Origin of the sequence: Curtobacterium sp. PhB115, assembly GCF_003752025.1 — a bacterium.
Taxonomy (GTDB): domain Bacteria; phylum Actinomycetota; class Actinomycetes; order Actinomycetales; family Microbacteriaceae; genus Curtobacterium.
Genome location: NZ_RJKR01000008.1, coordinates 55,797 through 113,467, shown reverse-complemented (window position 1 = coordinate 113,467; position 57,671 = coordinate 55,797). Strand labels below are relative to the sequence as shown.

The window sequence follows — 57,671 nt, the reverse complement described above, 5'->3', positions numbered from 1 at the left end:
TCCTCGGCAGTGAGTTGGTCCCCCGTGAGAGCACGCTCGGCCGTGCCGGTGCTGCCGCCGCGAGGGTCACCCCGCCGAGCGACCCTCGCCGCACGGAGGCCTGAGCGCGCCAGCGCCCACCGCACCGTGCGTCGTTCCGCGCACCGTGCGGCGCGCGCGGGGTCGCACCACGTACGGAACCTCGCACGCTGCCCGATACGCCGCCACGCACTCGTGAACGCGACCAACAGGCGGACGGGAGGCACGGCGCAGCGCCGCCACGCGCCTCCAGGCCCGCAGGCGGGCACGTCCACCGCACCTGCGAGGCTCCGCGCACCGTGCGACCCGCACGGGGTCGCACCATGTACGGAACCTCGCACACCGCCCCGATACGCGCCACGCGCTCGTGAACGCGACCAACAGGCGGACGGGAGGCACGGCGCAGCGCCGCCACGCGCCTCCAGGCCCGCAGACGGGCGCGCCCACCGCACCGTGCGAGGTTCCGCGCACCGTGCGACCCGCGCGGGGTCGCACCACGTACGGAACCTCGCACACTGCGGCAGCGCGCCGGGATCGCGTAACGAAATCGGCACAGCGATTGACACGCTTCAATCCACGTGGTTCCATCCTGATTGAAACGTTCTAAACAGCAGCAACCGGCACCCGCGACGACGCGGGAACCGGGTCCGTTTCACCCGGGGTACCCCCGCCCCGGGCCTTACGAGGAGGTAAGGAATGTCAGCTCGTTCCCTGACCACGAGGTCCCTGACCACGAGGTCGCTCACCACGCGCGCCGTCGTCAAACGTCTCGTCGCCATCGGCGGCGCGACGGTCCTGATCGGAGGACTCGCGGCGTGTTCGTCCGGCGGCTCCGCCGACGAAGGCGGCGGCAAGGTGGAGATCACCTACCAAGCCGACAACTCACCCGCGACCGCAGCCACCGCGAAGCCGCTCATCGCCGCGTTCGAGAAGGCCAACCCCGACATCACGGTCAAGTTCGACACCCGCCCGCAGGGCACCGACGGCGACAACCTGGTGAAGACCCAGCTGTCCACCGGCGAGATGGCCGACGTCTTCAACTACAACTCCGGCTCGCTGATGCAGGCCCTCAACCCGGACAACACCCTGGTGGACCTGTCCGACGAGAGCTGGACGAAGGACGTCGACGAGCAGTTCACGAAGGTCGTCAGCACCGACAAGGGTGTCTACGGCGCCCCGTTCGGCACGAGCTTCGGCGGCGGCGTCATGTACAACAAGAAGGTCTACGCCGACCTCGGGCTCAAGGTCCCCACCACGTGGGACGAGTTCATCAGCAACAGCGAGAAGATCAAGGACGCCGGCAAGGTCGCCCCGATCATCCAGACCTACGGCGACACCTGGACCAGCCAGCTCTTCGTGCTCGGCGACTTCGCCAACATCACGGCGCAGGACAAGGACTGGGCGGACAACTACACCGCCAACAAGGAGTCCTACGCGGACGAGCCCGCACTCGCCGGCTTCGACCACCTGGCCGAGGGCAAGGACAAGGACCTCTACAACGAGGACTTCGCGTCCGCCACGCAGGCGAACGGCCTGAAGATGCTCGCCGACGGCACCGGGGCGCAGTACCCGATGCTGACGAACGCGATCTCCACGCTGCAGCAGGACAGCCCCGACGCGGTCGACGACATCGGAGCGTTCGCGCTGCCGGCCCAGGACGCCGACGACACGAACCTGACCATCTGGGAGCCGAACGGTCTCTACATCCCGAAGACGACCGAGGGCGACCAGCTCGCCGCCGCGAAGAAGTTCATCGCCTTCGCGAACTCGACGGACGGCTGCAAGGTGCAGAACGACACCGGGACGCCCGGTGGCCCGTACGTCATCTCGACCTGCTCGCTGCCGGACGACGTCCCGCCGATGATCGACGACCTGCAGAAGTACCTCGACGACGGCAAGGCGAGCCCGGCGCTCGAGTTCCTGTCCCCGATCAAGGGTCCGAACCTCGAGAAGATCTGCGTGCAGGTCGGCTCGGGCATCACCAACGCGGCGAAGGGCGCTGACCAGTACGACGACGACGTCGTCCAGCAGGCGCAGCAGCTCGGCATCAAGGGCTGGTGAGCCGATGACCGCGACGCTCACGACGGCACTCGAGCCGGCGAAGACGCGAGCAGGATCCGGCGGCGCCGGACCGGCACGCAAGAGGATGCGCTCGTTCTACCCCGCGTGGTTCTTCATCCCCGCGATCGCACTGTACGTCGTGTTCTTCGCGGTCCCGACCTTCGCCGGGTTCTACTTCTCGCTCACCCGCTGGACCTTGTTCGACCAGACCTTCATCGGTTTCGACAACTTCGTCCGGTTCTTCCAGGACCCGCAGCTCGTCTCCGGGTTCGTGCACACATTCCAGTACGGCTTCGTGACGAGCGCGGCGAAGGTGGTCATCGGACTCGCCCTCGCCCTGCTCCTCACGTCGCCCGTCCTGGGCCGCGGCTACCTCCGGGCGGTCGTGTTCTTCCCGGTGCTCGTGTCGACCATCGGCATCGGCATCACGTTCAAGGCCCTGATGGACCCGTTCCACGGGATCATCAACGGGCTGCTCGGATCGGTCGGCCTGCCGACCCCTGGTTGGCTGACCGATCCGAACCTCGCCCTGTGGAGCGTCGCGGCCGTCGACGTGTGGAAGGGCGTCGGCATCGCCACGCTCATCTTCATCGCCGGCATCGTGGCGATCCCGCAGGAGTACTTCGAGGCGGCCCGGGTCGACGGCGCGAGCGCGTGGTCGATCTTCCGGAACATCACGCTGCCGCTGTCCCGCCCGGCCATGGGCACGGTCATCATCCTGTCGCTGATCGGCGGGTTGCGGTCCTTCGACCTGATCTGGGCGATGACCGGTGGTGGTCCAGGGTTCACCAGTGACGTCATCGCGAGTGTGATCTACAAGCAGTACCAAGCCGGGTTCTACGGCTTGTCGACCGCCGGCAACGTGGTGCTCTTCATCGTCGTGACGGCGATCATGGTGCCGATCTCGTGGCTCCTCAACCGCAAGGAGGCAGAGCTGTGACCGCCATCAGCAGCCCTCGCCGGACGACCGGTCGTGCGCCGGCACCGGCGAGCAGGAACCGCCACCCCGGGCGTGCTCGGAAGTGGATCATCGGGTCCATCGCGATCGTCGTCAGCTTCGTGGTCTTCCTGGTGCCGTTCGTCTTCGTCCTGCTCCAGGCGGCGAAGAACCCGGCCGAGGCGAACCAGCTCGGCTTCAGCCTGCCGACCGACTGGCAGCTGTGGCAGAACCTCCAGGCGGTGTTCCAGTCCGGTGACGGCGGGATCGTCCGGGCGTTCCTGAACAGTGCCGTGCTCACCGTGGGCAGCGTGATCGTGATGGTCGTGTTCTCCGCGATGGTCGGCTACGTGTTGCAGCGTCGTCCGAGCAAGTGGAACGGCGTGATCAACTTCTTCGTCCTGGCGGGCCTCATCGTGCCGCCGGCGATCGTGCCGACGATCTGGGTGCTCCAGGGCCTCAACCTGTTCAAGACCATGGGCGGGATGATCCTCATCGAGGCCACGTTCGGCTTGTCGTTCTGCATCCTGCTGTTCCGGGCGTTCGTCGCGACGATCCCCAAGGAGCTCGACGAGGCGGCGGTGCTCGACGGCGCCGGCCCGATCCGGCTGTTCTTCGGGGTGGTGTTGCCGCTGCTCAAGCCGGTGATCATCACCGTCGTGCTCGTGCAGTCGGTCACGGTGTTCAACGACTTCACGAACCCGCTGTACTTCCTGCCCGGGTCCGAGAACGCCACCGTGCAGCAGACCCTCTACGCGTTCCAGAGCCAGACGGTCAGCCAGCTGAACCTGCTGTTCACGGACGTGCTGCTCATCACGATCCCGCCGCTGATCCTCTACATCTTCTTCAACCGTCAGATCGTCGCCGGCATGACCAGCGGCGCCGTCAAGGGCTGACGCCCCACCCCGGCCTGGAGGCGCGACCCGCCTCCGCCACACCGCCCACCCGGACGGGACGGCGGCCACACGACCCCCGCACCGGTCGACGACGACCGGTCGCGTGAAAGGACCCACCACATGACCACCTGGACCGCACAGTTCATCGCGGCCGACACCGACCTCGACAGCGCACCGATCCTGCGCCGCGAGTTCACCATCGACGACGGCCACGGCGCCGTCACCGCAGCCACCCTCGACCTCAGCGCCCTCGGCGTCGTGGAGGGCTGGCTCGGCGGGCAGCGGGTCTCCGACCACCTGCTCGAACCGGGTTGGACCAGCTACGAGTGGCGCATCCGCGTCGTCTCGCACGACGTGACGTCGCACCTGGTCGGGACGGCCCCCGGCGAGGCTGCCGTCCTGGCGCTCGTCGTCGGCAACGGCTGGGCCGCCGGTCGCCTGGCGTGGGGCGGCGGGGGCGGCTGGTACACCGACGAGCGTGCGGGCTTCGCCGAGCTCCGCATCGTGTTCGAGGACGGCCACGAGCAGCGCGTCGTGACCGACACCGACTGGCAGGCCCTGTCGAGTGCGATCACCGCCGACCAGCTGTACGACGGCGAGGACATCGACGCCCGCCTGCGCGACGGCTCGTTCCTGACGCCCGGCGAGGTCACCACGCCGAGCGTCGACGGACACGAGGGCCGCACGAGCACCGTGCACACCGTCGACATCGGGGAGCGCGAACTCGTCGCCGACACCGTCCCGCCGGTCCGCCCCCTCGCCGAGATCGCCCCGGTCGAGGTCTGGACGAGCCCGTCCGGTGCGACCCTCATCGACTTCGGTGTGAACCTGGTCGGCTGGCTCCGGGTCACCGCGAGCGGCCCGGCCGGCACGGTCGTGACCCTGCAGCACGCCGAGGTGCTCGAGCACGACGAGCTCGGCACCCGTCCGTTGCGGACCGCGAAGGCGACGGACCGCTTCACCCTGAGCGGCGGCGAGGAGGACCGGTTCGAACCCCGGTTCACCTTCCACGGCTTCCGCTACGCCCAGGTCGACGGCTGGCCGGGCACCCTCGACGAACTCCGCACGGCGGTCACCGCGGTGCAGGTCGGCTCCGACCTCACCCGGACGGGCACGTTCGAGTCGAGCCACGAGCTGCTGAACACCTTCCACGACAACGTCATCCGGGGCATGCAGGGCAACTTCCTCAGCGTCCCGACCGACTGCCCGCAGCGCGACGAGCGCCTCGGGTGGACAGGCGACATCGCGGCGTTCGCCCCGACGGCCTCGTACCTGTTCGACACCAGGACGTTCCTGGCGGACTGGCTCCGCGACGTGTGGCTCGAGCAGCAGCACGCCGACGGCATCATCCCGTTCGTGGTGCCGGACGTGCTGAAGTACTCCCCCGCCGAGGACTTCGGCAAGCCCGACGCGACCGCCGTCTGGTCGGACGCCGGCGTCTGGGTGCCGTGGACCCTGTACCAGGCGTACGGCGACACCGCGGTCCTCGAGGAGCAGTTCGACTCGATGGCCGCGCACCTCCGGCGCATCCGCGACCACTTGTCCCCCGAGGACCTGTGGGACACCGTGTTCCAGTTCGGCGACTGGCTCGACCCGGACGCCCCGCCGGAGGCGCCGGCGGACGCGAAGGCCGACAAGGGCGTCGTCGCGACGATCTGCGCCTACCGGTCCGCGACGATCGTGGCGGACGCGGCGGAGCTCTTGGGCGGCCACGAGGCGGAAGCGACCGAGTTCCGGGAACTGGCGTCGCGCCTCCAGGCCGGGTTCCGTACCCACTACCTGCAGGACGACGGGCGCATCCTGTCGGACGCGACCACGGTGTACACGCTCGCGATCGTGTTCGGGATCCTGTCCGAACAGGAGCAGGCCGCGGCAGGCGACCGTCTCGCCGAGCTGGTCGAGGCGTCCGGGTACCGGATCTCGACGGGCTTCGCCGGGACGCCGTTCATCACGGACGCCTTGACGCAGACCGGCCACCTCGACGACGCCTACCAGCTGCTGCTGCAGACCGAGTGCCCGTCGTGGCTGTACCCGGTGACGATGGGTGCGACCACGGTCTGGGAGCGCTGGGACTCGATGCTGCCGGACGGCACGATCAACCCGGGTGAGATGACCTCGTTCAACCACTACGCGCTCGGTGCCGTGGCGGACTGGATGCACCGGGTCGTCGGTGGTCTGTCGGCGCTGTCGCCGGGGTACGAGTCCGTGCTCATCGCGCCGCAGCCGGGCGGGGGTCTGACGTGGGCGTCGACCTCGCTCGACACGGTCCACGGGCACGTCGCGGTGCGGTGGGAGCTCGTCGACGGTGAGTTGCGCGTCCGGGCGACCGTGCCCGAGGGCGTGACCGCGGTGGTGCGCCTGCCGGGTGCTGCGGAGCAGCGGCTCGGCGGCGGAACGCACGAGCTGCGCGCGCCGGCCGCGGTCCCCGCGGCGTAGCGCGGAGCGGAAGGTGGGCCGGTCACGGTGGGTGCGCGGGACGCCTGGCGGCGCTCGCCTGGCGTCGCTCGCCTGGCGTCGCGCCCCCGGCGTCGCGCCCCCGGCGTCGCGCCCCCGGGCAGTCTTCGCGCCCCGACTCTTCGGGGCGCGAAGACCGCAACGGGGCGCGCAGCCCGCCAGCGCGGCCCGCGCGCTCGCTGCGCCCGTCCCGCGCCCGTCCCGCGCCCGTCCCGCGCGCACATCGCGCCCGTCCCGTATCGCGCCCCCGTGCGTGCATCGCGCCCCGACTCTCGGGGGCGCGAAGACCGCAACGGGGTGCGCGACGCAGCACCACCCCACACGGTTGCGGTGGACCGCCGCGACCCGTACTGTATGAAACGATTCAATCGCACACGAGGAAGTGACACGATGACATCGACCAGCTTCAGCTCCATCGCGGAGCAACTGGCCCGGCAGCAGATCGAGCTGCCGTCCTGGGCCTTCGGCAACTCCGGCACCCGCTTCAAGGTGTTCAGCACGCCGGGCACCCCGCGCGACCCCTACGAGAAGATCGCCGACGCCGCCCAGGTGCACAAGTACACCGGACTGGCCCCGACCGTGGCACTCCACATCCCGTGGGACCTCGTCGACGACTTCGCCGACCTCAAGCGGCACGCGGAAGAGCACGGCGTCTCGCTCGGCACCGTCAACTCGAACACGTTCCAGGACGACGACTACAAGTTCGGCGCCCTCACCCACGTCGACGAGACGATCCGGCAGAAGGCGATCGACCACCACCTGCGCTGCATCGACGTGATGGACGCCACCGGCAGCCGCGACCTGAAGATCTGGCTCGCCGAGGGCTCGAACTACCCGGGGCAGGAGGACATGCGCTCCCGCCAGGACCGCCTGCACGAGTCCCTCAGCACGATCTACGACCGCCTCGGCGCCGACCAGCGCCTGGTGCTCGAGTACAAGTTCTTCGAGCCGTCGTTCTACCACACGGACGTCCCCGACTGGGGCACGAGCTACGTGCAGACGGCGGCCCTCGGCGACAAGGCGATGGTCTGCCTCGACACCGGCCACCACGCCCCCGGCACGAACATCGAGTTCATCGTGATGCAGCTGCTGCGCCTCGGGAAGCTCGGTTCCTTCGACTTCAACTCGCGGTTCTACGCCGACGACGACCTGATCGTGGGCGCAGCGGACCCGTTCCAGCTGTTCCGCATCCTGGTCGAGGTCATCCGCGGCGGCGGCTACGACAACCCTGATGTGGCGTTCATGCTCGACCAGTGCCACAACATCGAGGACAAGATCCCCGGCCAGATCCGGTCCGTGCTCAACGTGCAGGAGATGACGGCCCGGGCGCTGCTCCTCGACCGCGTCGCCCTGACCGCCGCGCAAGAGGCGCACGACGTCCTCGGCGCGAACGAGGTCTTCATGGACGCGTACCAGACCGACGTCCGCAAGGACCTCGCCGCGTGGCGCGAGTCCCGCGGCCTGCCGGCGAACCCGATGCGCGCGTACCTGGAGTCGGGGTACCAGCAGTCGATCGCCGAGGACCGCGTCGGCGGCGTCCAGGCCGGCTGGGGCGCGTAGACACATGACAACCACAGGACTGGAGGCTCGGGTCATGCCCGCAACGCACCGCACGGACGCAGACGAGACGATCAGGGCGCTCATCGCGCGCTCGAACGCGCTCGGCTCGGATCCGCGGATCACGAACTACGCGGGCGGCAACACCTCCGCCAAGGGCACCGACACCGACCCCGTCACAGGAGAACCGGTCGAACTGCTCTGGGTGAAGGGTTCCGGGGGCGACCTCGGCACCCTCACCCCGGCTGGCCTCGCGGTCCTGCGGGTCGACCGGGTCCGCGCCCTCCAGGACGTCTACCCCGGTGTGGAACGCGAGGACGAGATGGTCGCCGCGTTCGACTACACGCTGCACGGCAAGGGCGGTGCGGCGCCGTCGATCGACACGGCGATGCACGCCCTGGTCGACGCCGCGCACGTCGACCACCTGCACCCGGACGCCGGCATCGCCATCGCGACGGCGGCGGACGGACCGGCCCTGACGTCGACGATCTTCGGCGACAAGGTGGTCTGGGTGCCGTGGCGCCGACCCGGGTTCCAGCTCGGGCTCGACATCGCCACGATCAAGCGCGACAACCCGCAGGCGATCGGCACGATCCTCGGCGGCCACGGCATCACGGCCTGGGGAGACAGCTCCGCCGATGCCGAGGCGAACTCGCGCTGGATCATCGACACCGCCGAGCAGTACATCGCGGAGCACGGGAACGCCGACCCGTTCGGCGGGACCCGAGCAGGCTTCGCGGCGCTGCCGACGGAGGAGCGACGTGCACGAGCGGCCGCCCTCGCCCCGACGATCCGCGGCATCGCCGGGCACGACAAGCCGGTGGTGGGTCACTTCACCGACAGCGACGTCGTCCTCGACTTCCTGGCGTCAGAGCGCGCCGACGAACTCGCCGCGCTCGGCACGAGCTGCCCGGACCACTTCCTCCGCACCAAGGTGAAGCCCCTCATCCTGGACCTGCCCGCCACGGCGAGCGTCGACGAGCTGACCGCACGTCTGCACGAACTCCACGAGCAGTACCGCGCGGACTACCAGGCCTACTACGACCGGCACCGGGCGCCGGACTCCCCCGCGATCCGCGGCGCCGACCCACTCATCGTGCTGGTGCCCGGCGTCGGGATGTTCTCGTACGGCAAGGACGCCCAGACCGCCCGCGTCGCCGGCGAGTTCTACGTCAACGCGATCAACGTCATGCGCGGCGCCGAGTCGCTGAGCACCTACGCCCCGATCGACGAGGCCGAGAAGTTCCGCATCGAGTACTGGTCCCTGGAAGAGGCGAAGCTCCAGCGGATGCCGGCCCCCAAGAAGCTCGCCACCCGGATCGCCCTGGTCACCGGGGCCGCGAGCGGCATCGGCAAGGCCATCGCGAAGCGCCTGGCGGCCGAGGGTGCCGCGGTCGTCATCGCCGACCTCGACCTGGCGAAGGCGCAGGAAGCCGCTGCCGAGATCGGGAACACCGACAAGGCCATCGGCGTCGCCGCGAACGTGACGGACGCCGCCGCCATCGACCAGGCGATCCAGCAGACCCTGCTGCACTTCGGTGGCCTCGACCTCGTCGTGAACAACGCCGGGCTGAGCCTGAGCAAGAGCCTGCTCGAGACCACGGAACAAGACTGGGACCTGCAGCACGACGTCATGGCGAAGGGCTCGTTCCTGGTCTCGAAGGCTGCGGCGAAGGTGCTCATCGAGCAGGGCCTCGGCGGCGACATCGTCTACATCTCGTCGAAGAACTCGGTGTTCGCCGGCCCGAACAACATCGCCTACTCGGCGACCAAGGCCGACCAGGCACACCAGGTCCGGTTGTTGGCGGCGGAGCTCGGCGAGCACGGCGTCCGCGTCAACGGGATCAACCCCGACGGCGTCGTCCGTGGCTCCGGGATCTTCGCCTCCGGCTGGGGTGCGAACCGCGCGAAGACGTACGGCATCGAGGAGCAGGACCTCGGCGCGTTCTACGCCCAGCGCACGATCCTCAAGCGCGAGGTCGTGCCGGAGAACGTCGCCAACGCCGTCTACGCCATCTGCACCGACGACTTCTCGCACACGACCGGCCTGCACGTGCCCGTCGACGCGGGCGTCGCCGCCGCGTTCCTGCGGTAGCGACGACCAACGAGCGACGACCAACGAACCGAGCAGGAGCACGGCATGCACACGAGCGGCAGCGTCGCCGCGGTCGACCTCGGCGCCACCAGCGGCCGGGTGATCGTCGGCCACGTCGACACCGACGGCGTCCGGATGGAGCACGTCAACCGGTTCCCGAACGGCCCGGTGACCCTGCTCGAGGGCGACGCGCACGGCGGGCGGGACGCCCTGCACTGGGACGTCGTCGAGCTGTACCGGCAGGTGACGGACGGGCTCCGGCAGGCGTTCGCCGGGTACCCCGGGATCGTCAGCATCGGCATCGACTCATGGGCGGTCGACTACGGCCTGCTCCGCGACGGTCGACTGCTCGGGCTGCCGTACCACTACCGCGACGAGCGGCACGAGGGCGGCGTCGACCGCGTGCACCGACGGATGGACGCTGCCGAGCTGTACGCCCGGAACGGCCTGCAGCACCTGCCCTTCAACACGGTGTTCCAGTTCGCCGCGGACCCGTCGCTGCAGCTCGCGCAGCGGGCGCTGCTCGTCCCCGACCTGCTCGGCTACTGGCTCACCGGCGTCGAGGCGGCCGAGCGCACGAACGCGTCGACGACCGGGGCCCTGAACGCGACCACGCGTGGGTGGGACCCGGCGTTGCGGGCTGCTGCGGGCCTCCCGGCCGGGTTGCTGCCCACGCTGCGCGACCCGGGCGACCGACTCGGCCCCCTGCTGCCGTCCGTGGCCGACCTGGTCGGCGGCAGCGCGCCGGTGACGCTGGTCGGGTCGCACGACACGGCCTCAGCCGTCGTCGCGGTCCCCGCGACCGAACCCGACTTCGCGTACATCTCGTCCGGCACCTGGTCGCTCGTCGGCGTCGAACTCGAGTCCCCCGTCCTGTCCGACGCGGCACGCGAGGCCAACTGCACCAACGAGGGCGGGGTCGACGGCCGGGTCCGGTTCCTGAAGAACGTGTCCGGACTCTGGCTGCTGTCCGAGAGCGTCCGCACCTGGGAACGCGATGGCGAGCGCATCGACCTGGAGGCCCTGCTCGCCTCCGCCGCGGCCGTCACCGCACCGGTCCCGGTGTTCGACGTCGGGGACGACTCGTTCACACCCCCCGGGGACATGCCGGCCCGCATCGCCACCTGGTGCGTCGCGCACGGACTGTGCGCGCCCGCCTCGCGGGCCGAGTTCGCGCGGAGCATCCTCGAATCGCTCGCGACGGCGTACGCCGACACCCTGCGGACCATCGCCGACGTGACCGGCAAGGAGATCCGTGTCGTGCACGTCGTCGGCGGCGGCTCGCAGAACCGGCTGCTCTGCCAGCTCACCGCGGACCGAACCGGACTGCCCGTGCTAGCCGGCCCCGTCGAGGCGACCGCGCTCGGCAACGTCCTGGTCCAGGCGCGCGCCGCTGGACTCGCAGGCCTCGGAGGGGCTTCACTGGAGGCACTCCGCAGCACCGTCGCACGGACCGTCGAGCCCGTGCGCTACACCCCAGCACCCGCTGCACCCTCGGCGTCGTCGCGCGTCGATCCCGATCGAACCACCGTCAGGAGCACCGCATGACCACGACCGACGACCAGCACCGAGTCGACCCCGCCACCGGGGCGCCCGCAGCGTCGACCGGGTCCGCGTCCGCTCGGCGCACCCGGGTCCAGCGGCAACTGCCGACGGTGCGGGACCTCGCGCCGCTCATGCAGTTCAAGAAGCCCTCGCTGCCGGGTCGGCGTCAGCGCCTCGAACAGGCCTTGACGATCTGGGACCTGCGCGACATCGCCGCCCGACGCACCCCGAAGGCCGCGTTCGACTACACCGAGGGCGCCGCCGAGGCAGAGATCTCGCTCGCCCGTGCGCGGCAGGCGTTCGAGGACATCGAGTTCACACCCGCGATCCTGCGCGACGTGTCGTCGGTGGACACCTCGCGCTCGGTGCTGGGTGCGCCGGTCGCGTACCCGTTCGGCATCGCCCCCACCGGGTTCACGCGCATGATGCAGACCGAGGGCGAGCGCGCCGGTGCCCGGGCAGCCGGACGTGCTGGCATCCCCTTCTCGCTCTCCACGATGGGCACCACCGCGATCGAGGACGTCCGCGACGCCAACCCCGACGGTCGGAACTGGTTCCAGCTGTACATGTGGAAGGACCGCGAGAAGTCGATGGCGCTGGTCTCCCGTGCCGAGAAGGCCGGCTTCGACACGCTGCTCGTGACCGTGGACGTCCCCGTCGCCGGCGCCCGCCTGCGGGACAAGCGCAACGGGTTCTCGATCCCGCCGCAGCTGAGCGCTCGGACCGTGATCAACGCCATCCCGCGGCCGTGGTGGTGGTTCGACTTCCTGACCACCGAACCCCTCGCGTTCGCCTCGCTCGACCGGTGGTCCGGCACCGTCGGGGAGCTCCTCGACCACATGTTCGACCCGACCGTCACCTACGAGGACCTCGCCTGGATCCGCGACCAGTGGAAGGGCAAGGTCGTCGTCAAGGGCGTGCAGTCCCTGTCGGACGCGCGTCGTCTGGCGGACATGGGCGTCGACGGGATCACGCTGTCGAACCACGGCGGTCGCCAGCTCGACCGCGCCCCCGTCCCCTTCCACCTGCTGCCCCAGGTGGTGCGCGAAGTGGGCAACGACACCGAGGTGCACCTCGACACGGGCATCATGTCCGGCGCGGACATCGTCGCCGCGGTGGCGCTCGGCGCGAAGTTCACGATGGTGGGCCGGGCCTACCTGTACGGGCTGATGGCGGGTGGCGAGGCCGGGGTGGACCGGATGATCCAGATCCTGTCCGAGCAGATCGAGCGGACGATGCGGCTGCTCGGCGTCACGTCACTCGACGAGCTCGAGCCGGGGCACGTGACGCAGCTGCAGCGGTTGCAGCCGGTGCCGCGCAGCTGACGGGCAGCGGTGGCGGTCGACCGGCCGTATCCTGACTTCCTGCTCGGGCGACCCGCCATCGCAGTCGGGTGTCGCCCACGGAAGGATCTGCCATGAGCATGGAAGGCGCGGCCTGGAGCTCGCTGTACAAGATCTCGACCGCCAAGGACGGAAAGCACGGGTTCTCCCGTGCATCCGTGCGGCGGATCCTGACGTTCGCGGTGCCCTACCGCGCCAAGCTGGTGCTCTTCATCGCCCTCTCCGTCGTGGGGGCGTTCCTCGCCGTCGCGACGCCGGTGCTCGCCGGTCGGGTGGTCGACGTCATCGTCGCGCGGGGCGCGGTCTCCACGATCGTCTGGCTCGCCGTCGTCATCGCCCTCGTGGCCGTGGCCGACGCCGGCGTGTCACTCGCGACGCGCTGGTACTCGGCGCGGATCGGCGAAGGCGTGATCCTGGACCTCCGGACCGCCGTCTTCAACCACGTGCAGAAGATGCCCATCGCGTTCTTCACCCGGACCCGGACGGGCGCCCTCGTCAGCCGGCTCAACAACGACGTGATCGGTGCGCAGCAGGCCTTCAGCGGCACCCTGTCCGGCGTGGTCACGAACTTCGTGGCGCTGGTGCTCACCCTGACCGTCATGCTCAGCACGTCCTGGCTCGTGACGGTGATCGCGGTGGTCATGCTCCCCGTGTTCCTGATCCCCGCGCGTCGCATGGGCAGCCGGCTCGCCGCGCTCCGCCGCGAGGCCGCCGACCACAACTCCGCCATGAGCACGCAGATGACCGAGCGCTTCTCCGCGCCCGGCGCCACCCTCGTGAAGCTGTTCGGCCGTCCGGACGAGGAAGCCGAGGAGTTCCGCGTCCGCGCCGCTCGCGTCCGCGACATCGGGGTCCGCACCGCGATGCTGCAGTTCGTCTTCGTCACCGCGCTGATGCTCGTCTCCGCCCTGGCCCTCGCGCTCGTGTACGGACTCGGCGGGTTCCTCGCACTCGCCGGCCAGCTGGACACCGGCGACGTGGTCACCCTGGCGCTCCTCCTCACCCGCCTCTACGCGCCGCTGACCAGCCTCGCGAACGCACGGGTCGAGATCATGAGCGCCGTGGTCAGCTTCGAGCGCGTCTTCGAGGTGCTGGACCTCGAACCGCTCATCCAGGAGAAGCCGGACGCCGTCACCGTCCCCGACGGCCCGGTGGCGGTCGAGTTCGACGACGTCCGGTTCGCCTACCCGTCCGCGGACAAGGTGTCCCTCGCCTCGTTGGAGGAGGTCTCCACCCTCGACACCCGCGGCGGCGACGAGGTCCTGCACGGGGTGTCCTTCCGGATCGAGCCCGGCCAGACCGTCGCCCTCGTCGGGACCTCCGGGGCCGGCAAGTCCACGATCGCGCAGCTCCTCTCCCGCCTGTACGACGTCGACAGCGGCGCCGTCCGACTCGCCGGGACGGACGTCCGCGACGTCACGTTCGGCTCGATGCGGCACACGATGGGCATGGTGACGCAGGACGGCCACCTGTTCCACGAGACGATCCGGTCGAACCTGCGGCTCGCGAGGCCCGAGGCGACCGACGACGAGGTGTGGGACGCCGTCCGACGTGCACGCCTCGAGCCGCTCATCCGGTCCCTGCCGGACCAGCTCGACACCATGGTCGGTGAGCGCGGCTACCGGTTGTCCGGGGGCGAACGCCAACGGATGACCATCGCGAGGCTCCTGCTCGCCCAGCCGCGGGTCGTCATCCTCGACGAGGCGACGGCGGCGCTGGACTCGACGTCGGAGGCCGCGGTGCAGGCGGCGCTGAGCGAGGCGCTCGAGGGACGGACCGCGATGGTGATCGCCCACCGCCTCTCCACCATCCGCAGTGCGGACTTGATCCTGGTGGTCGAGGACGGTTCGATCGTGGAGCGCGGGACCCACGACGAGCTGCTGGCCGTGGGTGGTCGGTACGAGGAGTTGCACCGGACGCAGTTCGCGGTGCAGAAGAACGTCGCGGCGGACGAAGCGGCGCTGGGTGGCAACGAGGCCAAGCAGCGCTGAGCGACAACTAGCCGTAGTTCGACCACGGCAGCCCGAGCGCCCACTGCACTACGGGGCCGACCACGAGCATCGCGCCGGCTGGACCGACGACGAGCAGGGACGTCCGTCCGCCGCTCCACGCGGGGCGCAGGACGACGACGGCTCCGGCCAACGCCGCGATCGCCAGGGCACCGAAGATCCAGGACGTGCCGGACATCCGCCAACCGTCGTGTGCGAACCAGTCCTGGACGCCCTGGACCGTTCGTGCCCAGGCGTGCGGCTCCGAGCTGTATCGCCCCGAGATGACGGGCATCGGCCAACCGATGATCGCGAGGACACCGGTGACCGCACTCGCCACTCCGAGCACCACCGCCCAGAACCGCGGCCCGACGACGGGCTCGACGTCGAAGTCGGGGATGCTCACGCGGTCGACGCTACCGGTCCGCAATCACGGTCCAGGTGCCGCGCAGGGTCGTCAGCAAGTGCTCGATGTTCCGGAGAGCGCGTCGGGTCTCCCAGACCGAGTACGCGCACATCCCCACGAACAGCGCCAGGATCGCCCACCAAGACGCGCTGACCGTCAGGGCGGCCCAGATCGAGAACGCCACGAAGACGACGCCCATGATCGGGACGATGACCCGGTTGTTGCGGTAGCGCTTCCGGGTCGACTCGAGTTCGCGTGTCCACACGACGTGGTCGACGTCGCCGGGGAGTTCGCCGGTGCGGACTGCGCGTTGGATGGCCGCCGCGGTCTCCGTCCCTCCGGCCCGACGCCGGCGGTACGCGATGAGGAACCCGAAGAACGCGGTCATCAGGACGGCGTAGAACAGCGACGCGATCGCTCGGGCGGCCAGGTCACGACCGTCGGGGTTGGATGCCAGGCCGATGGCGAAGTACAGCCCACCGACCAGCACGAACACGATCGGCAGCAGCGCCGGCAACGGCATCGTCCGGAAGCGGTCCATGGTGTCGTCCCCTCGTGGTGTCGAGTCGTTCTCGGTTTCACCACCATGCCGACGCCCGCCGGGAACATCCTGAGCGAGCTGGTCCCGGCGGCCCCCGCCTAGGGTGGACGGGTGGACGACGACGGGCGGGGACGCGCACGAGCAGCCCTCGCGGCCGTGGCAGCCGCGAGTGATCGACCGCTGGTCCCCGCGCTCGCCAGTGCGACGACCCCGAACCCCCGACGTGCCGCGGTCCTGATGCTCTTCGGCCCGCTCGACAGTGTGCCGAGCGACCGTCCGGCCGTGGCCCGCGCGGTCGGCCGCGACCTCGACGTGCTGCTGCTCGCCCGTGCGGCGACGCTGCGGTCCCATCCGGGCGAGGTCGCGTTCCCCGGCGGGCGGATCGATCCCGGAGACGTGGACGCCACGGCCGCCGCGCTCCGCGAGGCGCGCGAGGAAACCGGACTCGACCCGGCCGGCGTCGAGGTGCTCGGAACGGTGCCCGCGGTCCCGCTGGCGCACTCGAACCACCTGGTCGAACCGGTCCTCGGATGGTGGTGGGACCCGTCGCCGATCCGGGCCGTGGACCAGCGCGAGTCCGCAGCGGTCTTCCGGGTGCCGGTGGCCGACCTCCTCGACCCGGCACACCGGGGCGTCACCGTCATCCGTCGAGGCGGTCAGGAGTGGCGGGGGCCGGCGTTCACCGTCGATGCCGAGTCCGGTCGCCACCTGGTGTGGGGCTTCACCGCGATGCTGCTGGACGCGCTGTTCGAGCGGCTCAGCTGGACGGAACCCTGGGACCGGGAGCACGTGCTGCCACTGGCTGTCCGGCGCTGACGAGCGGGAACGCGAGCGGGTCGGCCCGGACGGCGTCGACGGCGTGCGCGACGGCGCCGATGACCACGACGTCGGCGCCGAGCGACGACGCGACGATCTCGGGCACGGGGTCGAACTCGCCGCTCTCGAGCCACGCCCGCGCCCGGTCTATCACGGCGGCGGCGGGTGCGGCGATCGCGCCGGCCACCACGACACGGTCGATGTCGAGCAGGCTCGCGAGCAGGACGCAGACCCGTGCCAACCGCCCACCGAGCCGGTCGACGATGGTGCGCGCAGCGGGGTCGCCGTCGGCCGCGGCACGGAACACCGCGGCGGCGTCGGGGGCGGTCGCGAGCGGGTGCCCTGGGCGGATCTCCCCCGTGGCGATCGCCTCGGCGACGAGCGTGCGTGCGGTCGCGCCGATCCCGTCCGACGACCCGACGCCCTCGACGAGTCCGAGGACCCGCATCTCGCCCGCACCACCGTGCGCACCGCGCAGGAGCACACCGTCGACCACGAGCCCGCTGCCGAAGCGTTCGCCGGAGAGCAGGGCGGCGAACGAGGCGTCTCCGGACGAGGGCCGCTCGGCGAGGGCGGCGAGGTTCGCGTCGTTCTCGACCACCACGCGGCCGTGCGGCACGGCGTCGGCGAACCCCGGGTTCATCCGGTCCCAGAAGCCGCCGTCGTCCGGGGAAGCACCGGCGGCGTCGACCGGGGCCGGGATCCCGACGACGGTGACGAGGACACGGGAACGGTCCGTCCCCGCTGCGGCGAGCGCGGTCGCGACGGTCTCCGCGATGACGCCGAGGCGCACCGGGACCTCGAGCCCGGACTCGCCGAGCGCTCCCTCGGCCCGACCGAGCACGGTACCGCGCAGGTCCGCGACGAAGGCGGTGACACGGTGTTGTCCGGCGTCGACGCCGACGACGACGCCGGCAGAGGTGTCGAGTTCGTAGCGACGGGCGGGTCGGCCCTTCCGGTACTCGCCAGCGGCGCGGGCGTCGTCGAGCCCGCGGAGCCAGCCGAGACGGACGAGTTCCTCGCACGCGGCGAGCACGGTCGACCGGGTCAGCCCGGTGGCGTCGATCGCTTCGGTCGCGGTGAACGCCGCCGACTCGAACGCGTACGCGAGCAGCGTCTCGGCGCTCGTGCGACGGTGCGGTGGCATGCCGTGACCCTATCGCGCGGAGAGTTCTTTGCGTAATTAGATTTTCTCGCTAGATTTACTCCCAGCGATCGGCATCGGAGCCGGTCGCGGGTCGGAACGGCAGGGACGCCGGGTCCGGACGGACGGAGACGACGTGCAACCACACGCCACGACCAGGACGGCAGCATCGGTGAGCCGACGCTCGTTCCTGCTCGGAGCCGGCGGCATCGCCAGCGGGCTCGCGCTCGCGGGGTGCGCCCCGATCGGGTCCTCGAGCGCCAAGCCGGAGACCATCACGTTCTACGTGTCGAAGCCCGAGGTCATCGGGTACTTCGACGACGTCATCGCGAAGTTCCACCAGAGCCAGTCGAAGGTCCGGGTCGTCCGCGACTCGACCTCGAGCATGTCCGCGAACTTCGTCCGGAACCGACCGCCGGACCTCGGGTGCTGGAACTACAACTTCTCGGTCGTGCCGTTCGTCGAGCACGGTGCACTGACGGACCTGTCCGACCTGCCGCAGGCCGACACCATCAACCCGGACCTGTGGCCGCTCATGGAGCAGACCGCGGACTACCCGGGGCGGAAGAGCGCGCTGCCGTACTCGGTGACCGCCGCGTCGGTGATCTACAACAAGGCGGTCTTCACGGAGCAGGGACTCGAGGTGCCGACGACGTGGAGCGAGTTCGCCGACGTCTGCGAGCGCCTGACGAAGGCCCGCATCGCGCCGATCTACGGCACGTTCAAGGACAACTGGACGATCGCCCAGGGCATGTTCGACTACACGATCGGCGGCGCGATCGACGTGCCGAAGACGTTCGCCGCACTGCAGCGCGAGGGGACGAGCGTCGGGAAGAACTCGTCCGTGTCGTTCGAGAAGGACTTCCGGACCCCGATGGAGCGCATGGTCCAGCTGCGCGAGTGGCACCAGGACGGCGCTGCCAGCCGCGGCTACGGCGACGGGAACCTGGCGTTCGCCCAGGGCAAGGCGGCGATGTACCTGCAGGGCCCGTGGGCCCTCGGTGAGATCGCGAAGACGACGAAGGACATGGACCTCGGTACCTTCCCCCTCCCCGTCACCGACGACCCGGCGGACAACAAGGTCCGGGTGAACGTCGACCTGGCGCTCTGGATCCCGGAGGCCTCGCGCAAGCAGGACGCAGCGCGCGAGTTCCTGACGTTCCTGATGCAGCCGGAGGTCAACGACAAGTACAACGCCGACAACAACGGCTTCGGGGTCCGGAAGGACGCTCCCCCGACGTCGAACCCGGCACTCGAGGGCATGCAGTCGTACTACGACGACGCCGCCTTCTACCTCGGTGCATCGCAGCTCATCCCCGCCGAGATCCCGGTCGCGAACTACGCGCAGTCGATCGCCTTCGGCGGCGACCCGCAACGTCAGCTCCGCACCCTCGACGCCGACTGGGCGCGCCTCGCGCTCCGCACGGCCGCGTAAGGAGACGTCCGAATGGCAACCACGACCACTGAATCCATCACGACGGCGGACCGCCGCCGCCGTGGCGGAGCCGCCACGGGCCTCCAGGGCATCAAGCACAAGCGGAAGCGGATCGAACCGGTCTTCCTCGCGTTCCTGCTCCCCACCCTGGTGCTCTTCACGCTCGCCATCACGCTGCCCGCGGTGATGGGCATCGTCCTGAGCTTCACGAACTCCGTCGGGTTCGGCGAGTTCCGCTTCATCGGCCTGACGAACTACGTCGCCGTGTTCTCCGATCCCGCGATCCTGCAGGCGTACCTGTTCACCCTCGGGTTCTCGCTCGTCACGGTGATCGTCGTGAACGCGATCGCCTTCCTGCTCGCCATCGCACTGACCTCGAAGATCCGCGGGAAGATCGCCCTCCGCGGGGTGTTCGTGCTGCCGATGGTGATCTCCGGCATCGTCATCGCGTACGTGTTCTCGTTCCTGTTCGCGAACAGCCTGCCGGCCTTCGCCACCGCCGTCGGGTTCGGGCCGCTCGAGCAGAGCATCCTGGCGAACCCCGACCTGGCGTGGGTCGCGATCGTCGTCGTGACCGCGTGGCAGGCGATCCCGTCGACGCTGCTCATCTACATCGCCGGGGTGCTGTCCATCCCCGGCGAGGTGTACGAGGCCGCCGCCCTCGACGGCGCGAGCGCCTGGCGCCAGCTGATCTCGATCACCGCACCGCTCACCGCGGGCTACATCCTCATCAACCTGGTGATCGGGTTCAAGAACTTCCTCAACTCCTACGACATCATCGTCGGCCTGACCGACGGCGGCCCCGGCACCTCGACCACCAGTGTCGCGATGTCGATCTTCAAGGGCTTCAACGGCGGCGACTACGCCTACCAGATGGCCAACGCCACGATCTTCTTCGTCATCGCGGTCGTCATCGCCGTGATCCAGCTGCGGGCGACCCGCGGGAAGGCAGCGCTCTGATGTCCCTGCAAGCACCCCTGCGACCGGGCACGACGAAGACCGGCAGCATCCGCTCGGTGGACGCGGACCGCAACGCCGGCGGCCGAGCAGCCGGCCGCCGCGGCGGCTCCGCCAACTGGCCCGTCACCGTCGTCCTCGTGCTCTGCGCGCTGTCCGTCCTCGTGCCGCTGTACGTCACGCTGACCATGGCGTTCAAGACCACCGCGCAGTCCGTCGACGGGAACGCGTTCTCGTTGCCGGCCCCGTTCAGCGTCGACGGCTTCGTGCAGGCGTGGCAGCTCACCGACTTCCCGCGGGCGTTCGCCGTCTCCGTGTTCGTCGCCGCGATCACCGTCGTCGGCACGATCCTGCTCGCGTCGTTCACCGCGTTCGCGATCGCTCGGAACTGGGACCGCAAGCTGTTCCGCTGGTCGTTCTTCTACCTGCTCGCGGCGATGTTCCTGCCGTTCCCGGTGCTCGCACTGTCGCAGGTGAAGCTCACCGGACTCGCGCACCTCGACAACCCGATCGGCGTCGCGATCCTGCACGTCATGTTCCAGCTGTCCTTCAGCGTGCTGCTCTTCACCGCCTTCCTCCGGTCCATCCCGGCCGAACTGGAGGAGAGTGCACGTATCGACGGTGCGAGCACGGGGCAGGTGTTCTGGCGACTCGTGTTCCCGCTGCTGGCACCGATGAGCGCCACCGTCGGCATCTTCGCGTTCCTCGCGTCCTGGAACGACTTCGTGATGCCGTCCCTGATCACCTCCGACCCGGCACTGCAGACCCTGCCGGTCCTGCAGCAGATGTTCCAGACGCAGTTCAGCAACAACTACAACGTGTCGTTCGCCTCGTACCTGATGGCCATGGCCCCCGCGATCATCGTCTACCTCATCACCCAGCGATGGGTGATGGCCGGTGTGACCCAGGGCGCCATCAAGTGAGCGAAGCAACGACCTCGACCGAAGGAAGAACCCACATGACCGACGTGCTCGACCCCGCCGTCACCGCCAGCCCGACCTCGACCGACGAGACCTGGTGGCGTCAGGCGAGCGTCTACCAGATCTACCCGCGGTCCTTCGCGGACGCGAACGGCGACGGCATCGGCGACCTGCCCGGCATCACCGAACGCGTGCCGTACCTGGCGTCGCTCGGCATCGAGGCCGTCTGGCTCAGCCCCTTCTACCCGTCCGCCCTGGCCGACGGCGGCTACGACGTCGACGACTACCGCGACGTCGACCCCCGCCTCGGCACGCTCGACGACTTCGACCGGATGGTCGAGGCCCTGCACGCCGCCGGCATCCGGGTGATCGTCGACGTCGTCCCGAACCACACGAGCGACCGGCACGAGTGGTTCCGCGAGGCCCTCGCCGCTCCCAAGGGCTCCCCCGCCCGCGACCGCTACGTGTTCCGCGACGGCAGCGGCCCTTCCGGCGAACAGGCACCCGCCGACTGGATCTCGATCTTCGGCGGCCCGGCCTGGACCGCGGTCGGCGACGGCCAGTGGTACCTGCACTCCTTCGCGAAGGAGCAGCCCGACCTGAACTGGGCGAACCGCGAGGTCCGCGACGACTTCCTGCACACCCTGCGCTTCTGGTCCGACCGCGGCGTCGACGGGTTCCGCATCGACGTCGCCCACGGGCTCGCGAAGGACCTGGGCGAGACCCTGCCGACCTGGACCGAGCTCGCCGAGATGCCGAAGGACGGCACGCACCCGCTCTGGGACCGCGACGACGTGCACGAGATCTACGCCGAGTGGCGCGGGGTCTTCGACGAGTACACCCCCGCCCGCACCGCGGTCGCCGAGGCCTGGGTCGCCGCCGACCGCCGCGCGCGGTACGCCAGCGCCGAGGGACTCGGGCAGGCGTTCAACTTCGACCTGCTCGAGGCCGACTTCGACGCCGGTTCGTTCAAGGAGATCATCGAGTTCAACCTCGGCCTCGCCGAGCAGTCCGGGTCCTCGACGACGTGGGTGTTCTCGAACCACGACGTCGTCCGGCACGCCACCCGGTACGCCCTGCCCCCGCGCGGCGGCGACGCCGAGAAGCAGGGCAGCGCTTGGTTGCTCGCCGGCGGCTCGCAGGACGCGCTCGACCGCGACCTCGGCCTGCGCCGGGCCAAGGCCGCCACGCTCCTCGAACTCGCGCTGCCCGGCTCCGCCTACCTGTACCAGGGCGAGGAGCTCGGCCTGCACGAGGTCGGCGACATCCCCGACGCCGACCGCCAGGACCCGGCGTACTTCCGGAACCCGGGCGTCGACGTCGGCCGTGACGGCTGCCGCGTGCCGCTCCCCTGGACCCGGTCCGGTTCGTCGTTCGGGTTCGGCTCAGGTGGCGCGCACCTGCCGCAGCCGGAGTGGTTCGGCGCGTCGAGCGTCGAGGCCGAGGACGCGGACCCCGACTCGACCCTGAACCTGTACCGGAAAGCCCTGGGCCTGCGCGGCCAGCTGCAGTCCGAGGAGCAGCTCGAGTGGCTCGAGACGGGTCGCGACGACGTGCTCGCGTTCCGTCGGCCGAACGGCTGGACGAGCGTGACGGTGTTCGGCGACGAGCCGTACGCACTCCCCGCGGGCGAGCTGTTGCTCGCGTCGGCGCCGGTGGCAGACGGCGCCCTGTCGGGCGTGGGGACGGCCTGGTTGCGTTCCTGACGCAGGTGCGCGTCGCCCTGGACGCGACCAGGTGACGGACTGGAGGCGCGGTGCGGGCAGGCACCGCGCCTCCAGTCCGTCCGTCGTCACCGTCTCGGGCCGCACCGCCGTCCGCCCCGTGCGGGGCGGCTACCGGTGTCTGCCCGAGCGGACGGCGTGGACGATGAGCAGCAGGGCCATCACGACGACGAGTGAGAGGCCCGCTGTCCGGAGCAGTGCATCGGACGCAGCCGATCCCGCCACGAGCAGGACGACACCGACGGCGAGCGCAACGGCGAGGGACGACACATACCGCCGCGCTCGGACTGGGGTCATGGCGCTCACCGTACCGGACGACGGTCGCGCCGTCAGCCGCTGCCGGTAGGGTCGCGGCATGAGCGGGGCGAGCATCAGCGTGCAGGACTTCGTCATGCGGTTCGGGGACCGGAACGTGGTCGACGGGTTGTCGTTCGACATCGCCGCGGGCGAGACGTTCGGGCTGCTCGGCAGCAACGGCTCCGGCAAGACCACCACGATCCGCGCTCTGCTCGGGATCACCACCCCGACCGCCGGCACCCTGACGATCGACGGGCACCCGTACCGGCCGGCCACCGGCGGCATCGGCTACCTGCCGGAGGAACGCGGGCTGTACCGCAAGGAGTCCGTCATCGACGTGATGTCCTACTTCGGTCGGCTCCGGGGACTCCGCGGGCCCGAGGCCACCGCCTGGAGCATGGACTACCTCGCCCGTGTGGGCCTCGCCGACCGGGCGAAGCTCCGCGTCGACAAGCTCTCCGGCGGGCAGCAGCAGAAGGTGCAGCTCGGCATCACGATCATGGACCGGCCGCGGCTGCTCATCCTCGACGAGCCCACCAAAGGCCTCGACCCCGTCAACCGACGGCTCCTGCTCGACCTGGTCGACGAGCGGAAGGCCGACGGTGCCACCGTGATCCTCGTCACCCACCACATGGACGAGGTCGAGCGGCTCTGCGACCGCATCCTGCTCCTCAAGGACGGCACCGCGGCGGCGTACGGCTCGATCCCCGATGTGCAGGACGCCTTCGGCGGCGCGGTCGCCCGGGTCGGGCTCGACGGACCGGTCCCCCGCTCGCCGCTGTACAAGCTCGCGCGGCACGAGGGGCACGTCGCCTACCTCGTGCCGACGTCCGCCGCAGCACCGGACGGTGCCGACATCCTCGCCGCGCTGGTGGCGGACGGTGTCCGCGTCACCGCGTTCGAGATGCGCCGGATCCCCCTCGACGAGATCTTCGTGCAGGTCTACGGGCACGATGCCCTCGCAGCCGAACGGGCCGCCGCGTGAGCCGCCTCGGCACCGTCGTCCGGTTCGAGTTCGTCCGCGCGGTCAAGAAGCCCGCCTTCTGGATCGGTACCCTCGCGCTTCCGGTCGTCATCGTCGTCGTCTCGCTGCTCGTCGGCATCGGGCAGGCGGCCGGCACCGACTCGGTCGTGTCGGGGTCCTCGGCGACGAAGACGCCGTTCCGGTACGTCGACCACTCCGGCCTGGTGTCGGAGTCCGTCGCGGCGAAGTGGGGCGGCTCCCCCTCGACCGACCCGAGCGCCGACCGTGCCGCAGTGCGCGACGGCACCCTCGACGTCTTCATCGAGTTCCCGACCTCGCCGTCGACCTCGCCGATCACCGTCGACGCCGCCGACCGGGGGCTGTTCGCGAACGGCGGCTACTCCTCTCTCGCAGAACGCGTGCTCGAGCAGAGCGTCGCGGCGACGGTCGACGACCCCGAGACGGTCCAGCTGCTCCGGACCCCACCGGACACGACGCTGACGACCTACGCCGACGGGAAGGTCGCGCCGGGCTGGCTGTCGATCGTGCCGCCGTTCCTGTACGTCGCCGCCTTCTTCGGGCTCGTCATCCTGCTCGCCGCCCGCATGGTGACCGTCGTGGTCGAGGAGAAGGAGAACCGGATCTCCGAGATGATCCTGACGGCCGTCACCGCCGGTGACCTCATCCGCGGCAAGGTCATCGCGATGCTCCTCGTCGGGTTCGTGCAGGTCGGGATCTTCGTCGTCCCGGGGCTGATCACGATGATCGCGGCACTCCCGCTCATCGCGTCGCGGCTGGGCGGCATCGTCATCGATCCGTGGCGGATGCTCGTCGGTGCGCTGCTGCTCGTCGGTGGCGTGCTGCTGGCGTCCGGGCTGTTCGTCGCCGTCGGCGCGGCCGTGCCCTCGATCAAGGACGCCTCGGCGCTGCAGTCGGCGGCGATCTTCGCCCTGATCATCCCGCTCTACGCGGCGTTCTTCGTGATGACCACCCCGTCCTCCCCCGTCGCGGGGTTCTTCACGTACTTCCCGACGTTCACGCCCGTCACCGCCATGGTGCGGAACGCCGTCGGGTCGCTCAACGTCACCCAGTCGGTGGTCTGCATCGTCGAGGTGTTCGTCGTCGCCGGGTTGCTGCTGTGGTTCGCGGAGTACCTGTTCCGGCACTCCGTCGCGCAGTACGGGTCGAAGGTGACGCTGCGGCAGATCGTGTCGTGGCGGCGGGCGCGCTCCTAGCCGCTCGAGCGGTCAGCTCGTGAGGACGGCCTCGTCGAGGTCCCAGGAGTGCACGTCCCGCCGACGCCAGCCCTGACGGAGCGTGTGGACGGCGCGGTCGAACTCGACCAGGACGTCGATGTGCGGGCGGACCAGCATCTGGATCTGCAGGCCCTCGTACACGGCCAAGAGCTGCGTCGCCGCCTGGTGCGCCGGGATCACGCACTCCTCGGCGCCGCCGTCGACGTCACGCTGGAGCCCGACGCGCAGCTGCTCGACGTACTCCTCGAAGCGCTTGCGGAACAGCTCGGCGAACCGTGACTCGGAGCTGGCGACGGTGATCACACCGGCGAGGACCCGGACGAGCCCGGGGTCGGCGATGTCCTCGGCGAGGGTCATCCGCACGTACTCGATCGTGCACGACGGCGGGGTCTTGCGGCGCGTGCCGCGCAGCTGCGTCCACCGGTCGTACGTGACGAGCAGCAGCGCGTCCCAGGTCGGGAACACCCGCTCGACGGTCTCGAGCGGGATCCCCGCGACCTCGGCCACGACGGCGGCGTCGACCGCGTCGAAGGGGTGCAGCCGGTAGGCGCGGATCGCTCCGCGGACGATGCGCTCGGCGAGGGACTGCTCGTCCTCGACGCGCTCCTCGTGCAGGGTTTCCATCAGGCAATCCCATCGGACGACGGCTGCCGTGTCTTGTCCCAGAGCGGGGGCCGTTGCGCGATCGGGATGATCAGGAACACCCCACGGGCGGTGGTCAGCCGACGGTCACCGGAGCCGCGGACGGCCGGGTGCGCTGCTTCGCCCAGACGAAGAACCCGGTCAGCGTGAAGACGCCGTAGAAGACGTACATCAGGCCGGACGCGTAGTACCCGGCCGAGAAGAGGAGCGGGACCCCGACCAGGTCGACCGCGACCCAGATGAGCCAGAACTCCACCCACCCCTTCGCCATCCCGTAGGTCGCGAGCAGTGAGCCCACGAAGATCCAGGCGTCGCTCCACACCGGTTCGTACGACCCGAGGGCGCGGAAGACCGGGGTGAGCAGCGCGGTGCCGCCGACCATGCCGACGACGAGCAGGACGCGGGTCCGCCACGAGGCCCAGTGCGGCTCGATCACGGTGGAGGTGTCGTCCGCGCGGTGCGTCCAGCGGTACCAGCCGTAGATGCTCACGATGATGAACATGACCTGGCGGGCGGCTTGGCCGAGCAGGTTGACCGGGTTCGGGGTGTCGAAGAGCGCGCCCATGAAGACGGTGAAGAGCAGGGCGTTCCCGACCAGGCCGACGGGCCAGGCCCACACCTTGCGCCGCATCCCGCCGAGCGCGCTGAGCAGCCCGAAGACGTTGCCGATCACCTCGCGCCAGAGCACCGTCTGGTCACCGATGACGATCTGCGCGTCGAACAGCCAGCGCACGATGCCCATGGGTCCCTCCTCGTTTCCGGTCGGTGCAACGGTACGGCGGGCGCCGACATTCCGACGAACACCGGGGTACAAACAGGTCCCCCACAGCGAGGACAAAAATCACCCCCGTTTTGGGTCCATGCGAAAGCATGTTTCCGCTTGTCCGCACTTTGGGGGACGAGTAGCGTCGTCACCAGAACGAGTCCTGCCCGCCCGATCAGCCATGCGCTTCGGAGCCCGGCGACCGTCCTCGGCATCGGTCAGCCGCGACCCCCTGCACCACGGGGTCGATGACACCGTCCCACCGGCACGACGACCCGAACCAACGTGCCCGGTGGTCTTCCAGCGCGCCAGGGCGCGCAGAACGGATCTCCCATGCACAAGATCGTCACCGGCGCCATCGCCGGCGCAGCAGGCATCGCCCTCCTCCTCGGCGGCGCCGGCACCTTCGCCCTCTGGAACGCCAGCGCCTCGAGCGCCGCGTCCTCGGTGAGCTCCGGCACGCTGACCCTCAGCGCCAACAACGACGGCGCCTGGAAGGACATCACGAACGGCCGGAACGCCGCGATCAACCCGACCACCGCGCTGATGGTGCCGGGCAACAGCTACCAGTTCACGCAGACGCTGAACATCGGCGCCACCGGTCAGGACCTCAAGGCGAACCTCACCTACGCCGGCGGCAGCATCACCGGTGACGCGGCGCTGCTCGCGGCCACCGACAAGACGCTCGCCGTGTCGTCCTCGAGCGCCTCGGTCGTCAAGTCGTCGTCGGCGGACAACACCTACGTCGTCTCCCCGTCGTCGACGACCTCGACGGTCAAGGTCGTCTTCACGGTCACGCTCCCCTCGACCGCGACGACCGGCCAGGGCGGCTCGATCAACCTCAGCGCCCTCACCTTCACGCTGACGCAGACCGCGATCGGTTCCTGACCCACCGATCGCACCGCGGGCCCCGACCGGTCCCTGATCCACCGGTCGTGGCCCGGCCAGTCCGCCTGGCACACCGAACACACCGAAGGCACCACGCGACGACCACGACGACCATGGGGACGAGCATGACCGGGACACCGAGGGAGACAGGACGCCACCGAGCGCCCCGCCGCCACCGCTGGGTCCTGCCTTCCGCGCTCGCCCTGGTCGTCGCGGTCGTCACCGCCCTCCTCGGCACCGGCGGCACCTACGCGCTCTGGAACGGTGCCGCCAGCACCACGACGACCACCGTGAAGTCCGCCACCGCGACGATCACGGTCGGGAACACGACGGCCATGAACACGGCGGTGCTCGGCCCGGGAACCAGCACGACGGGGACGTTCGCCGTGAAGAACACCGGCTCGATCCCGCTGTCGATGCGCGTCGCGACGACGTCCACGAAGGTGTCCTACGCCACGAACTCGACCTCTGCAGCCGTCCTCGGGGAGCTGACGCTCCGGCTCGCCGTCGTGTCGTCGGCGACCGACTGCGCAGCCGGCCTCTCCGGGGCCAGCGGTCGCCTCGCCACCTTCGACACCGGCGCCAGCTCCTTCACGCTCGCCGCAGGCGCGAGCGGCGTCGGGTGCCTCGAGCTGGTCCTCGACGCCGACGCCCCGCAGAGCGTCTCCGGGGCCGTCGCCGACTTCACGCTCACCGTCACCGGGACGCAGGTGTCCGCATGAACCGCCGGTTCCGGGTCCTGCTCGCCGTCGTCCTCACCGCCCTCTTCGTCGGCGGTGGATCCACGGCGGCGTGGGCCCTGTGGAGCGCCTCGGGCACGACGGCCTCGAGCGCGACGATCGGCAAGGTCGCCGCGTCGATCGCCGGACCGAGCGCCATGACGACGACCTTCTCGTCCACGGTCACCTCGATGACGAAGCCGATCACCCTCACCAACACGGGCACCATCGCCGGGACCGCGACGACCACCGTCTCGGTCGTCTCCGGGAGCTCGACCGCCCTCGCCCAGGCGGTCTCGGTCACCGCGTGGCCGGTGGCGTCGGCCGCGGCCTGCACGGCGACCACGACCGTCGGCGCGGGTTCCGTCAGCGGCACCTGGGCATCGCTGCCGAGCATGACCTCGAAGCTCGCCGGTGGCGCCGCGGCCGTCTGGTGCACCCGGAGCACCCCGACGTCCTCGGCCCCGCCGTCGACCACGACGAACATCACCGTGAACCTGACGGTCGCGAGCGGCACCTGGACCTCCGGCGTCGTGCAGGGCGGCTTCTACCTGAACACCTCGGCCGCCACCGCCACGACCGCGGCACTCGTCTGCACCGACCACAGCGGCAACTACGTCGACATCACGTGGGACGCGTCGAGCCGCCCGAAGGACACCTGGTACGCGGCGTACGTCGGCACCACCGTCGTCGGCCAGAAGGCGCAGGACTACTCCGGCCGCATCACCATCGCGCCGCAGGACATCCCCTCGAGCGCCGGGACCTCCGGCACGCTCACCGTCACGGTCAAGGTGCTCGACAGCGCCGGGAACGCCACGACCACGGTGGCCGGCAGCGGCCCGGTCACCCTCTTCACCCAGAACGACGGAAGGGCGATCCGATGCGGCGCATGACCCGGTCCACCGGACGCACCGCTGCACGCGTCGAGCGCACCGGCTGGCGAGCCGTCCTGCACGCGGTCGTCCTCGGCCTGAGCACCGGGCTGCTCCTCGTCGTCGCCGGGCTCGCCGTGGTGCTCATCGTCATCCCGAAGGCCACCGACTCGACACCGCTCACCGTGCTGACGCAGTCGATGGAGCCCACGCTGCCCCCGGGCACCCTGCTCGTCATCCGACCGACCGCCGTCGACGACATCCGCGTCGGCGACGTCGTCACCTACCAGATCGTCTCCGGTCAGCCGGCCGTGATCAGCCACCGCGTGGTGTCCGTGTCGTCGTCCTCGAACGGCGAACGCACCTTCGTCCTCAAGGGCGACAACAACGCCGAGGCCGACCCCCGACCGGTCACCGCCGCGCAGGTCCGCGGCGTGGTCTGGTACAGCATCCCCGAGGTCGGCGTGGTGAACCAGCTCGTCAACGGTTCCCGCAGCTGGCTCGTCCCGACCATCGCCGGGGTACTCCTCGCCTACGGCGCCGTGATGATCACCATCGGCACCGTCAACGCCGCACGCCGCCGCCGAGCCCGTGCACGAGCCGGTCGACGCCACGGCCGCCGGGCTAGGCTCGGTGGACGTGACGGACGGAGTGCAGCGGGCGCGTGACCTGCTCGACGACGCTGCCCGTCGGCTCCGTTCCGCTGGTGTGCCGGACGAGGCACTCGGCGAGTACGTCGAACCGAAGGCCTTCCTCGGGATCCGCCGCGAACCGACGATGCGCTCGCTCGGCCGGGTCTGGCGGATCGGTGCGCTGCTGATCGGGTCCTCGCTCGACGCCGGCGGCCGGGTCTGGGCGACCGGGTCGATCACCCGCGTGACCGATCCCGGTCGGGCGCAGTTCCAGTCCGTCTCCGCAGAGGTCCGGCGTGCGTACCGGGCCGCCGCCGCGAAGGGACACTTCGACGCCGGCGACACCGTCAACCACGGCGCCGTTCCGATCCCCCTCGACGAGTCGCTCGTCGACGGATCCGGGGTGCTCTTCGTCGAGGACGACGTCCCCCTGGTGCGGTGGTCACCGGCCGCGGGTTCGTCGGTCCCGTTGGCCGACTACCTGGCTGACCGGGTTGGCCTGCTCGTCGAGCCGCCGCGGGGCGCGACCGACTGAGCGACGCGATCGAGGCCCTCGACGCGACCACCTGCGGACGCGACCGGCCCGTCGGACGCGTGCCGTGCCTCCAGGCAGAACGATCCGGCCACGCGCCTGTCGGGACGTCACCGGGTCCCGATAGTGTCGTGGACGTGAGCAACGAGGCATTCGACGACCGCTACGAGCTGCGCGAGTTCGCGCCCGGGACGGATGAGCAGGGGGCACCGAACGCCGAGACGGCATTGTGGATGCAGGCCGTCGGACTCGGGTTCCACGAGGCCGACCCCGATGCAGAGGGCGCTGCCCGCATGGCGTCCCACTTCATCGCCGACCAGGAGACCTTCCTCGGCGTCTACGTCCGCAAGCCCTTCGCCGGCTCGGTCGACGAGACCTGGCCGGCCGGCACCTTCACCTGGTTCCGCAAGGCGCTGAGCTGGGGCGACGGGTCCGCCGTCGACACGCAGGCGATCTCCGCCGTCACGGTCCGACCGACCGAGCGCCGCCGCGGCATCCTCCGCCGGATGATGACGCACGCACTCGAACAGGGCGTGGCCGAGGGGTACGCGATGGCGTCCCTCACCGCGTCCGAGGGCACGATCTACCGCCGCTTCGGCTTCGGCAGCGCGATCCGCGAGCGTGCCGTCCGCGTCCGCCGCGCCCGCGCGCTCCCCTTCCTCGCGCCCACCGCGGGCACGGTGTCGGTCGTCCCGAACCAGTGGCTCGCCGACGGTCCCGCGCGCGAGGTGTTCGACCGCTTCCACGTCCGGACGCCGGGCTCCATGGTCCGCAACACCGGCACCTGGCCCGTCGCGCTCGGGCTGCTCGGTCAGGACGGCAAGCCCGCGAAGGACGTCCGCGCCGCGGTCCACCGTCCCGACGACTCGGACGAGATCGACGGGTACGTGACCTGGCGCGTGAAGGAGGACCGCGGATCGGACACGGCGCTCGAGATCGTCGACCTGGTCTACGCGACCGACCAGGCATACACGGCGCTGTGGGAGTTCCTGCTCTCCGTCGACCTCAACGACGTCGTGAAGTACAGCCGTTCGCGGCTCGACGACCCGATCGTCGCAGCGCTCGGCGACAACCGCGCCTACGACGTCGACCACGAGGAAGACCACGTGTGGCTGCGCGTCCTCGACGTGGCTGCGTCGCTCACGTCGCGACCGTTCGCCGCCGACGGCTCGGTCACCCTCGCGGTCACCGACGCGCTCGGGTTCGCGTCCGGTACGTACCGGCTCGACGTCCTGGAGGCCCGTGGCACCGTCACGCGTCTGGCTGACGACGCCGACGTGGCCGGGTCTGACATCCAGCTCGACGTCGCCGACCTGGGTGCGTTGCTCATCGGGTCGGTCTCCCCCGTCACACTCGCCGCGGCCGGACTCGTCCGCGCCACGGACCCCGCGAAGGTCGAACTGCTCCGTGCGATGCTCACGCCTCCGCGGGCCCCGCACGGCATCACCTACTTCTGATGGACATGCAGGACCTCAGCGACGAGGTCGAGGCCGTGTCGGCGCACTACGCAGCCCGACACGGCATCGACCGCACGGACGAGTGGTTCGTGCTCAAGCTCGGCGAAGAGGTCGGCGAGCTCACCCAGGCGTTCCTCGCACGCTCGGGCCAGGCGCGGCGCAAGGGGCGGTCGGACGACGAGCTCGAACAGGGTTTCCGTGACGAGATCGCCGACGTCCTGGCGCAGGTGCTCCTGATCGCGCGGCACTTCGACGTCCCGATCGACGACGCGGTGCGTGAGAAGTGGGCCGAGTGGCACCCCGACCGGATGGGTTCCGACGCCTGATCGGTGACGGGCAGGCGATCTGGTCGGGCGGTGTCGGGGTTCGGCGCCCGAGGTCACGGCGTCCGGCGCGGTGCGGCAGACGCGCGTAGCGTCCGCGCCATGAGCGACGACGACGTGGTCGAGTGGCTGCTCGACTCAGACCCGGCGATCCGGTGGCAGGTCGAACGGGACCTCGTCGGTGCGCCGGCATCGGTGTGGGAGCAGACCCGATCGCGAGTGGCCGCAGAGGGGCTCGGCGCCGCGATGCTCTCGCACCAGGACCCCGACGGGCAGTGGGCCGGTGGCGCGTACTTCCCAGCAGACTTCGACTTCGAGGGTCCCGAGGCACGTGAGCCCGGGCAGCCCTACACGGCGACGACCTGGTCGTTGAACGCGCTCCGTGACTGGGGCGTCGAAGCTGCGGTCCTCGGTGACACGGCGCAGCGGCTCGCAGTCAACAGCCGTTGGGAGTACGAAGACCTGCCGTACTGGACCGGTGAGGTCGACTGCTGCATCAACGCGTTCACCCTCGCCAACGGGGTGTGGCTCGGTGCGGACGTGTCACGGCTGGCCGAGTGGTTCCTCGAACACCAGCTCGACGACGGTGGGTGGAACTGCGAGTGGATCGAGGGGTCGACGGTGTCGTCGTTCCACTCCACACTCAACGTCATCGAAGGGTTGCTGCAGCACGAGCAGCTGACGGGCGGCCTCGATCCGAGGGCCGCGGAGTTGCGAACGGCTCGGCACCGCGGTGCGGAGTACCTGCTCGAACGACGGTTGCTGTTCCGGAAGTCCGACGGAGAGCTCGTCGGACCGTGGGCGACCCGGTTCGCGTACCCGTTCCGGTGGATCTACTCGGCACTCCGGGTGACCGATCACCTGCGGGCGGCGGCGCTGCAGGACGGGACTCCGCCGGATCCTCGTGCCGCCGAGGCGATCGAGGTGGTCCGAGCGGCCAGGAACGACGACGGCACGTGGACGCAGGGGGTGCGTCCTCCTGGCCGGCAGTGGTTCGAGGTCGACGTGCCCGAGGGTGAACGGTCACGGTGGTTGACGCTGATCGGTACCCGGGTGCTGCGCTGGTGGGACGAGGGCGGCGGCGCGCGGGGCCGTTGAGCGTCGCACCGTGCGAGGGCGCGGGCGCGGGCGCGCTCGCACCGTGCGAGGCCTTGCGCCGGGCAGGCTCGCACCGTGCGAGGGTGCGGGCGCGGGAAGGCTCGCACCGTGCGAGAGCACGAGACGACGGTGCGAGGTTCCGCGCATGGTGCGACCCGCGCTGCCCCGCACACTCCGCGGAACCTCGCACACTGCGGCCCGCGCCACCCCGCGCCCCGCCAACTCGCACCGTGCGAGGCCGTGCGCCGGCAGGCTCGCACCGTGCGAGGGCACGAGAACGACGGTGCGAGGTTCCGCGCATGGTGCGACCCGCGCTGCCCCGCACACTCCGCGGAACCTCGCACACTGCGACCCGCACCGACCCCTACCCACCCCACACCCACGGCCCCTCGCACCGTGCGAGGCCATGCGCCGGGCAGGCTCGCACCGTGCGAGGACACGACAACGACGGTGCGAGGTTCCGCGCACTGTGCGACCCGAGCGACCCCGCACACTCCGCGGAACCTCGCACACTGCGACCCGCACCGCCGCATCCCGCGCCCCCGCCAACTCGCACCGTGCGAGGCCCCTACCGGCCCGCGCCCGCGCCCCTACGCCCTGCGCCGCACCCTCGGGTCGACGAACGCGTAAACCACGTCGACGATGACGTTGGCGGTCACGATCAGCAGCGCCGAGAACAGCGTGAACCCGACGACGACTTGCAGGTCGAGCGAGTGCACCGCGTCGATGAGCAGTGCACCGAGCCCCTGCATCGAGAACACCTTCTCAGTGATGACGGCGCCTCCGAGCAGGGACCCGAGATCGAGCCCGAACAACGTGACGACCGGCAGGATCGCGGTCCGGAGCCCGTGCCGCACCACGACCTGGCGCTCCCGCAGCCCCTTGGCCCGAGCGGTCCGCACGAAGTCCTGCGACATCGACTCGAGCATCTCGCCGCGAGTGAGCCGGGCGTAGATCGCGGCGCTGATGAACGCGAGGACGCACCACGGCAGGATCAGGTGCGTGAACCAGCCGACCGGGTCGTCGGTGAACGCGACGTAGCCACTGGTCGGCAGGATCCCGAGCACGAACCCGAAGAGCAGGATGCCGAGCAGCCCGACCAGGTACGCCGGCGACGACACACCGGCGACTGCGACCGTCATCACTGCCCGGTCGACGAAGGTGCCTCGGCGGAGGGCAGAGACGGTGCCGCCGAAGACCCCGGCGACGAGCCACAGCACGGCGGCGCCGACCGCGATCGAGGCGGTGACGGGCAGGCGCGCGAGGATCAGTTCGGTGACGCTCTCGTGCAGCTGGAACGAGTACCCGAAGCACGGCGCCGCACACTCGATGATGCTGCTGCCGCTGCCGAAGGTCCGGCCGGTGAAGATGCCGGCAAGGTAGGCCCCGAATTGCACGAGCCAGGGCTTGTCGGTGCCGAGGAACGCCTGCACCTCACGCAGGCGGTCGGGGGTGCACGGCTTGTCGCAGATCGCCCGCGCCGGGTTGGTCGGCAGGAGCATGAAGAGGGCGTACGTGATCGCCGCAACGACGAGCAGCACGACGGCGGCTCCGAGCACGCGGATCGCGAGGAACCGGAGGGTGGCGGCGTTCACTTGGTGCCCCCTCGCGGGTCGAGGGCGTCGCGCAGGGCGTCGCCGAGCACGTTGAAGGCGAGGGTGATGAGGAACAGAGCGGCTCCGGGGAACACGAGGTACATGGGGTCGGTCTGCACCCAACCGATGGCGTCGCCGATGCTGCGTCCCCACGACGGCGTCGGCGGGTTGACACCGACGGCGAGGAACGAGAGCGCGGCTTCGGCCCCGATCATCGACGGGATGGAGATCGTCGCGTAGACGGTGATGGTCGCCGCGAGGTTCGGCAGCAGCTGCGTCCGGATGACGTGCCAGCGGCCGGCGCCCATCGCTGTGGAGGCGACGACGTAGTTCCGGCTGACGAGCGAGAGCGTCTGCCCCCGCACGACGCGGGCCACAGCCGGCCAACCGAAGAACCCGATGACGAGCACGACGAGCACGGGCTTCGGGAACGACGACGGCACGATCGCGGTGAGGGCGATCATGAAGACGAGCGACGGGAACCCGAAGATCACGTCGACGACCCGGGAGAGCACGCGGTCGTACCAGCCGCCGAAGAACCCGGTGGTGACGCCGACGAGCACCCCGATGACGATCGAGACGACGGTGGCGGCGAGGCCGATGCCGAGCGAGGTCCGCGCACCGTACGTGACGATCGAGAACAGGTCGCGCCCGGTCAGCGGCTCGACGCCGAACCAGTGTTCACCGCTGATCCCGCCGCCGAAACCCTTCGGGGCACCGAACGAGTTCAGCGCGTCGATGTTGTACCCGTACGGGTCCTGCCCGGTCACGGCCGCGATGAGCGGAGCCGCGACGGCCACGACGACGAACACGACGATCACGACGGCGGAGGCGACGGCCCAGCGGTCACGGCGCACCCGGCGCACGACGGCACGGAAGCCGGTGCTCCGGTTCGCGGTGGTGGAAACCGGACGGTCGACGACGTTGGCCGTCACGAGGCCACTCCTTCCCATGCACGCCAGGCTTCGCGGCGAGCGGCCTGTCGCACGGGGTCGGCGACGGGCGCTGCGGCGAGGAGCATGCGCGTGTAGTCCTGCTGCGGGTCGTCGAGCACGGCGTCGGTGCTCCCCCGCTCGACCACGCGGCCATCGCGCAGCACGATCACCTGGTCGGCGAGCTGGCGGACGACGGCGAGGTCGTGGCTGATGAGCAGCATGCCGAACCCGAACTCCTGCTGCAGTCCGGCCAGCAGGTCGAGCACGGCGGCCTGCACGGTGACGTCGAGCGCGGAGGTCGGTTCGTCGGCGATCACGAGTGCTGGCCGCAGCGCGAGCGCACGCGCGACGGCGACACGCTGCCGCTGTCCGCCGGACAGCTCGTGCGGGAACCGCTCAGCCCAACTCGGATCGAGCTGCACAGCGGTCAGCAGTTCGCGGACCCGCGCGGCGCGGTCGGCAGCCGAGTCGGAACCGTGCACGAGCAGCGGTTCCGCGATGCTCCACCCGATTGTCTGGCGCGGGTTGAGCGACGAGGCGGGGTCCTGGAAGACGATGCCGACCCGACTGCGCAGCTCGCGCAGTCGTCGTCCGCGAGCGGTCCGCAGATCGCTGCCGTCCACCTCGACCGAGCCCGCCACGACGGGCACCAGGCCCGCGAGCGCCCGGCCGATCGTGGACTTGCCGGAACCGGATTCGCCGACGAGGCCGATGGTCTCGCCGGCGTGCAGGTCGAGGTCGATGCCGGACACGGTCGGTCCGCCTCGGCGCGAGTACCGCACGGCGACGTCGCGCAGTTGCGCGACGAGCGGCCTGGGCCCACGCCGCCGGTTCCGGTCCGACGCGCCAGCGGCGGGCCGGCCGTGCCGGTGGGGAGAGGCGCGACCCGCGTCCGCCTCGTCGCTCACCGCAGCGGTCTCCGCGCTGGGCGACACCCCACGCGCGCCCGGAGCCGTGAGCTGTCGCTGGGCGCGTGAGCCGGGCTCGCCGGCCCGGGCGTCCGGGTCCGCGACCGGCGCTGCGGACGCGGGGCGCGCCTCCAGGCTGGGGACGGCCGCGAGGAGCTCGCGCGTGTAGTCAGCGGTCGGGTGCGCGAAGACGTCGGCGACCGTCCCGTGCTCGACCGGGTCGCCCCGACGGAGCACCAGCAGGTCGTCCGCGACGTCCGCCACCACGCCCATGTCGTGGGTGATGAGCAGCACGGCGAGCGACCGTTCGCGACCGAGCCGGCGCAGCAGGTCGAGGATGCCCGCCTGCACTGTGACGTCGAGGGCAGTGGTGGGCTCGTCGGCGAAGAGCGCGACCGGGTCGCCGGCCAGCGCCATCGCGATCATGGCTCGCTGCAGCTGTCCACCGGACAGTTCGTGCGGGTACGCCTTCCGGATGCGCTCGGGATCGGTGAGCCCGGCGTCACGGAGCAGTTCGTCGACGCGAGCGCTGACCCCGGCGCGGTCGAGCCCGGACGGGTGCGCCCGGACGGCCTCCGCGATCTGCGTTCCGATCGACAGGACCGGCGTGAACGAGTTCATCGGTTCCTGGAACACCACGCCGATGCCGGCACCACGCACGGCCCGGACGGCCTCGGCGGAGGCACCGATGAGCTCCTCGCCGCGGAACCGGGCGCTGCCCGACACGGTGGCCTGCGGCGGCAGGAGTCCGAGCACGCTCATGGCGCTGACGGACTTGCCCGAGCCGGACTCTCCCACCAGGGCGAGGACCCGGCCGGGCGTCAGCGTGAAGGAGACGTCACGGACGACGGGCTCCGCGTCACCGAACGCGACGCGGAGCCCCTCGACCTGCAGGATCGGATCGGTCACTGCTTGAGCGAGACCTTGAGGTAGTTCGGGTACGCGGGGAAGTCCGCGATCTGGAAGTTCTGCACGTTCGAACCGGCGAGGAACGACTGCTTCGCGTAGATCAGCGGCACGACGGGGGCGTCGGCCATGATCTTCTGGTCCGCCTGGGCCCAGAGCTTCTGTGCGTCGTCCTGGTCGACCGTGGAGCTCGCCTTCGCGATGAGCGCGTCGACCTCGGGGTTGCTGTACTTCGAGACGTTGTAGCCGCCGCCACCGATCTGCGACGAGTCGTAGAGGGGCTGCAGGTTGGCGTTCGCGCTCGGGAAGTCGGGCTGCCAGCTCGACAGCGAGAGGTCGAAGTCGGTGCCGTTGGTCGTCGCCTGCGTGAAGGAGTCGTAGTCGAGCGGCTTGAGCGTCACCGTGATGCCGGCACGCTTGAGCCCGGACTGCAGCGCCTGCGCCTGCGCGAGGTACGTCGGGTCGTTCTGCGTCACGAGGGTCAGCTTCAGGTTGCTGACGCCGGCCTCCTTGAGCAGCTGCTTGGCCTTGTCGACGTCGCCGGTGGCCTTCGTCTTGTACAGGTCGTAGTCCTGGCGTCCGGCGATGCCAGGGGTGATCAGCGTCGAGGCGTAGGAGCCGGCGATCGCGCCACCGGCGGCGATCCGGAAGGACTTGCGGTCGACCGCGTACTGCAGGGCTTGGCGGACCTTGAGGTCCTTCAGCTCACCGCGCTGCGTGTTGATCGCCATGTAGCTGATCGGGCCGGCCTTCGAAGTGGCCAGGCGGTCCTGGGCGGCCGGGTTGCTGCGCACCTGGTTCAGCTCCGCTGCACCGAGGTAGATGGCGCCGAACGAGTTCTTGGCGTCCCCGTTGTCCGCGATGAGCGTCTGCGTCACCGTGGACTGGTCCTGGCTCTCCTTGAACACGATCTTCGAGGGGCCGGCGGTGCGGACGTCGTCGGTCTTGGCGCTCCAGTTCTCGTTGCGGACGAGCGTGACCTGCGAGCCCTGGGTGTTCGACTGCACCTGGTACGGCCCGGACGCGACCGGCTTCAGGTCGTAGGCGCCGGTGTCTTTGCCGTCGCCCTCGGGCACCGGGGTGAACGCCGGCATCGACGCGAGCCACGGCCAGTCGCCGTACGCGTCGTTCAGCTTGAAGACGATGGTCTTGTCGTTCGGGGTCTCGATGCTGTCGAGCGACTTGCCGTCGAACGGACCCTTGTAGGAGTCACCACCGACGAGGAGCGACTTGTGGTAGCTCAGGCCACCGCTCAGCGTCGGAGCGAACGAGCGCTCGATGCCCCACTTGATGTCCTTCGTCGTGATCGGCGTACCGTCCTGGAACTCGACACCGTCCTTCAGCGTGTAGGTCCAGGTCTTGCCGTCGTCGCTCGAGACCCCGGTGTTGGTCGCCAGGTCGGGGACGACCTTCGCCGTCTTGCCCGGCTCGACGTCCCACGTGGTGAGCCGTCGGGCGACGAGGCCCAGCGACGTGATGCCGAGGCTCTGGCTCGTCGCGGGGTCGAGGTGGAACGAGGTCTGCGGCGTGAGGATGTTGAGCGTGCCGCCCTTGGCCGTGCCCTCGGCGCCGTCGTCGGACGAACCCCCACCCGAGCAGCCGGTCAGGACCAGGGCTGCTGCTGCGGCGACGGCCGCGGTGATCGTCAGGCGGTTGGGGCGTCTCATGACGGTGCTGCTCCTCGGGGAAGGGGGTCGCGATCGCGGTGGCGGTCGCTGCGACGACGGAACGGTCCAGCCGCCGGGCGGCATCCATCCTGACACCGCGACGGTGGCCCGTCCGAATCTCGCGCGCCTCGGACGACGCACGACGAAACATTGCAAGCAACGTACGTCGTCCCGCTATTCCCGATGAGTTCGCACCGGAGTGTCTCAGCGGTCGAAGAGCCCGCCGAGGAAGTCGCCGCCCAGGTTCGATGCCTGCTCGCCGAGCCCGGATGCCTGCTCGCCGAAGCCGCCGAGCAGCTGCTCACCCTCGCCGACCAAGCCCTCGACGCCACCGCCGAGGTCACCGCCGAGATCCCCGCCGAGGTCGCCACCGAGGTCGCCGAGTCCAAGGTCACCCATGCCCGAGGCGATGCCCTCGAAGTCCACGCCGAGGTCGGCTGCCCCGGCCAGGACCGGCCCGGCGGCGGCGCTGAGCACGGCTCCCCCGGCGACTGCGACCCCGAGGCCGCCGAGCGCCATCGCACCCGCACCGACCGCAGCCCCGCCCGCGAAGGCCCCACCGCGGCCGCTCCCACCACCGCGTCCGCGACCACCGAGCACGCGTCGGATCAGGCCAGGACGCTGGACCTCGCCCCGCGTCATCGCCCGGGCCATGCCTCCCGCGGAGTCGTCACGCAGGTGCTCGTTCGGCGGGAGCTCCGAGTTCAGGCGGTCGCGCACCTGCTGTCGCTGCGCCGGGGTGAGGCGGGCGAAGGCGTCGTGGTGGACCTGCTCGAGCTGGTCGGGTGACGAGGTGCGCAGCAGGTAGTCGTACTTCGCGAGCGCGACCTTGTCGGAGTCCCCCGGCCCGGCCTGCGGCTGCTGGCCGTACGGCTGCTGGCCGTACTGCGGCTGCGCCTGGCCCGGCGGCTGCTGCTGCTGCTGCTGCTGCTGCTGCTGACCGTACGACTGCTGGCCGGGCTGCTGCTGCCGACCCCGATCGTCACCGGTCAAGCGGTCCGCCGCACCCCGGACGACGTCCCGCCAGTCCGTCGTTGCGCCACGCTGGGCGGCGCTGCCGGGTGCGGCCTCGCCCTGCCCGCGCTTCTGGAGCTGCTTGTCGATGGCCTTCGAGGCCATGCCGAGGATGCGGTTGAAGTTCGCCATGCCCCGACCTTTGCGTCTTCACATGTGCGCTCCCAGCGACGATCCGGCGGGTCGCCAGGGCATCCGATGGGCATCCCCTGTGAGCTTCACCGCAACATTTCACCGAACAGATCGTCGTAGGCTGGTCCCGGTCACGTCACCGCCGGAGCGTGACCTGGGCGAACGGCTGAGGCCCGGGACTGCGACAACAGTTCCGGGCCTCGATTCGCCTTCCGAGTGGAAAGCCAAGGGATGCAAAACCCATCCCGAGTCCAACGCTCGGAACCGATGGTAGCCGAGCCCGCTCGGCGACGCATCCCTCGGCCGAAGCTCCTCGAGTCAGCCGGCGACGACACCAGGAGGTCAACGATGTCGAACGACACCGATGATCGGTCCAGACGTCGGGTGCCCTGGCTGGGGATCGCGAGCTTGCTCGTGACCGTGGTCAGGCTCTTGATCGATCTGTCCCGCAAGGACGGAGGACCCGGGTGTCCCGCATCGCGCTCTGTGCTGCGGGACACCTGCCCTCACCCGAGCAGCTGCGTCACCCGCGCCACGAAGGCGACGGAGACCACCAGTCCGAGGATGACCGCCGCGAGCGAGACCCCGAACCCGGTGATCCGTTGTCCGGTGAGCTGCCCGGCACGCGCCAGGCCGATCACGCCGAACACGATCCCGAGGATCCCCGGGATCGCGAACACGTTGAAGAGGAAGCCGATGAGCGCGAGGACCAGTCCCGCGTAGCCGTACGGGTTCGCCGCACGGGTTGCACGGTCCTCGGCGACCCGTGCCTGCCGTCCGCGGAGGGGCGGTTCGGAGACGACCGGCCGGTACTCGGACGGCGCCGGCGGACGCGGGACCTGTTCCCACACCGGGGCCGGCACGGGGGCAGGCTGCGGTGCCGGAGCTCCCCACCGTGCTCCGTCCCACCATCGGGTCCGGTTCGGGTCCTGCGGGTCCGGGTACCACCCGGCGATCGGCAGCGTCACTGTTCTCCCCTTCGTTGCCTCCGGGGAGGCTACGGAACGACGACCGCGCACCGCATGCCCCAGTGCTGGTGCCACGGAACACACCATGCCCAGGCCTGGAGGCCCGTGGTGCGCCCCTCAGGCCAGCACGCGCTCCAGGAAGGGGTTGCGGAAGCGCCCCGCTGGGTCGAGTTCGCGGGCGAGCGCCGCGAACGCGGACAGGTGCGGGTACGCCTCGTGCAGCCGCTCGGCACTCGCGGCCGACACCTTCCCCCAGTGCGGGCGGGGGTCGAAGGGCGCGAGCACCTCCTCGATCCGCTCCACCGCGGCGGCCACGGCGGTTGCGTCCCGGCGGAACGTGAAGTGGAGGCCGACCGACTGCCGCTCGGACGACGGCGCGAGCCAGGCGGTGTCCGCGGCGATCGTCCGGACCTCGGCGGCGATGAGGATCGGGGCGAACAGGGCCTCGAGCGGCCGGAGTGCCTGCAGTGCGGCGACCGCCGACGCGGCCGGGATCAGGTACTCGGCCTGGATCTCGGCTCCGGTCGACGGTGTGAACGAGGACCGGAAGTGCGGCAGCCGCTCGGACCACGCCCCCGGCACGCCACCCTGCTCGGTGACGCCGGCGGGGTCGTTCTCCCCCGGGTGCACGGGGCCGGTGGCGGGCCGCGCTCCGAGGGCGACGAGGTCCACCGTCGGCGCTGGCTCGTCGCTGCGGTGCTTCACCCAGACCTGCCGGGCACCACGGTCGTCGAACGAGGTGAACATCGACACCGAGTACGCGTCGGACATGATCCGGTCGAACGACGATGCCACCGCGTCCCACGGCAGGTCGAGGTGCACGGTCGTGGCGACCTGGAACGTGGGCTCGATCGCGAGCTCCACCGCAGTGACGACCCCGAGCGCGCCGAGTGCCACCCGGTGGGCGTCGAGGTGACCGTCACCTGCCGAGACGTGCACCAGGTCGCCGAAGGCGTGCACCACGTCCAGCCCGACCACCGCCTGCGCGAGCGACGGGTTGCGGACGCCGGAGCCGTGCGTGCCCGTGGCGACGGCCCCGGCCGTGGAGATGTGCGGCAGGGACGCGAGGTTCCCGAGTGCCCAGCCACGGGCCTCCAGGCCGGCCGCGACCTGACTGTGCGTCATGCCGGCAGCCACGCGCACGACCCGACGCGACGTGTCGATGTCGAGGACCGGTGGCAGGTCCTGCAGGGACACCTGAACGGCGTCGGTGTCGGCGATCGTGTTGAACGAGTGCCGTGAGCCGAGCGCCGTCAGGCGCGGTGTCGACGCGACCAGTTCCTGCAACGAGGCCACCGACGTCGGACGCGCCAGACCGGACGCCCGGTAGGTGACGTTCCCGGCCCAGTTCGTCCGCGTGCGCTGCGCTGCGATCACGTCGGTCATCGTACGGTCCGTGCCCCTCAGAAGCCGCGGTCGAGACGGTGCCACGTCTGCTGGAGACGCAGCTCGTCGCGGAAGCCGCGGGCGGTGGTGTGCTCGTCGATGACCAGGAACTCGGTGCCGACCATGGTCGCGAAGTCCTCGACCACCTGCAGGCCCACGGCGGTCGTCATGACGGTGTGGTGGGCGGCACCGGCGGTGAGCCAGGCCTCGGCGGCGACGGGGAACGACGGGCGCGGCTCCCAGACGGCACGGCCGACCGGCAGCTTGGGCAACGCGGCAGTCGGCGGCACGACGTCGACGACGTTCGCGGTGAGGCGGAAGCCGTCGCGGGTGTCCGAGAGCGCGACCACGACGGCCTCGCCGGAGTCGGCGGTGAAGACCAGGCGGACCGGGTCGTCCTTGCCGCCGATGCCGAGCGGGTGGATCTCCAGCGTCGGCTTGTCGGCGGTCAGGGTCGGCGAGACCTCGAGCATGTGGGCCCCGAGGATCTTCTCGGCCCCGGGCGTGAGGTCGTAGGTGTAGTCCTCCATCAGGCTCGCACCACCGGGCAGGCCGGCGCCGGCGACGTTCATCGCGCGGACCAGGACGGCCGTCTTCCAGTCGCCCTCGGCGCCGAAGCCGTAGCCGTCGGCCATCAGGCGCTGGACGGCGAGGCCGGGCAGCTGCTTGAGCGTGCCGAGGTCCTCGAAGTTGGTGGTGAAGGCGGCGGACCCGTTCTGCGCGAGCAGGGTGCGGAGGCCGATCTCGATCGCGGCGCCGTCGCGGAGCGCGGCGTGCCGTTCGCCGCCGTCGCTGCGGAGTGACGGGTCGACGTCGTAGTCGCGCTCGTACGTCGCCACGAGCGCGTCGACCGCCGCGGTGTCCGCCTCCGCAGCGGTGACCGCTGCCGCCAGCTCGTTCACCGCCCAGGTATTGACCTGCACGCCGAGCTCGATCTCGGCCTCGGTCTTGTCGCCCTCGGTGACGGCGACGTACCGCATGTTGTCGCCGAAGCGGGTCAGCTTCAGCTCACGGACGGCCGCGGCACCGGCTGCGGCACGGGTCCAGTTCGCGACGCGCTGCTGCACGCGCGGGTCCGAGACGTGGCCGGCGGCGGTGGCGTGCCGGACGCCGAGGCGGGCGAGCGCATAGCCGAACTCCCGGTCGCCGTGCGCTGCCTGGTTGAGGTTCATGAAGTCGAAGTCGATGTCCGCCCAGGGCAGCGTGACGTTCGCCTGCGTGTGCAGGTGCAGCAGCGGCTTCGTCAGGGCCTGCAGGCCACCGATCCACATCTTCGCCGGGCTGAACGTGTGCATCCACGTGGTGACGCCGATGACCTTGTCGTCGGCGCTCGCCTCGATCAGGGCGCGGCGGATGCCGTCGGCGTCCTTGAGGACGGGCTTCCACACGAGCTTCACCGGCAGGTGCCCGGCGAGTTCCGCGTGGACCGCCTTGCTCTGCTCCTCGACCTGGCGCAGGGTCTCCTCGCCGTACAGGCCCTGGGACCCGGTGAGGAACCAGACCTCGTAGCCGTCGAGTGTGGCCTGGGGGTCGACGGTGGTCTCCTGCGTCATCGCATGGCTCCTTCGGGGTTCTGTCCGTAGACGTTCTGGTAGCGATCGAAGAGTCGATCGATGTCTGACTGCGCGATCGGGACGGTCTCCCCGCCCTGCTTCGCGATGTGGACCGTGCGTGCCACGTCCTCGCACATCACGGCGGCCTTCACGGCGTCCTTCGCGTCCTTGCCGATGGTGAAGACACCGTGGTTCTGCATGAGGACGGCGCGGGAACGGTGGCCGCTGAGGGTCTCGACGATCCCGTGTCCGATCGAGTCGTCGCCGATGATCGCGAACGGGCCGACCGGGATCGGTCCGCCGAACTCGTCCGCCATCGCGGTGATCACGCAGGGGATCTCCTCGGCACGGGCCGCCCAGGCGGTCGCGTACGTCGAGTGGGTGTGCACGACCCCGCCGACCTCGGGCATGTTCCGGTACACGTACGCGTGGGCTGCGGTGTCGGACGACGGGCCGTGCTCGTTGCCCCAGCCGTCGGCCGGCAGACCGTCGAGCGTGCAGACCACCTGGTTCTCGGGGGTCAGGTCGTCGCTCGAGACGCCGCTCGGCTTGATGACGAACAGGTCCGTGCCCGGCACGCGCTCGGAGACGTTGCCGCCGGTCCAGATCACGAGGCCGTAGCGCACCAGTTCGCCGTGCAGGCGTGCGACGCGTTCGCGGGTGGTGGCGACCGCCTGCTGGGTCTCGTCGGTCATCTGGTCACTTCCTCTGCCTGGAGGCGCGGGTCGGCGCCGTCGGTCTGCTCGGCCGGGTGGGTGGTCGCGCTGGGGCGGGTCGCCGCGGCTGTGGTCGCGACGGTTCTCGTCGCCGCAGCGGCGACGTCCTGCACGGGCAGTGCGGCCCGGTAGCGCGCCAGGTAGGTCTGGAACCCGTCGACGTCGCTCGGCTCGGGGTCCACCACGTGCACCGCGTCCCCGCCGAACACCGTGTCGGACAGGTAGTCGGCGAGCTGCTGGTCGGTGTGCTCCAGGTACGAGGCCAGGACGGCGATGCCCCAGGCACCGCCCTCGCCGGCGGTCTCCTCGAGCGCGATCGGCACACGGAGTGCCGCGGCGAGCAGGCGCTGCGGGGTGCCCGGCGTGCGGAACAGTCCGCCGTGCGCGGTCATCCGGTCCACCTGCACCTGTTCGCCGTGCAGGACGTCCATGCCGATCGCCAGGGTGGCGAACGCGCCGTGCACCTCGGAACGCACCAGGTTGCCCAGGGTGAAGCGCGCGTCGGGGGTGCGGAGCAGCAGGGGCCGGCCGTCCTCGACGTGGGTGACGGGTTCGCCCGCCAGGTAGTTGAAGGAGAGCAGGCCGCCGGCGTCGGGGTCGGCGTCCTCCGCCTCGGCCAGCAGTGTCGCGTAGACCGAGTCGATGTCCGGCGGGGTGCCGCCGGTCCGCGCGCTCGACGCCTCGGCGAAGCGCCCGAACACCCGGGCCCAGCTCGCGATCTCGCTCGCTCCGTTGTTGCAGTGCACCATCGCCACGGCGTCGCCCGCCGGGGTCGTCACGACGTCGAGCTCCTCGTGCGCGGTCGCGAGGGGGTGCTCGAGCACGACCATCGCGAAAATGCTCGTGCCGACGCTGACGTTGCCGGTGCGGGGTGCGACGGCGTTCGTCGCGACCATGCCGGTGCCGGCGTCGCCCTCGGGTGCGCAGAGCGGGGCGCCCGGCTCGAGCGTGCCGGTGGGGTCGAGCCACGCGGCACCGTCGGCGGTGAGGGCGCCGGCGTCCTCACCGGCGACGAGGACGTCGGGCAGCAGTGCCCGCAGGTCCGGCACACCGATCAGGTCCTGCGCGGTGGCGAGCATGGCGTGGTCGAAGTCCTTCGAGCCCGGGTCGCCGGGGCCGCTGTCGACGGGGCCGCCCTCGATCGGGAAGACCCCGGAGGCGTCACCGACCCCGAGCACGTTCCTGCCGGTCAGCCGTCGGTGCACGTAGCCGGCCAGCGTCGTGACGCTCGCGATCTCCGGCACGTGCGGCTCGTCGTCGAGGACGGCCTGGTACAGGTGCGCGATCGACCAGCGGAGCGGGATGTTGAAGCCGAGCGCCTCGGAGAGCCGTTCGGCCGCGGGTCCCGTGGAGGTGTTGCGCCAGGTCCGGAACGGCACGAGCAGCTCGTCCGAGGCGTCGAACGCCAGGTAGCCGTGCATCATCGCGCTCACGCCGACGGCACGGTAGGTGCTCGGGCGGACGTCGTACTGCGCCTCGACGTCGGCGACGAGGGCGGCGTACGCGGCGCGGAGCCCGGTCTCGACCGCCTCGAGGGAGTAGGTCCAGCGGCCGTCGACGAACTCGTTCTCCCACTCGTACGAGCCGGCGGCGATGGGTGTGAGCCCCTCGTCGACCAGGCACGCCTTGATCCGGGTGGAGCCGAGCTCGATCCCCAGTGTGGTGCGGCCGTCCACGACCTGCTGTCGGCGGTCGTCACTCATGCGTTCCTCCCCGAACTCCGTCGTTCTCGTGAGCGCTCACATCCTGGCACGTGAGCGCTCACTCGCACAATGCCCGGCGCGCCGCCCGTCGTCCCGCGCCCCGCACGCCCGCCAGTCCCGCCCGTCCCACCCGTCCCACTCGCCCGCCAGTCCCGCGCGTCCCACTCGCCCGCCCGTCCCGCGCCGCCAGTACTGCCCCGCCCGGCCCTGCCCGGCCCCGCCCCGTCCCGTCCGGCCCCGCCCCGCCCGGCCCCGCCCGCCCCACTCGTCCCACCCGTCCTCTCGTCCCACTCGCCCGCCTGCCCCCACCCCGCCCGCCCCACCGGTCGAAACACCCCGCTCAGCTCCCCCGGCCGGTCACGCACCGTCGTCCGGAGCAACTGCAGCCGACCGTTCCTGACCGGTCGACGACCTACGCACGACAGGTCGTGACCGCGCGACGAACGAGGGCGACGACGACGTGCGACCCACTGACACCCCACACCCGCGCAGGTCCCGACCACCCGCCACCCCACACCCGCGCACGTCCCGACCACCCGCCACCGCACACCCGCGCACGTCCCGACCACCCGCCGCCCCACACCCGCGCACGTCCCGGCCACCCGCCGCCCCGCGGCCGCGCACGTCCCGGCGACCCGCCGCCCCGCCGCCCCGCGGCCGCGCATGCCAGCTCGCCGAACCCGTGCCACTCCGAACAGCCGCGCCCGGTGTGGTCACGACACCCCGCTGCCTCCCCATCGCGCGGTCACGAACTGTCAGCTGGAGGCACGCCGAGCGCCGGTTCGTGACCACTCGTGCACGGAGGACGGGGTGTCGTGACCGCTCAGGGCCGACCGCAACGCGAACCGGCACCGCCACCGCGCCGGGCCGGGCCGCGCCGCGCCGCGCCGCGCCGCGCCGAACCCGTGCCACTCCGAACAGCCGCGCCCGGTGCGGTCACGACACCCCGCCGCCTCCCCACCGCGCGGTCACGAACTGTCAGCTGGAGGCACGCCGAGCGACGAGTCGTGACCGCTCGACCACGGCGGACGGGGTGTTGTGACCGCGCTACGCGCTACGCGCTACGCGCCGCGCCCGCGGCCCGCGCCGCACCCGCGCTACGCGCCTGCGGTGGCCCGCGCCGCACCCGCGCTACGCGCCTGCGGTGCTCTCGCGGACGACGAGGGACGGGGTCACCGCGGCCGAGGCCGCCGCGCCTCCGTCGATGAGGTCGAGCAACGCCCGCCCCGCCACACGCCCGAGCTCCTCGAGCCGCAGGTCCACCGTCGTCAGCGGCGGCCGCGACGCCAGCGCCATCACGTCCCAGTCGTCGTACCCGGTGACCGCGACGTCCCCGGGCACGGACCGGCCGGTCTCCCGCAGCCGATCGCACACGCCCCGCGCGATCTGGTCGCTGCCGCACACGATCGCGTCGACGTCGGGAGACTCCCGCGCCAGCACGTCCACGGCCTGCCGCCCCCACCGCTCCGACCACTCGCCGTACAGCGGCGGGGTGACCAGTCGCGACCCGAGCACCGACGACGCACCGGCGACACGTCGGACGGCCGACTGGTGTCGCTCGGGCCCGGTGACGATCGCCACCCGCTGCCGGCCGAGCGTCAACACGTGCGAGGCGACGAGCGCCGACCCCGCCGAGTCGTCGAGGGTGATCGACACGTCCGACGCCGAGGTCGACGGCGTGAACGCGTACACGACCGGGATCGCCACGTCGATCGGTGGTCGCGGGTCGGCGGAGCGTCCGGTCACGATGATGCCGTCGACCCCGCGGGCCGCGAGGGACCGGAGGTAGTGGGCTTCGCGGACGTGGTCGTCGCGGGTGTCGCAGAGCAGCACGGCCATCTGCCCGGCGGACAGGGCGTCCTCGGCGCCGAGCAGCACCGGGATCGAGAACCGGCCGAACGAGTCGGTGGTGATCATGCCGACGGTGTACGTGCGGCCGGAGGACAGCGCGCGGGCTCGGGCGTCGCCGACGAACCCGAGCTTCTCGGCGGCGTCCTTCACCCGCGCTCGCGTCGAGTCACGGAGCTGCCCGGTGCCGTTCAGCGCCTTGGACGCAGTACCGATCGACACCCCGGCGAGCGCGGCGACGTCGGTGATCCGGACGGGTTGAGCGCCGCGGTCGACACCGGTGCGTTCGAGGGTCACGGCAAATTCCTTTCCGGATCGCGGGACGTGACGATGAGCATACGCAGAAAACCCCCAGTGCCTCTTGCGCGGCGCAGATCGGTGTCGTAACGTCCACCGCAGAAACCGTTTTCCGAAATTGCTGCACGCGCGGCACGCACCGGGACGGCATCCAGTCACATCGCAAGGAGGCGACATGACCACCACGTTCGCGACGGACACCCGGGCACGCACCGCGACCCCGGTCCTCCCGACCGCCGACGCGCACCTCGCACTCCGGCCGCTGCCGGCCGGGGACGCCCGCATCACCGGGGGCTTCTGGGCCCTCCGGCAGGAACGCAACGGCCGTGACGCCGTGCGCGGCGGGTACGCACTGCTCGAGGCCGCAGGGAACTTCCGGAACCTGCGGATCGCCGCCGGACTCGAGGAGGGCGAGGCGACCGGCCCGATCTTCATGGACTCCGACGTGACGAAGTGGCTCGAAGCGGTGGCCTGGGAGATCGGGCGCGCACCCGCCGACGACCTGCTGGAACTGCAGCGCGAGGTCACCGCCCTGTACGCCCAGGCGCAGGCCGACGACGGCTACCTCGACTCCGTGCAGCAGATCCGGGGGAAGGGCGAGCGGTACACGGACCTCAAGTGGAGCCACGAGATGTACTGCGCCGGGCACCTGTACCAGGCCGCCGTGGCACAGCACCGCGCGACCGGGGACACCGGCCTGCTCGAGGTCGCCGTCAAGAACGCCGACCACCTGGTCCGCACGTTCGGCGACGGCACCGCACCGGACGGCACGCCGAAGACCCAGGACGTCGACGGCCACCCCGTCGTCGAGATGGGCCTCGTCGAGCTCTACCGCGAGACTGGCAACCGCGACTACCTCGACCTGGCGCACTGGTTCGTCGACGCCCGCGGCCACGGCATCATCGAGCGGGCCGGCGGCGAGCCGACGTACTTCTCGGACCGTGTGCCGAGCCGGCAGGCCACGACGGTGGAGGGCCACGCTGTCCGCGCCGTGTACCTGGCGGCCGGGGCTGTCGACGTCGCGGTGGAGACCGGGGACACCGAGCTCCTCGACGCGAGCGAGCAGCAGTTCGCCGACATGATGGCGACGAAGGCGTTCATCACCGGTGGCCTCGGGGCCCGCTGGGACTGGGAGGCGTTCGGCGACCCGTACGAGCTGCCGACCGACCGCGGCTACGCAGAGACCTGCGCAGCCATCGGCGGGATCCAGTGGGCCTGGCGACTGCTGCTGGCGACCGGCAAGCCCGTCTACGCCGACGCCATCGAGCGTCTGCTGTACAACGCGTTCCTGGCCGGCGTGAGCCTCGGCGGGACCGAGTACTTCTACGTGAACCCCCTGCAGCAGCGGGACCACGCCCACCAGGACGAGAACCGCTCCCCCGCACACGGGCGCCGCGGCTGGTTCGACTGCGCGTGCTGCCCGCCGAACATCATGCGGACGTTCGCGAGCCTCGACGGCTACCTGGCGACCGCGACCGACGGCGGCCTGCAGATCCACCAGTACGCGACGGCGACCCTCGGGCCGGTGACGGTCGAGACCGGCTACCCGCACGACGGCCACGTGGTCGTCACGGTCACCGAGGACGGCCCCCTCGCGCTCGGCCTGCGGATCCCAGCGTGGTCCGACTCGACGACCGTCACGGGTCCGGACGGTCACGCCGAACCGGAGCCCGGCACGCTGCACGTCATCGACCGCGAGTGGTCGGCAGGCGACACGGTCGAGCTCGCCTTCGACACCACGCCGCACCGGTACGTCGCGGACACCCGCATCGACGCCGCCCGCGGGCAGGTCGCCATCGAGCGCGGCCCCCTCGTGTACGCGGTGGAGCAGGCGGACCAGCAGGGCTTCACGGTCGACGACCTGACGGTCGACGCGGACGCGCCGATCACCGAGGAGCGTCGCGACGACCTGCTCGACGGCATCGTCACGCTGCGCGTGCCGGGTCACGCCCCTGCCGGACACGAGCAGGCAGCGTGGCCGTACCAGCGGCTGGACGCGACCCGGTCTGGAGGCGCGGATCACGCCGTGGACGTGACCCGCGTCGACGACGCGGCCGGTTCGCAGGGCGCCACCCCGGACCTCCCGGCCGTCACCGCGACAGCGGTTCCCTACTACGCCTGGGCGAACCGCGGAGCCGCGCCGATGCGCGTCTGGCTCCCGCTGGCGCGGTGACCTGATGGACCGCAGAGCGTTCCTCGTCGGCGGCGTCGCCGGCGGGGCAGCCCTCGCCCTGGCCGGGTGCTCCGGCACCCTGCCCAAGGTCGACGCGAAGGCCGCGAGCTTCGGCCGGAACGCCACCGGCACCGTGCACGTCTGGTGCCGCGCGGCGACGCAGGCCGGGCTGACCTCGGCCGTGGCCGGGTTCAACAAGGCGAACCCGAAGCTGCAGGTCGAGCTCACCCCCGTGCCCGACGGGCAGTACGTGACGAAGCTCGCGACCGCGATCCGCGGTGGTGAGCCGCCGGACGTGGTGGACATCGACGACATCAACTCGCAGCTGTTCATCTTCCGCGAGGCGTTCGCCGACCTGACCGACGTGGTCAAGGGCCTCGACTACTTCGATGCGATCTCACCGGGCCACCTGCGGCTGCTCGAGTACCGGGACCGGTACTACGGGCTGCCGTACCTGGCGGACAACTCGCAGCTGTTCGTGAACACCGAGCTGTTCGACCGGGCGGGCCTCGACGTCGAGGAGTCGACGAAGGACCTGTCCACGCTGCTCGACGCGGCTAAGGCCATCCGGAAGCTCGACGACGACGTCTACGGGTGGTCGATCTCCGGCAACGCCGCGGGCATCATCGGCTTCGTCACCCAGCCGCACGTCTGGGCGACCGGTGTCGACATGATGTCCGGCGAGGTCGGCAAGCAGACGGCGAACATCACCGGCAACGAGGCCCTCGAACGCATGCTCGAGTTCTACCGGCAGCTCTGGAAGGACGGGGCGCTGTCGAAGGCGACGTACTCGGACGCCGGCACCACGTGGGGCGCGGACTTCCGGGCCGGCAAGGTGGGCATCTTCCCGACCTCGTACGGCGCCACCGTGCCCGCGGCCACCAAGGCGATGCGGGCGAAGATGCAGACGGTGCTCATCCCGTCGTGGGACGGCAAGCGGTCGTTCTTCGACGGCGGCGACAACATGTGCATCCCGAACGGGGCGGCGAACCCGTCCGGGGGCTGGGCGTTCATGCAGTACGCGAACGGCCTGCAGCAACAGCAGGCACTCCCCGACGGCGGGTACTTCCCCACCCGGTCGGACGCCGCGACCCCGGAGTACCGGAAGCGGTTCCCGCTGGCGTTCGGTCCGCTCGACGCCATCGACAAGGGCTACGCGCCGCAGACCTTGGCGTACAACCTGCTCAACAACCAGCCGTCGTCGCCGTACTTCGCGATGTTCCGCGAGGCCGTCTTCGGGTCGGGCACCGCCGCCGCCATGAAGACGGCGCAGGCCGACTACACCCGGATCCTCGACCAGGTCCAGGCCTGACCGTCCGTCGCACCACCGACAGCACAGAGAGGTGCACGTCATGTCGACCATCTCCACCCGGCGCACCGCCGGCGGCCGGACCGGCGCCGGCCGGCCGACCGTCGGACGCGGCCCCGGTCGCGGCCCCGCCCGCTCCCGCGACTCGCTCACCCACCCACCCCGCACCGGCGCCGTCCTCGTCGCCCCGGCGATCGCCTTCGTCGCCGTGTTCGTCCTCGTGCCGCTCGTGTTCGCGCTGTACATCTCGTTCACGAACTGGCCCCTGATCGGCCCGTACCGGTTCATCGGCCTGCAGAACTACCTGACGCTGTTCCAGGACCCGACGTTCGTGCACGCGATCGGCTACACGCTCCTGTACACGGCGATCGTCACGGTGCCGATCCTGGCGCTCGGGTACTTCCTCGCGGTGCTCATCCGGGCCCGCCGCCGCGGCAGCACCTTCTTGCGCACGGTGTTCTTCCTGCCGTACGTCGTCGGGCTCACCACGCTGTCGTTCATGCTCGTCCTCGAGGCACAACCGAACTCCGGCGCCGTGAACATGGTGCTGCACTGGCTCGGCATCACCGACGGCAGCACCGCCTGGCTCGTGAACGGGCCGCTCGCGACGCTGCTCATCTGCGTCCTCGTGGTCTGGGCCGTGTCCGGGCTGACCATGGTGCTGCTGATGTCCGCCATGCAGGGCATCCCCGACGAGGTCTACGAGTCCGCGCAGCTCGAGGGCGCGTCCTGGTGGCAGACCGAACGGCTCATCACGCTGCCGATGATCCGCTCCACCATCGCGCTGAGCGTCATCATCTCGGTGATCGGCTCGCTGCTCGCCTTCAACCAGTTCTACATCCTCACCCAGGGCGGGCCGGGCACCGAGACCACCACGATCGTCAACGCGATCTACAACCGCGGGTTCGTGAACCTGCAGCTCGGCGCGGCGACCGCCGAGTCGATCGCCCTCGTCGTCGTCATCGCCGCCGTCACGGTGTTCCAGTTCTGGGCACTGCGAGAGAAGGACTGAGCCATGAGCACCACGACCTCCCGTGCGGCCCTCGCGGCACCGGACCTGTCCACCCGGACCCTGACCACGACCGGTGGGGGCCGCCGCCGGCACCACCAGGGCAGTGTCCGGCACCCGCGCGACACCGCCGTGAAGCGCACGCTGTACGTGATCGCCGGGGTCGGCGCGACGCTCGTGTTCGGCGTCCCGCTCATCTGGTCGATCCTGCGGGCGTTCCAGTCCGAGGCGGTCATCACCCAGGCGGCCGACCCGGCGACCTTCTTCCAGCTCGGCTGGCAGAACTTCGCCGCGGTGTTCAGCTCGTCGTCGCACCTGCTGACCGGTGTCTTCAACTCGCTGATCGTGTCGATCTCGACCGCGATCCTGACCGCGGTGATCGCGACGATGGCCGGGTACGGGTTCGCCCGCTTCCGGTTCCGCGGGTCCGGCATCGTGTTCGGCCTGGTGCTCCTGACGATGATGGTCCCGTTCCAGGCGATCCTGACGCCGCTGTACCTCGAGATGAACGCGATGAAGCTCACCAACTCGCTGCTCGGGCTGGTGCTCTTCTACACGACGGTGAACCTGCCGTTCGGGGTCTTCGTGATGCGGAACGCCTTCGAGTCCATCCCCACCGAGCTCGAGGACTCCGCGTTCGTCGACGGCGCCTCGCGGTTCCGGGTCGTCGTGTCCGTGCTCCGGCCGCTGCTGCTGCCCGGGGCCGCGACCGCCGCGCTGTACGCGTTCCTGGCGTCGTGGACGGAGTTCCTCGGGGCGCTGACCTTCCTGACGAAGGACTCGCTCTACACGCTGCCCGTCGCGCTGCTCAACCTGCAGACCGGGGCGTACGGGCAGGTGTCGTACGGCAACCTCGTCGCCGGGTCGGTGGTGGCGATGATCCCGTGCATCGCGCTGTACGTCGGGTTGCAGCGGTTCTACGTCGCCGGGCTGTCGTCCGGCGCGCTGAAGGGCTGACGGTCGGGTCAGCTCTGCGGCCGCGCCCCCTCGCACCGTGCGAGGGGGCGCGGCTGTGTGCGCGGAGGCGCGGGCTCGCACGGTGCGAGGTTCCGGGCGAGGGCGCTCGCACGGTGCGAACTTCCGGGCGAGGGCACTCGCACGGTGCGAAGTTCCGTGCGAGGGCGCTCGCACGGTGCGAAGTTCCGTGCGAGGGCACTCGCACGGTGCGAGGTTCCGCGCATGGTGCGACCCTCGCGGGGTCGCACACTGCCCGGCACCTCGCACACTGCAGCCACGCCCGCGCCCGCCCCGTGCTCCGCGCCCCGCGCACCCGCGCTCCGCGCCCCGCGCCCCGCCCCCCGCGCCTCAGGCGCTGCGGCGCACCACGAGCTCGGGCGCGAGGAGCGTCTGGTCGAGCGGCTCCCCCTCGACCAGGGCCCGCACGGTCTCGAGCACCCGCTGTCCCATCGCCACGAAGTCCTGCCGCACCGTGGTGAGCGGCGGCGTGAAGTGCGCGGCCTCGGGGACGTCGTCGAACCCCACGACCGCGATGTCGTCCGGCACCCGGAGTCCCTCGTCGGCGAAGGCGTGCAGCGCACCGAGGGCCATCTGGTCGTTCCCCGCGAACACGGCGTCGACGGCCGAGACGTCGATGGACCGCGCCGCCGCGAAGCCGCTCGCCGGGGTCCAGTCACCGTCGAGCACGACCGGTTCGAGCCCGGCCTCCTGCATGAGCCGGATGTAGGTGGCACGGCGCACCTCGGACTCCTGCGAGACGTGCGGTCCGGCGATGTGCACGATCCGCCGGTGTCCCCGGTCGAACAGGTGCTGCATCACGAGCGAGGTCCCGGCGGCCTGGTCGATCGCGACCGCGGCCACCGTCGAGGCAGCCGGTGTCCGGACGGCGTCGCGCTGCACGGCGTTCGACACCACGACGGGCACGGTGACCGGCACGGTGAGCGAGGCGAGGGCGTCGAGCACCCGGTTGTCGGCGGCGACCAGGACGATCGCGGCGACGTCCTGTGCGAGCAGCGTGGTGAGTGCGCCGGACAGGTCGGACGGCGTCGGTTCCTCGGGCAGGGTCGAGAGCAACACGTGGTACCCGGCCGACCGCGCCGCGCGTTCGAAGCCGATCGCGGTGCTCGACGGACCGTACAGCGCGTCGCCCGCGGTGATGATGCCGAGCGCACGGCTTCGGCCCCCGGCGAGCGCCCGAGCGGCGGCGCGTGGGCGGTACCCGAGCTCGACGACGGCGTCGGTGACCTGCGTGCGGAACTGTTCGCGGACCGTCGGATCGTTGTTGATCACCCGCGAGACGGTCTGGTGGGAGACCCCGGCGCGCTCGGCGACGTCGAAGATGGTGGGCGCCTTGCGGCGCTTCCCGCCCTTGCCCCCTGGGGCGGTCGTGGTCGTCACGAGGCCAACCGTACCGCGCAGTCCGGTCGGCGCGGCAAGATCGCGAAACGGTCACGTCGAGTTGACACCCCGTCACGGAACCCACAAGATGTGAGCGCTCACACGAGCATCACCCCGGTGGGGCAGAGTCGTCCCACCACCCGAGCGCGTCGAGGACGACGCGAGAGGAACAGAGGTACTTCGATGATGAAGCGCAGGATCGTCGCGGGGGTCGCGGCCCTCGGCATCGCTCTCTCACTGGCCGCGTGCTCCGCTGGCGGCCGTGCTGCCACGGACGGTGGCGGCAGCAGCACCGACAACAAGGGCGCCCTCGTCGGCGTCGCGATGCCGACCAAGGTGTCGGAACGCTGGATCAAGGACGGCAACGCCGTCAAGAGCGACCTGGAGAAGGCCGGCTACAAGGTCGACCTCGAGTACGGCGACAACAAGGTCCAGCAGCAGGCGCAGCAGGTCAGCAACATGATCACCAAGGGCGCGAAGGTCCTGATCATCGCGTCGATCGACGGTGGCGCGCTGTCCGACCAGCTCGACGCCGCCGCGAAGGCCGGCATCAAGGTGATCTCGTACGACCGCCTGCTGACCGGCAACAAGAACGTCGACTACTACGTGTCGTTCGACAACGAGAAGGTCGGCGTCGACCAGGCGACGAGCCTGCTCACCGGTCTCGGCCTGCTCGACGCCGACGGCAACAAGACCGACAAGAAGGGCCCGTTCACCATCGAGGTGTTCGCCGGTTCGCTCGACGACAACAACGCGAGCTTCTTCTTCAACGGCGCCATGAAGACCCTGAAGCCGTACCTCGACGACGGCACGCTGAAGATCGGCTCCGGCCAGGACCAGCTCTCGCAGGCGGCGACGCAGCAGTGGGACCCGGCGACCGCCAAGGCCCGCATGCAGAACCTCATCGCGAAGTCCTACTCCGGTGGCACCACGCTGGACGGCGTGCTGTCGCCGTACGACGGCATGTCGATCGGCATCATCTCGGCGCTCCAGGGCGCCGGGTACGGCTCCGGTGACCGTCCGCTCCCGACCATCACGGGTCAGGACGCCGAGGCCGCGAGCGTGAAGTCGATCATCGACGACCAGCAGTACTCGACCATCTACAAGGACACGCGGAAGCTCGCGAAGCAGTCCGTGACGATGGCGGAGGACCTGCTCTCCGGCAAGAAGCCCGAGGTCAACGACACCAAGAGCTACGACAACAAGGTCAAGGTCGTCCCGACCTTCCTGTTCCAGCCGACGGTCGTCACGAAGGACAACTACAAGGAAGTCCTCGTCGACTCCGGCTACTACACCGAAGCCGACCTGAAGTAAGTCGCTACCCATCTGTCGGACTGGAGGCGCGGGTCGACCCCGCCCCGCGCCTCCAGTCCGTCTCCTTCCGCGCGCCGACGCGCGGACGACGAAAAGGCGGTCCACATGGCGGACACCATCCTCGAGATGCGTGACATCACCAAGACGTTCCCCGGCGTCAAGGCCCTGCAGGGGGTCTCGATCGAGGTCGAGCGCGGCCAGGTCCACGCGATCTGCGGCGAGAACGGCGCCGGGAAGTCGACCCTCATGAAGGTGCTGTCGGGCGTGTACCCGCACGGCTCCTTCGACGGCGAGATCCTGCTCGACGGCGAGCCCGTGCAGTTCCAGGACATCAACGACTCCGAAGCATCCGGCGTCGTGATCATCCACCAGGAGCTCGCGCTCAGCCCCTTCCTGTCGATCGCGGAGAACATCTTCCTCGGCAACGAGCGGTCGAGGGCCGGCTTCATCGACTGGAACAAGACGAACCTGGCGGCCGCGGAACTCCTGCAGCGCGTCGGGCTGAAGGACAACCCGATCACCAAGATCGTGGACATCGGTGTCGGCAAGCAGCAGCTCGTCGAGATCGCCAAGGCGCTGTCGAAGGAGGTCAAGCTCCTCATC

The 57,671-nt window shown here is 70.7% G+C and carries 49 protein-coding genes (2 of these 49 cut by a window edge); 31 read left to right on the top strand and 18 right to left on the bottom strand.

Annotation, left to right across the window (positions count from 1 at the left end; genetic code table 11):
• The 10 genes from EDF19_RS12035 to EDF19_RS11990 form a co-directional block, all read left to right on the top strand.
• Positions 1–104, top strand: the final stretch of a protein-coding gene (locus tag EDF19_RS12035; RefSeq protein ID WP_123681126.1) for a LacI family DNA-binding transcriptional regulator. Its footprint begins 982 nt before the window's first position; 104 of the gene's 1,086 nt are visible here — the last part of the coding sequence; its start codon lies off the left edge, out of view; the stop codon is at positions 102–104.
• 610 nt (positions 105–714) lie between these two features.
• Positions 715–2,079 carry an ABC transporter substrate-binding protein gene (locus EDF19_RS12030; RefSeq protein ID WP_123681125.1) on the top strand — a complete coding sequence of 455 codons (1,365 nt, stop codon included), beginning with the start codon at positions 715–717 and terminating at the stop codon, positions 2,077–2,079.
• Positions 2,080–2,083: 4 nt separating this feature from the next.
• Positions 2,084–3,019 carry a carbohydrate ABC transporter permease gene (locus EDF19_RS12025; protein WP_123681124.1) on the top strand — a complete coding sequence of 312 codons (936 nt, stop codon included), beginning with the start codon at positions 2,084–2,086 and terminating at the stop codon, positions 3,017–3,019.
• A gap of 86 nt (positions 3,020–3,105) precedes the next feature.
• Complete coding sequence (locus EDF19_RS12020) at positions 3,106–3,912, top strand: carbohydrate ABC transporter permease (RefSeq protein ID WP_260217161.1); 807 nt, start codon at positions 3,106–3,108, stop codon at positions 3,910–3,912.
• 120 nt (positions 3,913–4,032) lie between these two features.
• A complete protein-coding gene (locus EDF19_RS12015) occupies positions 4,033–6,348 on the top strand; it encodes a family 78 glycoside hydrolase catalytic domain (protein ID WP_123681123.1) in 2,316 nt (771 codons plus the stop codon).
• Positions 6,349–6,756: 408 nt separating this feature from the next.
• Positions 6,757–7,926, top strand: coding sequence for an L-rhamnose isomerase (gene rhaI, locus EDF19_RS12010; RefSeq protein ID WP_123681122.1), 1,170 nt, complete (start codon positions 6,757–6,759; stop codon positions 7,924–7,926).
• Positions 7,927–7,960: 34 nt separating this feature from the next.
• The gene (locus tag EDF19_RS12005) at positions 7,961–10,018 is read left to right on the top strand and encodes a bifunctional aldolase/short-chain dehydrogenase (protein WP_123681121.1); all 2,058 of its coding nucleotides are present in this window, start codon (positions 7,961–7,963) and stop codon (positions 10,016–10,018) included.
• A gap of 45 nt (positions 10,019–10,063) precedes the next feature.
• Positions 10,064–11,566 carry a rhamnulokinase family protein gene (locus EDF19_RS12000; protein WP_123681120.1) on the top strand — a complete coding sequence of 501 codons (1,503 nt, stop codon included), beginning with the start codon at positions 10,064–10,066 and terminating at the stop codon, positions 11,564–11,566.
• A 128-nt stretch (positions 11,567–11,694) separates the two neighbouring features.
• Positions 11,695–12,888, top strand: coding sequence for an alpha-hydroxy acid oxidase (locus EDF19_RS11995; RefSeq protein ID WP_123681288.1), 1,194 nt, complete (start codon positions 11,695–11,697; stop codon positions 12,886–12,888).
• 92 nt (positions 12,889–12,980) lie between these two features.
• Positions 12,981–14,897, top strand: a complete 1,917-nt coding sequence (locus EDF19_RS11990) for an ABC transporter ATP-binding protein (protein WP_123681119.1) — start codon at positions 12,981–12,983, stop codon at positions 14,895–14,897.
• 7 nt (positions 14,898–14,904) lie between these two features.
• On the opposite strand, the gene EDF19_RS11985 is transcribed toward EDF19_RS11990, so the two are convergent.
• Both EDF19_RS11985 and EDF19_RS11980 read right to left on the bottom strand, forming a co-directional pair.
• Positions 14,905–15,300 (bottom strand): hypothetical protein, encoded by a 396-nt coding sequence (locus tag EDF19_RS11985; RefSeq protein ID WP_148071090.1) that lies wholly within the window; start codon positions 15,298–15,300, stop codon positions 14,905–14,907.
• Between the two features lie 10 nt (positions 15,301–15,310).
• A complete protein-coding gene (locus tag EDF19_RS11980; protein ID WP_123681117.1) occupies positions 15,311–15,841 on the bottom strand; it encodes a hypothetical protein in 531 nt (176 codons plus the stop codon).
• Positions 15,842–15,952: 111 nt separating this feature from the next.
• Here EDF19_RS11980 and EDF19_RS11975 point away from each other — a divergent pair, with 111 nt between their 5' ends.
• On the top strand, positions 15,953–16,657 hold the full coding sequence (locus EDF19_RS11975; protein ID WP_395860097.1) for an NUDIX hydrolase: 705 nt from the start codon (positions 15,953–15,955) through the stop codon (positions 16,655–16,657).
• Here EDF19_RS11975 and EDF19_RS11970 read toward each other — a convergent pair.
• Positions 16,599–17,804, bottom strand: coding sequence for an ROK family protein (locus EDF19_RS11970; protein WP_123681116.1), 1,206 nt, complete (start codon positions 17,802–17,804; stop codon positions 16,599–16,601). The genes EDF19_RS11975 and EDF19_RS11970 overlap by 59 nt on opposite strands.
• A 169-nt stretch (positions 17,805–17,973) precedes the next feature.
• On the opposite strand from EDF19_RS11970, the gene EDF19_RS11965 reads away from it, so the two are divergent.
• The 4 genes from EDF19_RS11965 to EDF19_RS11950 are packed head-to-tail and all read left to right on the top strand — an operon-like array spanning position 17,974 to position 22,819.
• The gene (locus tag EDF19_RS11965) at positions 17,974–19,236 is read left to right on the top strand and encodes an ABC transporter substrate-binding protein (RefSeq protein ID WP_260217134.1); all 1,263 of its coding nucleotides are present in this window, start codon (positions 17,974–17,976) and stop codon (positions 19,234–19,236) included.
• A gap of 12 nt (positions 19,237–19,248) precedes the next feature.
• Entirely contained in the window at positions 19,249–20,196 is a 948-nt protein-coding gene (locus EDF19_RS11960) for a carbohydrate ABC transporter permease (RefSeq protein ID WP_185022810.1), read from the top strand.
• Entirely contained in the window at positions 20,196–21,116 is a 921-nt protein-coding gene (locus tag EDF19_RS11955) for a carbohydrate ABC transporter permease (RefSeq protein WP_123681114.1), read from the top strand. Before EDF19_RS11960 ends, EDF19_RS11955 begins: the two co-directional genes overlap by 1 nt.
• A 35-nt stretch (positions 21,117–21,151) precedes the next feature.
• Positions 21,152–22,819, top strand: a complete 1,668-nt coding sequence (locus EDF19_RS11950) for a glycoside hydrolase family 13 protein (protein ID WP_123681113.1) — start codon at positions 21,152–21,154, stop codon at positions 22,817–22,819.
• 129 nt (positions 22,820–22,948) lie between these two features.
• On the opposite strand, the gene EDF19_RS18820 is transcribed toward EDF19_RS11950, so the two are convergent.
• On the bottom strand, positions 22,949–23,134 hold the full coding sequence (locus EDF19_RS18820; RefSeq protein WP_148071089.1) for a hypothetical protein: 186 nt from the start codon (positions 23,132–23,134) through the stop codon (positions 22,949–22,951).
• Positions 23,135–23,192: 58 nt separating this feature from the next.
• Here EDF19_RS18820 and EDF19_RS11945 point away from each other — a divergent pair, with 58 nt between their 5' ends.
• Entirely contained in the window at positions 23,193–24,119 is a 927-nt protein-coding gene (locus EDF19_RS11945; protein WP_123681112.1) for an ABC transporter ATP-binding protein, read from the top strand.
• The gene (locus tag EDF19_RS11940) at positions 24,116–25,333 is read left to right on the top strand and encodes an ABC transporter permease (protein ID WP_123681111.1); all 1,218 of its coding nucleotides are present in this window, start codon (positions 24,116–24,118) and stop codon (positions 25,331–25,333) included. The genes EDF19_RS11945 and EDF19_RS11940 overlap by 4 nt, the downstream gene beginning before the upstream one ends.
• 12 nt (positions 25,334–25,345) lie before the next feature.
• Here EDF19_RS11940 and EDF19_RS11935 read toward each other — a convergent pair whose 3' ends face one another.
• Together EDF19_RS11935 and pnuC are read right to left on the bottom strand one after the other, a co-directional pair.
• Positions 25,346–25,978 carry a TetR family transcriptional regulator C-terminal domain-containing protein gene (locus tag EDF19_RS11935; protein ID WP_123681110.1) on the bottom strand — a complete coding sequence of 211 codons (633 nt, stop codon included), beginning with the start codon at positions 25,976–25,978 and terminating at the stop codon, positions 25,346–25,348.
• Positions 25,979–26,072: 94 nt separating this feature from the next.
• The gene (pnuC, locus tag EDF19_RS11930) at positions 26,073–26,738 is read right to left on the bottom strand and encodes a nicotinamide riboside transporter PnuC (protein WP_123681109.1); all 666 of its coding nucleotides are present in this window, start codon (positions 26,736–26,738) and stop codon (positions 26,073–26,075) included.
• A 354-nt stretch (positions 26,739–27,092) separates the two neighbouring features.
• Here pnuC and EDF19_RS11925 point away from each other — a divergent pair, with 354 nt between their 5' ends.
• The 8 genes from EDF19_RS11925 to EDF19_RS11890 all read left to right on the top strand — a co-directional run bounded on the left by EDF19_RS11925 (position 27,093) and on the right by EDF19_RS11890 (position 33,280).
• Entirely contained in the window at positions 27,093–27,647 is a 555-nt protein-coding gene (locus tag EDF19_RS11925) for an alternate-type signal peptide domain-containing protein (protein ID WP_123681108.1), read from the top strand.
• A 125-nt stretch (positions 27,648–27,772) separates the two neighbouring features.
• Positions 27,773–28,369 carry a TasA family protein gene (locus EDF19_RS19505; RefSeq protein ID WP_185022809.1) on the top strand — a complete coding sequence of 199 codons (597 nt, stop codon included), beginning with the start codon at positions 27,773–27,775 and terminating at the stop codon, positions 28,367–28,369.
• A complete protein-coding gene (locus EDF19_RS11915; protein WP_123681106.1) occupies positions 28,366–29,259 on the top strand; it encodes a hypothetical protein in 894 nt (297 codons plus the stop codon). Before EDF19_RS19505 ends, EDF19_RS11915 begins: the two co-directional genes overlap by 4 nt.
• Positions 29,256–29,906, top strand: coding sequence for a signal peptidase I (locus EDF19_RS11910; protein WP_260217131.1), 651 nt, complete (start codon positions 29,256–29,258; stop codon positions 29,904–29,906). The genes EDF19_RS11915 and EDF19_RS11910 overlap by 4 nt, the downstream gene beginning before the upstream one ends.
• Positions 29,878–30,405, top strand: a complete 528-nt coding sequence (locus tag EDF19_RS11905) for a hypothetical protein (RefSeq protein WP_148071088.1) — start codon at positions 29,878–29,880, stop codon at positions 30,403–30,405. The genes EDF19_RS11910 and EDF19_RS11905 overlap by 29 nt, the downstream gene beginning before the upstream one ends.
• A gap of 134 nt (positions 30,406–30,539) precedes the next feature.
• The gene (locus EDF19_RS11900) at positions 30,540–31,859 is read left to right on the top strand and encodes a GNAT family N-acetyltransferase (RefSeq protein ID WP_148071087.1); all 1,320 of its coding nucleotides are present in this window, start codon (positions 30,540–30,542) and stop codon (positions 31,857–31,859) included.
• The gene (locus EDF19_RS11895; RefSeq protein WP_123681102.1) at positions 31,859–32,185 is read left to right on the top strand and encodes a MazG nucleotide pyrophosphohydrolase domain-containing protein; all 327 of its coding nucleotides are present in this window, start codon (positions 31,859–31,861) and stop codon (positions 32,183–32,185) included. The genes EDF19_RS11900 and EDF19_RS11895 overlap by 1 nt, the downstream gene beginning before the upstream one ends.
• A 99-nt stretch (positions 32,186–32,284) precedes the next feature.
• Entirely contained in the window at positions 32,285–33,280 is a 996-nt protein-coding gene (locus EDF19_RS11890; protein ID WP_123681101.1) for a squalene cyclase, read from the top strand.
• A gap of 590 nt (positions 33,281–33,870) precedes the next feature.
• Here EDF19_RS11890 and EDF19_RS11885 read toward each other — a convergent pair.
• The 11 genes from EDF19_RS11885 to EDF19_RS11835 all read right to left on the bottom strand — a co-directional run bounded on the left by EDF19_RS11885 (position 33,871) and on the right by EDF19_RS11835 (position 48,908).
• Positions 33,871–34,875, bottom strand: coding sequence for an ABC transporter permease (locus EDF19_RS11885; protein WP_123681100.1), 1,005 nt, complete (start codon positions 34,873–34,875; stop codon positions 33,871–33,873).
• Positions 34,872–35,810 (bottom strand): ABC transporter permease, encoded by a 939-nt coding sequence (locus EDF19_RS11880; RefSeq protein WP_123681099.1) that lies wholly within the window; start codon positions 35,808–35,810, stop codon positions 34,872–34,874. Before EDF19_RS11880 ends, EDF19_RS11885 begins: the two co-directional genes overlap by 4 nt.
• Entirely contained in the window at positions 35,807–37,627 is a 1,821-nt protein-coding gene (locus EDF19_RS11875) for an ABC transporter ATP-binding protein (RefSeq protein ID WP_123681098.1), read from the bottom strand. The genes EDF19_RS11880 and EDF19_RS11875 overlap by 4 nt, the downstream gene beginning before the upstream one ends.
• On the bottom strand, positions 37,624–39,291 hold the full coding sequence (locus tag EDF19_RS11870; RefSeq protein WP_123681097.1) for an ABC transporter substrate-binding protein: 1,668 nt from the start codon (positions 39,289–39,291) through the stop codon (positions 37,624–37,626). Before EDF19_RS11870 ends, EDF19_RS11875 begins: the two co-directional genes overlap by 4 nt.
• Positions 39,292–39,495: 204 nt before the next feature.
• The gene (locus EDF19_RS11865; RefSeq protein ID WP_260217130.1) at positions 39,496–40,437 is read right to left on the bottom strand and encodes a cation-transporting ATPase; all 942 of its coding nucleotides are present in this window, start codon (positions 40,435–40,437) and stop codon (positions 39,496–39,498) included.
• A 506-nt stretch (positions 40,438–40,943) separates the two neighbouring features.
• The gene (locus EDF19_RS11860; protein ID WP_185022808.1) at positions 40,944–41,405 is read right to left on the bottom strand and encodes a DUF2510 domain-containing protein; all 462 of its coding nucleotides are present in this window, start codon (positions 41,403–41,405) and stop codon (positions 40,944–40,946) included.
• 117 nt (positions 41,406–41,522) lie between these two features.
• A complete protein-coding gene (locus tag EDF19_RS11855; RefSeq protein WP_123681095.1) occupies positions 41,523–42,791 on the bottom strand; it encodes a D-arabinono-1,4-lactone oxidase in 1,269 nt (422 codons plus the stop codon).
• A gap of 17 nt (positions 42,792–42,808) precedes the next feature.
• Positions 42,809–44,344 carry an L-arabinose isomerase gene (gene araA / locus EDF19_RS11850; protein WP_123681094.1) on the bottom strand — a complete coding sequence of 512 codons (1,536 nt, stop codon included), beginning with the start codon at positions 44,342–44,344 and terminating at the stop codon, positions 42,809–42,811.
• The gene (locus EDF19_RS11845; protein WP_123681093.1) at positions 44,341–45,039 is read right to left on the bottom strand and encodes an L-ribulose-5-phosphate 4-epimerase; all 699 of its coding nucleotides are present in this window, start codon (positions 45,037–45,039) and stop codon (positions 44,341–44,343) included. Before EDF19_RS11845 ends, araA begins: the two co-directional genes overlap by 4 nt.
• Entirely contained in the window at positions 45,036–46,763 is a 1,728-nt protein-coding gene (locus tag EDF19_RS11840; protein WP_123681092.1) for a xylulokinase, read from the bottom strand. The genes EDF19_RS11845 and EDF19_RS11840 overlap by 4 nt, the downstream gene beginning before the upstream one ends.
• Before the next feature lie 1,131 nt (positions 46,764–47,894).
• Entirely contained in the window at positions 47,895–48,908 is a 1,014-nt protein-coding gene (locus EDF19_RS11835) for a LacI family DNA-binding transcriptional regulator (RefSeq protein WP_123681091.1), read from the bottom strand.
• Between the two features lie 175 nt (positions 48,909–49,083).
• On the opposite strand from EDF19_RS11835, the gene EDF19_RS11830 reads away from it, so the two are divergent.
• Genes EDF19_RS11830 through EDF19_RS11815 form a run of 4 tightly spaced genes read left to right on the top strand, consistent with a single transcriptional unit; the run spans position 49,084 to position 54,356 of the window.
• On the top strand, positions 49,084–51,081 hold the full coding sequence (locus tag EDF19_RS11830) for a glycoside hydrolase family 127 protein (protein ID WP_123681090.1): 1,998 nt from the start codon (positions 49,084–49,086) through the stop codon (positions 51,079–51,081).
• 4 nt (positions 51,082–51,085) lie between these two features.
• A complete protein-coding gene (locus EDF19_RS11825) occupies positions 51,086–52,393 on the top strand; it encodes a sugar ABC transporter substrate-binding protein (protein ID WP_123681089.1) in 1,308 nt (435 codons plus the stop codon).
• A gap of 40 nt (positions 52,394–52,433) precedes the next feature.
• Positions 52,434–53,402, top strand: a complete 969-nt coding sequence (locus EDF19_RS11820) for a carbohydrate ABC transporter permease (RefSeq protein WP_123681285.1) — start codon at positions 52,434–52,436, stop codon at positions 53,400–53,402.
• A 3-nt stretch (positions 53,403–53,405) separates the two neighbouring features.
• Complete coding sequence (locus EDF19_RS11815) at positions 53,406–54,356, top strand: carbohydrate ABC transporter permease (RefSeq protein WP_123681088.1); 951 nt, start codon at positions 53,406–53,408, stop codon at positions 54,354–54,356.
• A 348-nt stretch (positions 54,357–54,704) separates the two neighbouring features.
• On the opposite strand, the gene EDF19_RS11810 is transcribed toward EDF19_RS11815, so the two are convergent.
• Complete coding sequence (locus tag EDF19_RS11810; protein WP_123681087.1) at positions 54,705–55,754, bottom strand: substrate-binding domain-containing protein; 1,050 nt, start codon at positions 55,752–55,754, stop codon at positions 54,705–54,707.
• A 183-nt stretch (positions 55,755–55,937) separates the two neighbouring features.
• Here EDF19_RS11810 and chvE point away from each other — a divergent pair, with 183 nt between their 5' ends.
• Positions 55,938–57,068: a multiple monosaccharide ABC transporter substrate-binding protein gene (chvE, locus tag EDF19_RS11805; protein WP_123681086.1), complete on the top strand. Its 1,131-nt coding sequence runs from the start codon at positions 55,938–55,940 to the stop codon at positions 57,066–57,068.
• A gap of 105 nt (positions 57,069–57,173) precedes the next feature.
• On the top strand, positions 57,174–57,671 hold the 5' end (the start) of the coding sequence (mmsA, locus tag EDF19_RS11800) for a multiple monosaccharide ABC transporter ATP-binding protein (RefSeq protein ID WP_123681085.1). Its footprint extends 1,056 nt past the window's final position; the window shows 498 of its 1,554 coding nt (coding positions 1–498); it begins with the start codon at positions 57,174–57,176; the stop codon falls past the right edge of the window.

Coding starts and splice junctions, on each gene's coding strand:
- EDF19_RS12030 (WP_123681125.1), top strand. CDS start 715: ATGTCAGCTCGTTCCCTGACCACGAGGTCCCTGACCACGAGGTCGCTC.
- EDF19_RS12025 (WP_123681124.1), top strand. CDS start 2,084: ATGACCGCGACGCTCACGACGGCACTCGAGCCGGCGAAGACGCGAGCA.
- EDF19_RS12015 (WP_123681123.1), top strand. CDS start 4,033: ATGACCACCTGGACCGCACAGTTCATCGCGGCCGACACCGACCTCGAC.
- rhaI (WP_123681122.1), top strand. CDS start 6,757: ATGACATCGACCAGCTTCAGCTCCATCGCGGAGCAACTGGCCCGGCAG.
- EDF19_RS12005 (WP_123681121.1), top strand. CDS start 7,961: ATGCCCGCAACGCACCGCACGGACGCAGACGAGACGATCAGGGCGCTC.
- EDF19_RS12000 (WP_123681120.1), top strand. CDS start 10,064: ATGCACACGAGCGGCAGCGTCGCCGCGGTCGACCTCGGCGCCACCAGC.
- EDF19_RS11995 (WP_123681288.1), top strand. CDS start 11,695: ATGCAGTTCAAGAAGCCCTCGCTGCCGGGTCGGCGTCAGCGCCTCGAA.
- EDF19_RS11990 (WP_123681119.1), top strand. CDS start 12,981: ATGAGCATGGAAGGCGCGGCCTGGAGCTCGCTGTACAAGATCTCGACC.
- EDF19_RS11980 (WP_123681117.1), bottom strand. CDS start 15,841: ATGGACCGCTTCCGGACGATGCCGTTGCCGGCGCTGCTGCCGATCGTG.
- EDF19_RS11970 (WP_123681116.1), bottom strand. CDS start 17,804: ATGCCACCGCACCGTCGCACGAGCGCCGAGACGCTGCTCGCGTACGCG.
- EDF19_RS11960 (WP_185022810.1), top strand. CDS start 19,249: ATGGCAACCACGACCACTGAATCCATCACGACGGCGGACCGCCGCCGC.
- EDF19_RS11955 (WP_123681114.1), top strand. CDS start 20,196: ATGTCCCTGCAAGCACCCCTGCGACCGGGCACGACGAAGACCGGCAGC.
- EDF19_RS11950 (WP_123681113.1), top strand. CDS start 21,152: ATGACCGACGTGCTCGACCCCGCCGTCACCGCCAGCCCGACCTCGACC.
- EDF19_RS18820 (WP_148071089.1), bottom strand. CDS start 23,134: ATGACCCCAGTCCGAGCGCGGCGGTATGTGTCGTCCCTCGCCGTTGCG.
- EDF19_RS11945 (WP_123681112.1), top strand. CDS start 23,193: ATGAGCGGGGCGAGCATCAGCGTGCAGGACTTCGTCATGCGGTTCGGG.
- EDF19_RS11935 (WP_123681110.1), bottom strand. CDS start 25,978: ATGGAAACCCTGCACGAGGAGCGCGTCGAGGACGAGCAGTCCCTCGCC.
- pnuC (WP_123681109.1), bottom strand. CDS start 26,738: ATGGGCATCGTGCGCTGGCTGTTCGACGCGCAGATCGTCATCGGTGAC.
- EDF19_RS11925 (WP_123681108.1), top strand. CDS start 27,093: ATGCACAAGATCGTCACCGGCGCCATCGCCGGCGCAGCAGGCATCGCC.
- EDF19_RS19505 (WP_185022809.1), top strand. CDS start 27,773: ATGACCGGGACACCGAGGGAGACAGGACGCCACCGAGCGCCCCGCCGC.
- EDF19_RS11915 (WP_123681106.1), top strand. CDS start 28,366: ATGAACCGCCGGTTCCGGGTCCTGCTCGCCGTCGTCCTCACCGCCCTC.
- EDF19_RS11910 (WP_260217131.1), top strand. CDS start 29,256: ATGACCCGGTCCACCGGACGCACCGCTGCACGCGTCGAGCGCACCGGC.
- EDF19_RS11895 (WP_123681102.1), top strand. CDS start 31,859: ATGGACATGCAGGACCTCAGCGACGAGGTCGAGGCCGTGTCGGCGCAC.
- EDF19_RS11890 (WP_123681101.1), top strand. CDS start 32,285: ATGAGCGACGACGACGTGGTCGAGTGGCTGCTCGACTCAGACCCGGCG.
- EDF19_RS11870 (WP_123681097.1), bottom strand. CDS start 39,291: ATGAGACGCCCCAACCGCCTGACGATCACCGCGGCCGTCGCCGCAGCA.
- EDF19_RS11865 (WP_260217130.1), bottom strand. CDS start 40,437: ATGGCGAACTTCAACCGCATCCTCGGCATGGCCTCGAAGGCCATCGAC.
- EDF19_RS11855 (WP_123681095.1), bottom strand. CDS start 42,791: ATGACCGACGTGATCGCAGCGCAGCGCACGCGGACGAACTGGGCCGGG.
- araA (WP_123681094.1), bottom strand. CDS start 44,344: ATGACGCAGGAGACCACCGTCGACCCCCAGGCCACACTCGACGGCTAC.
- EDF19_RS11845 (WP_123681093.1), bottom strand. CDS start 45,039: ATGACCGACGAGACCCAGCAGGCGGTCGCCACCACCCGCGAACGCGTC.
- EDF19_RS11840 (WP_123681092.1), bottom strand. CDS start 46,763: ATGAGTGACGACCGCCGACAGCAGGTCGTGGACGGCCGCACCACACTG.
- EDF19_RS11830 (WP_123681090.1), top strand. CDS start 49,084: ATGACCACCACGTTCGCGACGGACACCCGGGCACGCACCGCGACCCCG.
- EDF19_RS11825 (WP_123681089.1), top strand. CDS start 51,086: ATGGACCGCAGAGCGTTCCTCGTCGGCGGCGTCGCCGGCGGGGCAGCC.
- EDF19_RS11820 (WP_123681285.1), top strand. CDS start 52,434: ATGTCGACCATCTCCACCCGGCGCACCGCCGGCGGCCGGACCGGCGCC.
- EDF19_RS11815 (WP_123681088.1), top strand. CDS start 53,406: ATGAGCACCACGACCTCCCGTGCGGCCCTCGCGGCACCGGACCTGTCC.
- chvE (WP_123681086.1), top strand. CDS start 55,938: ATGATGAAGCGCAGGATCGTCGCGGGGGTCGCGGCCCTCGGCATCGCT.